This window comes from Aquidulcibacter sp. (assembly GCF_020253525.1).
Classification (GTDB): Bacteria; Pseudomonadota; Alphaproteobacteria; order Caulobacterales; family Aquidulcibacteraceae; genus Aquidulcibacter.
On the sequence record NZ_JADCBK010000048.1, the window covers coordinates 1 to 54,181 of the forward strand.

The following is a 54,181-nucleotide window of genomic DNA, read 5'->3' on the forward strand; positions in this document are numbered from 1 at the left end:
TAACAGTCCTCTTGGATATATAGTTGGGTTAGGATGGGTGTTTAAGGGCTTCGACGCCCGGCAGTGCTTTGCCTTCCATCCATTCGAGGAAGGCACCGCCGGCGGTTGAAACAAAGGTGAAGTCATCAGCAACTTTGGCTTGATTGAGCGCCGAGACCGTGTCGCCACCGCCTGCGACGGCAACAAGGCGACCTGAGCGCGCGAGCGCCGCAGCCGTACGGGCGGCTTCCATCGTGCCAATGTCGAAAGGTGGCAATTCAAATGCGCCTAAAGGACCATTCCAAACCAAAGTCTTGGCCGTCTCTAAGGCAGCCGCCAAAGCAGCAACCGATTTTGGCCCGGCATCCAGGATCATCTCTTGGTCCTTTACATCGCCAATCTCGCACGTGCGGTGCGGGGCATGGGCGGCAAAGGCTTCTGCCACCACGACATCGGTTGGAAGCAGGATTTGGCACTTATTGCTTGCTGCCTGCGCCTCAATCGCGCGCGCGGTGTCGAGGAGATCATGCTCACACAAGGACTTGCCGACATGGGCCCCACGTGCGGCCAAGAAAGTATTGGCCATCCCACCACCGACCGCCAGAATATCGACCTTTGAAACAAGGTTCTGAAGCAGATCAATCTTGCTGGACACTTTCGCTCCACCCACAACGGCCATCACGGGATGGGTTGGGTTGCCAAGCGCTTTATCGAGATAATCCAGCTCATGGGCCATCGACAGCCCCGGATAAGCAGGCAGTAAATGCGCCAAGCCTTCGGTTGAGGCATGGGCGCGATGGGCGGCAGAGAATGCGTCATTCACATAAATATCAGCCAGACGCGCAAAGCCCTTAGCCAGCTCTGGATCGTTCTTTTCTTCACCCGGCTGGAAGCGGGTATTTTCCAGTAACAGCACCTCGCCTGCTTGCAATTGCGCGACCGCGGCTTCTGCGACAGGGCCGACGCAATCAGCGGCGATGGCAACTTGTCGATCCAAGAGGGCAGCAAGGGCAGGGACAATGGGTGCCAAGGACATGGCTGGCACGACTTTACCCTTGGGGCGATCAAAATGCGCGGCGAGAATGACTTTCGCACCCTTCTCACTCAAAAGCGCAATCGTCGGCAACGCGGCGCGGAGGCGTGTGTCATCGGTGATCACACCGTCTTGCATTGGGACATTGAAATCAACGCGGACAAAGGCGCGTTTGCCTTGAAGATCCGCCGTCTTGAGCGATAGAAAAGTCATTTTTACCCTATCAACGCGTGAAATGCCGCACCTAAACCAAATCCAAGGCCGTGAACAAAAACGATGAACACGATGGCCAGAGTTGCGGTGCCGATTGCTTTGGCGGGGTTCGCACGAAGCATGCCACTGAGGCGACGCCTATGCACAAACCCCCACCAGCCACTGGCCAAGCCGATCATCACACCAGCAACCCACCAAGATAGACCTAAGAGGGCGAGGACAAGTGTGGCCGTAACCAAACCTGCCTCGACAAGGCCATTCATGAAGCGCGACGGGGTGAAATCAGGCTTGGGTTCAGTCACATCCATCAGATCAATTTGGCCATAGCGATGGCGGTGTCGCTCATGCGGGTCGAGAAGCCCCACTCATTATCGTACCAAGACAGGATGCGTACCAGCGTGCCGTCCATCACTTTGGTTTGATCCAAAGCAAAGGTCGATGAATGGCTGTCATGATTGAAGTCGATCGAGACATTGGGGTCTGACGTATAGCCCAAGACACCTTTCAACGGGCCATCAGCGGCGGCCTTGATTGCGGCGTTGACTTCATCGACCGTGGTGGTGCGCTTGGCAACAAACTTCAAGTCCACGCACGAGACGTTTGGCGTTGGCACGCGGATAGCCACGCCATCCAAACGCCCTGCCAATTCAGGCAGAACCAGACCGACTGCCTTGGCTGCCCCGGTTGAGGTTGGGATCATGGACAGAGCCGCCGCACGTGCCCGGTACAAATCCTTATGCATCGTATCCAAGGTTGGCTGGTCACCCGTGTAAGAGTGGATGGTGGTCATGAAGCCCTTGTCGATGCCAATGGCGTCATTCAAGACTTTCACAACGGGAGCCAAGCAATTGGTGGTGCAGGAGGCGTTGGAGACAATCAAATCATCCTTGGTGAGGGACTGATGATTGACGCCATACACAATGGTTTTGTCTGATTGTTCACCGGGGGCGGAAATCAAAACGCGCTTGGCACCAGCGGTCAAATGAGCCGCAGCCTTATCACGGGCGGTAAACAAGCCCGTACATTCCATGGCGATATCAACTTTGTTTTCGCCCCAGGGCAAAGTTGCGGGGTCGCGCAAAGCGGTTACTTTGATAGGCTTGCCATTGACGACAATCGTGTCGCCCTCAACTCTGACACTGGCGGGAAAACGACCGTGCACGGAATCATATTTCAACAGGTGCGCATTCGTCGCGGCAGGTCCCAAATCATTGATCGCCACCACTTCAATATCATCTCGTCCATTCTCGATGATGGACCGTAAAACAAGGCGGCCAATCCGGCCAAATCCATTGATCGCGACGCGCACGCTCATACTAATCTCCGTAGTAAAACTACAAAATCAAGGCGCTTTCGCCCTATTTTGCTGGAACATGGCATGTATAAAGTGCCCACGCCATTTGTAGCGTCGCTATAGCCATCATCTATCGAATCGTCCACCCAATGGCACTGTTTGCTTGCCGATGATTTGGGGTTTTGGCAGGACTAAGCTATGGGATTTGTCATGAGCATTGGAAAACCTCCTCCGCTGGATCAAACTCTCGTCCGTTTCGACAGTGCCTTGTCGCGCCTTGAAACAGCCTTGGCGGCGTCTATGGCGCGCGTCACCGACACAGCGCGTCGGACCGGTTATGAAGAAGGCCACCAAGCTGGCCTGCGCGAGGCGCAAGAAACGCGCGGCTATCCGGCAACACCAGACGTAAATCCCCTGTTGCAAGAAGAATTAGACGCAGCAAAGGCGCGCGAAGCCCAATTGCAACGCGCGGTTGAAGAGGCCCGCACCGCATTGAAAGATGCGATGGGCGACATCCGGGCAGCCCTCACCCCCCTCTGATCAAACCAGCGGACGAATGAAGCCATGCAGATGCAGTCCGTCCCGCTTGATCATGCCGCCTTGTCCGTAAGCGGGGCCATGCATGTCGTGCGAACCCCATCGAGCTTGAAAGCATGGCGCCTGCCTGCGTGGACGTGGGCGCAATCGCCTGATCCGGCGGTGGACCTGATGGTTGGTATGACAAGCGGCGTGCGCTTGTGTTTTACGACCGATGCCGAAGCACTCTCGCTGAAGGTGCTTGAGACTGGCATTCAACTCGCCGGCACGCCGCGACGGCCGGTGACCTTCGACCTCTCTGTCGATGGGGTCCAAAAGGCCTCAACCGAGGCCAGCTCTGGGCATACAATCCTTGTTACCCCGACCGGTCCCTCGTTTGTGCCCGGAAATGCCTCTGAAATCTTTTTTGACGATCTGGGTGCTGGGCACAAAGCGCTTGAACTCTGGTTGCCTCAATCGGCGCAAGTGGAGCTTCTCGAATTATCGATCTCAGACGGGGCACAACTTCTCCCGAGCCTACAGCCGAGTGGTCTGCGCTGGGCCCATTATGGCAGCTCCATCAGTCATGGCATGGAAGCCAAGGGCCCGTCTTGGACCTGGCCTGCCATAGCCGCGCGCGCTTTGGGCCATGATTTGATGAATATTGGCTTGGCGGGCCAATGCCACTTGGACGGCTTTGTCGCCCGCAGCCTGCGCGATGGGCACTTTGATGCCATCAGCCTAGAAGTCGGGATCAATATCATTGGTGCTGACACCATGCGACGGCGCGTCTTCGCCAGCGCCCTGCACAGCTTCTTAGATACAATTCGCGAGGGCAAGCCCGATGTCCCCCTGCTTGTCATCTCGCCCATCTTCTGCCCGTTACTTGAGACTCGCGTTGGCCCCCTGATGCGCGACAGCCTGGCCAGCTATGGCACGACGGAGCGGCCTCACAGTGCGGCTGATGGTGCCCTGACCTTGGTTGAATCGCGGGCCATCATCTCAGATGTCATTACACGTCGGCAAAATGGCGGCGATGCCAACCTTGCCTACCTCGATGGCCTCACCCTGTTTGGGGCAGCCGATGAAGCGGACCTGCCAGACCATCTGCATCCCAATGCTGCAGGCCAAGAGCGCATGGGTCAGCGGTTTGCAGCGCTTGGCTGGCCAAGCAAGTATGGCTAATAGCTGGCCACGCGTTTCAAATCGTTCGGCTTAGAGGCCGAACCCGCCAAACAACATTCTAGGAGCATCGATTTGACTAAGATTTTAATCACCGGTGGGGCAGGTTATATTGGCAGCCACGCTGCTTGGGCTTGTGTGGATGCAGGCTATGAAATTGTTGTGCTGGACAATCTATCCACGGGTGTGGCGCGAAATGTGCCCCCCCATGCGACCTTGATTGAGGCCGATATTGGCGACCGCACGGCCGTAGCAAAAGCCTTAAGCGACCATCAGATCGACGCGATCATGCATTTTGCTGGCTCTATCGTTGTGCCGGAATCGGTGGTGAACCCCGGCCTCTATTATGAAAACAATACCGTCAAGAGCTTGGGCCTCATTCAAGAAGCTGTAAAGGCTGGCGTAAAGGCATTCATCTTTTCCTCAACCGCCGCCGTCTATGCCCCAGGCAGTGCAGAGCCCCTCAATGAAGCGGCACCCAAGGGCCCCCTCAGCCCCTATGGTCAATCCAAATTAATGACCGAATTGATGCTTGCCGATATGTCGGCCGCCCATGGCCTATCAGTTGGCGTCTTGCGCTATTTCAATGTGGCCGGCGCCGACCCACAGGGTCGCACGGGCCAAAGCACCCCGAATGCAACCCACTTAATCAAGGTTGCCTGCCAAGTGGCCACGGGCCAACGGCCAAGCATGGAAGTCTTTGGTACCGATTATGACACCCCAGACGGTACCTGTATTCGCGACTATATTCATGTGAGTGATCTGGCCGATGCCCATGTGCTGCTTGCGCAACATCTCTTGGCGGGCGGGGCCAATGTCATCGCCAATTGCGGCTATGGCAAAGGGGCTTCAGTCTTAGAAGTCCTGGCTTCTTTGGAAAAGCAATTGAACCATCCAATCCAGGCAAAAATGTCGCCGCGTCGGGCAGGCGATGCGCCGTCCTTGGTTGCCAATTCGGCCCACCTCAAATCCCTGATGCCGTGGAAGCCCAAGTATGAGAACTTGGATGATATTGTCGCGGCAGCTTTGGCCTGGGAACGCCATCTGACGGAAAAGCGCAAATAGGCACCGCCCTTTGAATGATCACAAGGGTCCTCGCCCAGAGAGGGCGAACGCAGAATAAGTCAAAAACATCGGTCAAGATTTTTGGCGAACGAACCTGAATCGCAATTTAAAATGCTACCATAGGCCAGTCGCCCTTAAACCAGATCATCTTCGCGCGCAGCGGTGGCGGTAGCCAAATATTCTTGAACAATTTCGGCCGGCGGGCCAGACGCACGTAATCGACCTTTATCAATCCAAATGCAGCGCGTGCATTCGGCGGTAATACCAGAAAGTGCATGTGAGGACACAATTACAATATTACCGGAATCCATCAGGGACCTAACTTTGGTTTCAGCCTTCTTGGCAAAGGCCGCATCACCTGCACCGAGAAACTCATCCAAAACCAGAATTTCAGGTGCCATAACTGTGCAAATACCGAACGAAAGCCTTACGAACATTCCGCTTGAATAAGTCCGCACTGGCATGTGGATGAAGTCACCCAGCTCCGCAAAATCTATGACTTCCTCGACCAATTGATTAATCTTGCCCCCCCGGTAGCCAAGGAGCATGAGCCTCAACTTGATATTCTCAACCCCATTTAACTCCATGTCCATACCCGTCGTGAGGTCAAACAAGGCACTCACCTTCCCCTTGATCATGACCTTACCTCGAGTAGGCGGATAAATACCAGCCAATACCTTAAGCAAACTTGTCTTACCAGCGCCATTCGCGCCGATTAACCCCACGCGCTCGCCTTCCTTTATGGTCAGGCTGACATTATTCACTGCCCGGACGTGTTCAATGAGCGGTCGGTGATGAGACAACAGGCTTTTTTTAAAACTGAAGAATTCAGGTCCGACCAACGGAAAATCTACCGTGGCACCACGCAATTCGATCCCGATCATACCCAAAACACCACCTTTGAAGACCAACGACCGATTTGAAGCCAGGCGATTAAGCCAGCGACCACACAGTAGATGACTAAAGACACATAATTTACCGGATCAGCCAATACGCCCTTCATCAAAGGCACACGAATCACTTCGATCCAGGCATGGAATGGGTTCAGATAGACGGCCAAACCATAGCCTTTTTTAATCAGGATTTCGGCGGGATAGATAATCGGTGTAGCAACGAACAATACCTGCAACGCCGCCCCTAAACCGTGGCTCAAATCTCGGTATCTTGCCCCAAAATATGACATCACCGTCGCCGTGAAAAATCCCGCGAGCGCCACCAAAAAGAAGCCGGGCAAGAACAACAAAGAACCTATAGATGTTGGTCGCCCCAAAACTACGGATGCGATGTAGCCAACCGCACATCCGATAACCAGATAGACAATTTGAGCATAAACCACTCTCAAAATCAGCGTCGAGTGCGATATCGACATTTGCTTAATGAAGTTTCCTGAGGTCGCCAGTATGCCCGATCCCTCAATGAAGCAAGCCATTATGAAACCCCAAATCGCAAAACCAATTCCAATCATTGGAATAAATTCGCGAACATCGGTGCCAAAGATAGCCGACCAAATCATGCCCGCTATTACCGAGAAAGCGAGGGCATTAATCACAAACCATAATGGCCCCAACGCCGAGCGACGGAAGCGTGATTCAATGTATTGATTACCAAGATAAATCCACAGGCTTGTATGAGCAAAGCCATCCATGAACTTGGAAGTATTTGTTCTGAAACTCAATTTAAACCCCATTTCTAGGCTAGCATTCAGCTTGCTCAACGATTCCGTATTTGGATTCTGAAAATGCAGCTAAGTTGCCACCTAATCCAGTAAGGTCCCAAAAAGCTTATACCGACACGCTAACGTTCATCACATACTCCAAGCCGGTTTACAGCCGCAACCTGTCTGACGCTATCTTACTGCTTTCGAAATGCGACCCTATTTAATTATGGTAGTGATTCAGCATAGAAGGTTTAGCGAACGCACCAGGTTGCAGAGTGGCAGAAAAGCTTGTTACAGATTTCTTCTCAGGCGTAGGTCCCCCGATGAGCAAAAACAAACGCCAATTGATTCGCTGCGAAATGTCTCCGAGTCCGGGTCTTAGACTGGCTGTTTTGTGGCCAGGTATTGCAAAACGTCAGACCTTGATCGTTTGTGCGAGAACTGGTGATCAGAGACGACACTATATAACGCATGCCTTAGGGCCTTTTCCGTCTGTTATTCCCTTGCCAAGCGGTATCAATATCAGTCAACTTACTGTATGGTCGATATCCTCGAACTCTGCCAATCGCGCCTGGACGGTAGGTCCTGGGCTTTACAGCAATTTCCTTTGGCGGGCGTACCGCGTTCTTCAATTGGGTTGGACTGCACTGTTCTATCGGCTAGCTTGGCAGCATGGTTTGTTGAAGGAGCTTCCGGTGAAACCGTCGCCAGACCAGGTGGGGCCGGAGACTATCTCTTTAGTAATTCCCTCCAAGGATCGACCTGATCTCATAAAGGCGCAATGGCAGGCTGGCTTAAGGGATTTCGTAGCCGAAGGCGGCGAGCTTATCATTGTTGACCATGCCTCGACTAAACAGGAAACAGTTGCAACCTTGCAGGAGTTAAGTCGATTTGGTGTCAAGGTTATTCGAGCAGAGGGCGACTTCAACTTCTCGCATTTGGTAAACTTAGGGGTTCGCGCCAGCGGGAGAGAAAACGTTCTGACACTAAATGATGACGTTCAGCTAACATGCAAAGAACAAGTTTTGAGGCTTTGTGCGCCGTTGCTGGATCTGAGTGTTGGGGCAGTGGGCTCCATTCTTTTATATGAAAATGGCACGCTGCAACATTGCGGCGTCTTGGTGGGTGGCGAAGGGTTGGCTACTCATTTCGGCCGTGGAAGAAACCCACGAGACAAGGTCAACAGCTGCTTAGTGACTGGATTGCGGCTTGCCTCGGCTGTCACGGGAGCCGCGATTGCATTTCGGCGAACTGATTTTGAAAGAGTTGGCGGCTTTTGCGAACGGCTCGCGGTAGAACTCAATGATATAGACTTCTGCCTCCGCTTAAAGGGGCTAGGCCTAAGGATAGTCGTAAATACCGAAGTTCAACTGGTGCACCCTGAGCTTACTTCCCGTGGCGACCCTTTGACTGGAACCTTCGCCAAGCAAATTCTGCGCGACCGGAGCTCCTTTTTCAAGTATTGGTGGAAGATTTTGCCCTATGACGCCTGTTTTCCATTGGCCTGGGGCAGTTCATCTTCGCAGATAGGATTAAGATTCCCACCAGCAATCGGACGTTTTGAATAAGCTAATAACGAGGAATGAAGTTGGCAACCTCTAAAGTATCTGGTCGGTCAGCTGATTCAAGCACGGTTTGGCAACAGCTACTACGGGTTTACCGACGGCATAGGCAGGCGCAGGCTATGAGACTTGACGTTAAGAGGCGCAGCATAGCAATGCGCATTACCGCGCTCTCCATACAAGGACGAACGCCGGCGGATATGGCCCTAAAAACTATCTCTTATGTTAATGCCAATCCGCCTTGGCCGGGTAAAGCGCTCATGCTTGCGATTTTTGCTGAGTACTGCCGTCCGAATACGGACAACAAGCAGGTGGAAAAGACCATTAAGGTCTTGATTGAACACGGCTGGAAAGTTTTGCGTGTGAAGGCAGTCGATGACCTTACTTCAGACCATTATGAAACTGAACACTCCCAGATTCCGGAAGAACCTCTCCCTTACTGGACAATCGTACGTCGCAATATGGGGCATGATTTTGGCTCTTGGCGTACCGGACTAGATTGGGCCGAACTTCATGGAATACTCGACAACTGTACCCGCGTAATGTTTTTAAATGATAGCATCCGAAATTGGGATAGTTGCCTTGCAGATGTAATACAGCGCTTAGATCCAAGTATTGACATGATGACCTTGACAGAATCCCTAGAAATACTTCCACACGGGCAAAGTTACTTTATGGTTTTTTCGGGGCGGGCAATCAAGCATCCTAGCTTTACGAATTTTTGGGCAACCTATAACTTAGACGGCGATCGCCAATACGCGGTTCTGTGCGGTGAACTCAGATTAAGCGCAATGCTTGCGAAGAACAACCTTAGTAGACGCAGCGTGGTGTCCTATTCCGCTTTAAAGAGCGCATTCAAGCGGCGCTGCAAAGTCGAGCAAACGACCGAGCAGGGCCTGTTAACGGAGGGACCTTTATCGCGCGCCAATATTCTTTTTGCGCTGAATAGTGGCGTCAACTTAAACCCAGTATGCATGTTCTGGCGGGAGTTGATCTTGGATTTCAACTTATCGATAGCCAAAAATAGTTTGATCGATGCGGAACCGCCTTTACTACAGGATGCTGACGAAATCGTTGAACTCCTAAAGTCAAAGGTATCCCAATGAAAATCGAAGTCCCCGGTCTGCCTTAGGCATTTAGCCAGAAAAACTTTTGGAATCATCTAATGCCGGTTGCTGAGTGTCGAATGCCTATTAATCTGGCCCCAACCTTCTTTTAGCGAGGGACCTTGTATTGCAATTCGTCGACGTCATGGATAGAAGAACGCGGCGAAAATTTTGGGGACCAGCGATGTTTGAACAATTAGATATTCAGGGCCCTGTGTTGGTTAGGCCAAAGTTTTTTCGTGATAAAAGAGGTTTTTTCACAGAAACTTACTCGTCAAAGTTGTATCAAGAAAACGGGATAGAGCCCAATTTTCTGCAAGACAATGTATCTCTCTCCACAGAGATTTATACCGTGCGGGGCCTACACTTTCAAAATCCTCCATACGACCAGGCCAAGCTAATTCGCGTTCAGGCCGGGCGCATTCTTGATGTAGCCGTCGACCTACGCGCAAGTTCAAAGACTTACGGTCAACATGTTGCTGTTGAATTGAGCGCTGAGCATGGAGAGCAGCTTTATGTACCGTGCGGGTTCGCTCACGGCTTTTGCACGCTAGAACCAAACTGCCTAGTCGCTTACAAGGTTTCGAGCCTCTATATGCCGAGTTCGGATTCCGGCCTGCACTGGAAAGATCCTGCACTTGGAATCAAATGGCCCATGGGTGAAGAGGAAGCGGTTGTATCTGAAAAAGATCAATTACTTCAGAAGTTTACAGGATTTATCAGCCCCTTTGTTTAGGATCCGAACGCGTCCGAAGTGTTTATGGCTTGACCGGAAAAGGTGATCGAATGAGAATCTTAGTTACAGGTGGGTCCGGCTTTATTGGCTCGGAACTCTGCCGTCAGTTGGTTGGCAATGGTAACAGCGTCGTGAACTACGACGCGTTAACTTATGCAAGCAGCCCGGATACAGATGCTCCCTTGCGTAGATATGACAATTATTCGTTTGTAAGGGGGGACATTTGCGACATTAGACTTGTTTCTAAGACCATTAATGACTGCCAACCTGACCTCGTTATGCATCTTGCTGCAGAATCGCATGTCGATCGCTCCATTTCCGGCCCCCAAACATTTGTACAAACCAACGTGATGGGCACAACCGTTATGCTTCAGGCGGCGACCAATTATTGGCGTAATCTGTCCAGTTCTAAAGCGAGTTCGTTCCGGTTCTTGCACATCTCGACCGACGAAGTTTTTGGAAGCTTAGGAGCGGAAGGCCTATTTACGGAAACAACGCCTTACTCACCTAGATCGCCCTATTCCGCTAGCAAAGCTGCTTCTGATCATCTGGTGAATGCATGGCACCACACGTATGGTCTGCCCACCTTAATTTCAAATTGTTCTAATAACTATGGGCCATATCAGTTCCCGGAAAAGCTAATTCCGCTGATGATACTCAAAGCCTTGGCCTGGGAGGCCCTACCTGTGTACGGTGACGGGTCAAATGTGCGCGACTGGCTCTATGTAGGCGATCACGCGCGAGCGCTTACACTAATCGCAAACCAAGGCAACGTAGGCGAAACCTACAATGTGGGCGGACGTAACGAGCGAACGAACATGCAAGTCGTCCACACGCTATGCGACCTGCTTGATTCTATGGCCCCACACTCGAATGGAAGCTATCGCCAACTGATCACTTTTGTTGCCGATCGCCCCGGACATGACCAGCGTTACGCAATTGACGCGACAAAACTTGAAACTGAACTCAACTGGAGAGCGGAGGAAAACTTCGAGACCGGCATGAAAAAGACCGTCCAGTGGTATCTCGATAACCAGTCATGGTGGGGAGCCATTCAAAGTGGCAACTATCAAGGTCAACGATTGGGCCTTATTTCGGACAAGCATTAAGTTAGCCACCCTAACCACGCAGGAATCAAATAATGAAGGGTATTGTTCTAGCCGGTGGCTCCGGGTCTCGTCTGTTCCCCGCCACCAAAGCCGTCTGTAAGCAGTTATTGCCAGTCTATGACCGTCCTATGATCTATTATCCGATCTCGACGCTAATGCTGGCGGGAATTCGCGACATCCTGATTATTTCAACAGTCCGTGATACACCGCTGATGCAGTCCTTACTTGGTGATGGCAGCCAATGGGGTGTAAGCTTCTCCTATGTCGTTCAGGAAAGTCCGCGTGGCTTGGCAGATGCATTCTTAGTAGGTGAAAAGTTCGTAGACGGAGGACGCGCTGCGCTAGTACTAGGCGATAACATCTTTTTCGGCGACGGCATGAGCGCAAAAATGGCGAATGCTGTGGCACAAGAGCAGGGTGCAACAGTCTTTGCCTATCGGGTCAATGACCCCACCGCCTATGGCGTTGTCGAGGTGGATAACCAAGGCCGAGCTTTGTCGATTGAAGAGAAACCAACTGAACCTAAATCCCCTTGGGCGGTAACGGGACTCTATTTCTATGATCAGCAAGTTACTGAAATGGCGAAGGCGGTTAGGCCTTCAGCTAGAGGAGAGCTTGAAATTACCGATTTGAACCGGATGTACATGGAACAAGGGTCGCTTTCGGTGCAAAAGTTCGGACGGGGCTATGCATGGCTAGATACGGGCACGCACAATTCCTTAATCGAAGCGAGCGAATTTGTAAGAGCCGTGGAAGATCGCCAAGGTCTGAAAGTCGGGTGCCCAGAGGACGTGGCCTTTGAACAGGGTTACATCGATCGAAATCAGCTGGAAGCCCTAGGGAAGGCAATGAGCACAACGGCTTATGGGCAATACCTAATCGGACGTGCCGTAAGCCCGTTCTAGCTATGCATCCGTATCCGTTCCATTTGGTAGTCGAAGGAAAAAGACTTGGCAGTCGGTGTCCCCCTTGAAGGTATTGGTTTCAGGCTACGACCAGTCGTGGCCGCTGACGCTAGCTTCGTGCTCGATTTACGGAATAATCCGCAAAACGCTAAGTTCTTGCCGCCATTACCCGGAACTGTAGAAGATCAACGCAACTGGATACAAAGGCAACACCAACTTCCTGGTGATTATTACTTTGTTGTAGAGGACCGGAGAACAGGCCTGGCTGTTGGCTTAACCGGCCTTTATGCGCACGCACCTGACAGCGACGGCGGCTTAATCGAATGGGGACGTTTCGTAGTTGCCAATAAGTCGCTGGCTGCGCCTGAAACATCACTTCTATCGCATCGATATGCTTTTGAAGTACTCAATGTGCGCGAAGTTTTTGGCTACTCCATTGAACAGAACGAGAAAGTCATCGGATTTCACAGATCTTGTGGTTTGGAAGACCGCGGCCTAAGCTCGACCACATACAAAATTGGGGATCAGGTCCATCGATCACTTTGCTTTGCCCTAACACGGGATCAATGGCCTGACTTTAAGGCAAAATTAACTCGTACCGCCCGGCAAATCGTTCAAATTCTTGGACGTAAGCCCTAAACCTTAGACCCAGAGTCCTTCCATGACAGACGACCAAAAAGTCAAACTCGCGAGCATATTCATTTCCACTTTTCAATTCCCAGAGGATGTGATCCTAGATTCAATCGTATATGGCGAGATTAGGGGCTGGGATTCCCTAAACCATCTGACTCTAGTTTCGGAAATTGAGGAAGAATTCGGCATCATGCTAGATACTGACGACGTACTCGACATGAGCTCATTCCACAAAGCTGTTGAGATTGTGGGCAAATATGTTTTCTGAGCTAGCCCTTAACGGTCGCGTAGTTTTGGTGACCGGCGCTTCTAGTGGCATCGGAGTCGCGACGGCGGAAGTTTTGGCAGGTCAAGGTGCTGATATCATTCTGACTGGTCGCGACCTATCGAGGCTGGAAGGAACCGCAGAACTTGTGCGCCAAGCAGGCCGGTTAGCACATATTTTTCAGGCCGATTTGAGCAACAGCGCCGAAATTAAGGCGCTATTTCAATTCATATCCACCGACATCAAACGCCTTGATGGCTTGGTAAATAATGCCGGTGCGCTGGTCGACGGCGTTATTGGGATGTTTCAGCGAGCCAAGATGGAGACGGGGATAGGTTTGAACCTTCTGGCAGCGATGGAATGCCTCCAATACGCTACCCGCATCATGATGCGATCAAAGCGAGGGTCAATCGTCAACACAGGCTCCATCATGGGTACTGTCGGGGCACCAGGGCAATCTGTGTATGGTGCAGCAAAGGCCGGTATTGTCGGATTGACGCTTTCTGCTGCACAGGAACTGGGTCCCCATAACATTCGGGTCAATTGCGTCTCGCCTGGCCTAATTGAAACCGAAATGACGTTTGGCTTAGCGGCTGAGAAACGGGATCAGCGGATTGCTCAAACCGCTCTGCGCCGAATTGGCACAGCAACCGAAGTCGCAAACCTAACGGCGTTCCTTTTGTCAGACAAGGCGTCGTTTATAACTGGCCAAGTTATTGGTGTGGACGGAGGTCTGCGGCTTTAGTCTTAAATGCACAATCCAGTTTGAAAGCATCTTTAGCGTGCCGAGAACTTTGGTAAGTCCAAGCTGGATGGCTGGAGATTGATTCTTCTTGTCTGGTAGAACGCTAGCTGATTGTCACTAGTCGAGAGAAACTTCGTAACAGATCCTGTCCGTCCCAAATCCTGTCAAACTGCAGTGCTTGGCCGATTGGTACCATCCGATCTATCCCGCGTCCGTTGATCTTAATTGCAAGTTCATGAAGAGTTTCAACGTCAAACCCAAATGTCGCCAGTGTTTGATCGCGCTCTTGGACCAGCTCTGCAAGCTCCATAACTGAATTCAAATGAATGATGCCAACCATACCTGCGCCGCCGCGACTATCTCGTAAATCACGCGGCTGTTCGTGATGGACGCCGATAAGTATCATATCGGTAGTATCCAGCAATCCTACAGGCCCATCTAGGACTTGGCCCATGGCTTGAGTAAGCTTTGTAGCTGCGCCCGCCATCCCCATTTCATAGCCTTTACTTGCGGCTGCAATAGAAATTCGTGCCGTAAAATCTCGCGCTAAAGGCGTAACTTGCTCCTTCTTACCCACCCAGTACTGCACTTGAGTAGAAGAACAGCCCATCTGATCAAATAAAAAGATATCATTATAGGCAGCACTCGCCAAGGCATTTCGCGCTTTTTCGTCAAGTAGTCCATAGGTTGCAGCATTCAAAACGGAATAAGAGTAGCGATCCGGGAAGCCAACAGTGACCCCGCGAGGTTTCTGAGGTAGGGTCGATATGCTCTGAACTTTGGCATCACCCCCCCAAATAATCCTGAGATCGCTTAGTTTAGATAACTCTGCAGTTACGTTGGTTTGCAGGTCGTAAGTCACGAACAAGCACATGCCATCAACGTCGCCACCGACCAGCGCTTCGACAAAGTGCTTAAGCAGAATGCGTGTGGTTTCACTAAGTTGCGATGGGAGACGACAAATATTGACATTACCGCAAAGCATTGAAAGCGCTAGAGAATATATAAAGATCGTTTCCACATTTGTTGGTGGTAAGTGAAAGGCCAACCCTCTTGGTGTCGCAACTAGTTTAGATGACGTGTTGGCCTCAAACGATCGCTCTTGTTCGGCGATTGCAGCTGGGCGAAGCCAAAAGCCAAGTGCCATATAAGCTCCGTTTGCGCCGTGATTATTAGGATCAAGGAGCCATTTTGAAAAACGAGCTAAAGCCGACTTCACACCAGTATCGAAAGGCCTGCGACGAGCATTGTGTGCGTTGGATAGCCAATCACTAAGGCCTTCGGCCCGGCTCTGACCAACGATTTGCACAAGATAAGATATTGAGTCGGATTTCCCTCGTACCAATCCCTCCCCAACAAGTTGATCGTTTGCCATGGCTCTATGCAGCTTTCTTATTGGGAATGGCATACACATCGCTGCAGCCACGCAACTCTGCTTTTGGTAACCGTCCAAGGACGCGAAACACTTTGCCCATCCGACCATCCAACCCAGTATCAACGGCCTCGATAACCCCCAAATCTCCTGTCAGAAGCGAGTGGCCTGGATAAGAACGTGGGATAAGGGACAAGGTTTGAATGATGCCTGGGGTACCATCTTCAACTGGTAGAAGCGTCCTTGGATCTCGAATGATGATGTCTGAAAACCGTGGCGGCGATAAGAGCCCATTGGGGCCTTCGAGATGCAAGGTCCCCATTTGTTCAACCATGCCATAAAAATTATAGATATCGGTTATCCCATGGCGCACGCGCATAGTTTCGCGGAATACCTCGTTTGAAACCGCCCGGTCTTGAAGCTTCTTCCATCCGCCTGAATGCACCAGTGTTGCACCAGATAAATCATATTGTGCGTTACCAACAGCATCGATCAGTGCCGTCCAAGCCATAAAGGTAAAGCCAAAAATCATCGATGGTTGGCCTGAGTTTGCTCGAGCGAACGCCGCGATCGCATCATGATTTGCAGTAAGGTCTGGATTAAGGGCGAAAACATGGTTTCGGCCATAACGCATCATCCCTAAAACCCCGGCACCGCGGGCCGTCAACAAGCGTGGATCCCTGACAACTTCTGGTGTATCGGCGATCAGCATGGGTCGGCGTGCTTGCCCTAGAATTGAAACCATAGTGGCGGTTAAACCCTTACTTTGCAGCAATGCTGTATCTCCATCTACGGCGATTTTACTAACGGCCCCTGTGGTTCCGCTTGATGTCATATTGATCTTGACTTCAGAGGTCTCAACCGATGCAATGTTGTGGCTCTTAAACAACTCTACAGGCAAAAACGGAACATCAACAATCTTCTCAGCGATGCTATGTCCTTGACCCAAGCTACTCAGCAGGCGAGCATAGGGAGGGCAGTGCTTGGCATGAAATCGAGTCAAGGCATTAAGTGCGAGCAATAGCTCACGCTCCTTCTCTGCCTGCGGAATACCATAAACAGGGGCAGAAAAATCAATGGGTTCCAAGGAAGTTGTCATTTAAGGCGTCTCACCAAGCATTTGCTTACGTATTTCGGCATAATCCAGCTTACCGCTTCCTTTTACACTGAGCGACTCACAAATACCAACAATAACAGAGCCAACAGGCAAAGTTCCGAGGCCTTGAATCAAATCGCTTACCTGCCTAGCTAGCTCTTGACCAAGTTGAAGCTCAGATGCAACAGTATCTTGCTGGAACATAACCCCAATCTTATCGTTAAGTTCAACTGCCGCACATCGTCCGAACTGCGCCGCTTTGGCCTCGATTTCGTCGAGAGCAATTCTCAGCCCATGGACTTTTGCTATGCGCGCGACGCGACCTGTAATCCAAAGGCACTGGTCTTCATCCAGCCTTCCAATGTCGCCTGTTACGAGATGCCCGCCAACCTCATCACCTTTCGATAAGTCCAGTTGGTTTTCGGCATAGCCCCACATTACATTTGGGCCAAAATATAACACTTCACCGCTGCCGTCAGAACTAACATCATCCAGTTCTTTTAGGGGTTTGATCTCAAAACGTGCGTCAGGGAGTGCCAATCCAACTGATCCCAATTTCTGATCAACCCATTCAGAGGGCAATGTAGACATCCGAGGGCCTGCTTCAGTTTGGCCATACATGACATAAAGCCTCCCATTTCGCCGCCTGGCTTCATCTCTCAACTCCTCCAAGAGGGTCAACGAAGCGCGCCCACCTGCCTGACAAAATGTTTTGACGCTGGGAATTCTTAGTCGTTCGAACCCCAGACGTCGCATCAAGTCGAAATGGGTTGGCACACCAGAAATGGATGTGCACTCAAACTGACGAACAGCCTCCCACAAAAGCTTAGACGTCATCGGCTCGTCGCACATCACAATTGACCCACCAAAAGCGATATGACTGGTTAGAACACTCAGCCCAAAGGAATAGTGTAACGGTAGATGCCCAAGCGCCCGTTCGGCAGGAGTAACGTTCAGCGCCTGACCTATTTGACCAATGTTCGCCAGGACGGCGGACTTGGAAAGGCGAACCATTTTGGCATTCCCGGTGGTACCGGAGGTCGACAACAAAAGGGACAAACCATCAGCCAAGCCGTGTGCTGCGTGTTGCATGCGTTGGAAAATGCCAAAGCCGTTGGCCTGCCTCCTAATAGACCAAGCATCCAATGTCTCATTGCATGGACATATAACATATTGTGGCTCGTATGCAGCCACCAAGGATTCTATTTGGCCGCTGGGCAAATCTGGATTAATGAGTGCAACCACATGATTTGCATCGAGTGCTTGGACCGTCCACGCAGCAATAGTTGTAGAATTCCGCCCGAACACAAAGATGAGTGTTCGAGGAATCTGATACAGAAAATTCGACTGATCGCGAAGCATGCCATAGGTGAAAGGTGCCTCTTGGTTCGGGCCCAAAATGGCAACAACCTCATCGGCCACCTCTGGATGGATAAAGTTCTGAAGCATTAGTCGTGCGGACATGGTACGCCTTATTCGAATAGTCTTGAAGGTTGTCTAGATCGTCACTACGCGAACCGATACCACAAGTCTAACGCATAAGAGTCATTGTTTTTATCGGCTCGTGCGCTCCACAGATTCTATGATTTCGATAACCACCGGAAAGGATCGTCGATTCACCGCTGCATAATCCCCGGTTCACTCTACAATCTAAAGATGGCACGAAGCCAAATTAATCGATGGTTCCACTAGCCAACGTTTTCTGAATAAAGCTATGGTAATACTCCCGATTATTCAATAGTATATGTTGTCTTTCGCGGGCAATTTCTAAATTTCGTTCCATGAATTCAACGTTGTCTTTGAACCTCCCAGAATTCATATCGACACTTTGAATGAGATTCTGATACCGCTCGCAGATCTCCGCTAAGACCAAAACATGGTGCTTAATAAAATCAATAATCTCCATGTTTAGGAGAATGTCCGAAAAGTCGGTGAAAAACATCTCTAAACTACTTATGTAGATCATGGCGATATCATTATAACGACGCAAGGATTGTGCTATCCCTTCAAGCTCTCGCGAGACTTCATTGAATGGAAGGTGGGCGAAACAGCTCTCGTAATTAAAGTCTTCGCTATAGTTTCCATCGTTTTGCTTCAAAAAAATTCTATACGAATCAATTACATTAGAAATGCTTCTTTGGTATTTGTAAATTTGAGCCTGTGTCGAGGCCGCGTATTTATAAGTTGGAAAGGCGCGGACAGCCATTAACTTAAAGTCAAATGAAAAGGGCATGTAGATTTGCATCATGCCAAATCCATAACCATCATAATCTTCCATAAATGTTCTAGAGCCTTCAAACTTTCCCTTGACTTGCTGAGTTGAAAGACTCTTAAAAAAGTATTGATTCATCCGAAGGTCTTTATGGTCGACAAAACCTTTCCAAAATGCATTAGAATCCGTATCCGGTGAAACAATCGAAACTATCCCAGAGGGCTTGAGGATCCGGTGGATGTCTTCTAGAGTATTGATGACTGAAGCGAAATCCAAGTGCTCGAGCAAATGCGAACAGTTCACCCAGTCCACTACACCATCGTCGATTGCAATCCTGCCCTTCTCAAGGTCAATCAAGATATCGGCCCCATCTATAACATCAACGCTCAGGTAGCCATTGCTTGATCTAGTAGCACCAATTTCAATTTTCATTACCATTCACAGTTGCACCCTTTGTATAGTATTGGAACTCAACTGAACCCCATTATAGTAGAACTTTCAACTCCGAAACGACAGCACTGCCGCCGAGACGCGTTCAATGTCTGCATCAGTTAAGCGCAAGTGAATTGGCAAGGTCAGAAGCCGATCAGATGCGGCCTTCGCTCGCGGGCACAAGCCAGCGCCATTCGCATACATATCATATTCGGTATTGTCCCGGTAATGTACGCCTGGGAATATCTCTGCCTTGTTCAAATGTTCGATCATAGAATCGCGGTCATCAATCATGATTTGATACAAGTGACGCGCACTCACACAATCAGATGCCATTTCAACTCGGTCGATCCAATCTACTTGGCCCAAAAGGGAATCATATTTAGCTGCGATCTCCCGTCTGCGAGTATTATCCTCGTCAAGATATTTTAGGCCGACTAAAGCCAAGCCAGCCATGATTGCGCTGCCATTATATTTGAAGCCCGCATACTCGACGCCATACTTCCATTTATAATTGCCGGCTTGCGACCGCGCATACGTATCTTTGTTGATGCCCAACCAACTAAACTTCCGAGCCTCTTCATCTAACTTCGTGTCTTGAAAGCAAACCATGCCGCTATCGGCTGTCGGTAAGTTTTTCACTGCTTGAAAGGAATAGCATGTCACATCCGCCAAAAGGCCAGGGTCCTGCCCGTCTAAGCGGCTCCCAGCCATATGCGCTGCATCTAAAATCAGGCGCAATTTATGCCGCTTGCAGATTTCAGCGATAGCCTTCAATTGCCCAGTATTTCCGCCGAGGGCGACAAACATAACGGCGCGCGTGCGGGGAGTAATCGCCGCCTCTACAGAAACTGGGTCCAAGCATAAATGACGGTCGATGTCCGCGAATACCGGCTTGAGCTTCTCATAAAGGATCGCATGGTTGCTCGAGACAAAGGTCAAAGGCGTAGTGATTATCTCATCGCCATCTTCCCACTTGTCGCAATGCTTAAACATCGCAATAGCTACATGTAGTGCCGCGGTGGCGGAGTTTAGGAAATGGGAATGTGGTAGCCCAGTGTATTTGCACCACTGCTTTTCAATCTCGGTGGTCTTGAAGCCCATGCCGGTCCAGCCGATTTCCAGACATTCGCGAACTTCTTGCAAGCATTCTTCAACCCGATACTTGGGAGTAAAAACTTGAATTTTTTCAAACATTTATATCTCCGTTCAGTTTTTCAGATTCGGACAACAGCGATAGAAGCTTGTCATAGCGAGTTTGTACTGGTGGACGCAAGGCGCAAGCTGTATAGCCCCGTCCAATGCATGTTTTGATCAGCCAAGCTTCGGATGGACTTAGATATTCTTACACTTAAGCATCAACAGTAAAGTGCCACCCAATTCCAGTATTAAGGTGTTGCATCAGTGTATTGTCACTCAAATCCAGGTTCGACAGAATGAATCGCTGCGGCGCTGCGACCCAGTCCCACTGGGTCGCCTAAAAATCCTAAATGACCGATATTAGGTGAGCAGTGCTTAACGGGGAATTGAACTTTAGATATTTGTCAATTGCGATTCGTGCGTTCATCTGGCATGAGACCTACGCCACTCTGATAAAACCTATGTCTGCCGAGGTCTGCTGCACTGCTACCCATCGTTCGGCCGCTTTGGCCTAGAGCCTTTGGGCATGTTGCACTGCCTGTGTGCTTGGGACAATGCCAAGATCATAGGATTTTTCAGAATACGCATAGCAGATGGCAATATCTGCTTCTAGAGGAGTCTATTCGGCTGACGCGGGCGTTTGCCCAACTTAAATTGGGCCAATCTGTTTCCAACCCACGGTACAGCTGGGAAAATGGCGGTTGCATCAATTTCCAGGACAAGAGCTCGGGCTTCAACGGTTGAGGGAATTGCGGTGACCACTTTCATGACAGGCGTCAAAGAGCTAGTCTGCAAGGCGGCAGCGATCACAAAAGAGCTTGAGTTGGCCCATCCGCCTGCGCTTAGCAAGGCGATGCCCTTCCCTAGCTTAATACCAACGACAAGCTTGAGGATAACCCCAGCAATGTCCAAACCGACACTTACTGCCACATATCGCCTGCCCAACCAGCTAACTCTCAAGGGTGCAATAGACTGCATCAATAAGGTCTTAACTACGGACGCTGAAGCAGCAGCACGAATTAATCGAATTGAGCCGTCGCCCATTGGGGTTAGCCCGAAATTTTTGGTCACCGTAAACCGAGCGCGAGCTTGCTAGTGAACCGCACTACGATTGCGAACGAACGTGCAAGTCGGACAAGCCAGGAACGACGTACCCCACTACCAACCCCGGATCAGTCCCTTGCGGATTGCGGTTCCGGCGAATGACTTGGGAGGCCCTACTCGCCACCACTTTGAGCCATACCAAATTAGGATCGCATCTGTGCCGCAGACATTGCATTGTGATACGAGAGTTGGTGCATGTTAATGCTAGGCAACGTCAATCAAAGCAGCTGCATTCACCGGGGGAATTGGACTCCAATCGTCCAAGAAGAATTGAGGCACCAGATAGTGATCGCCTTTGCTCGGGTTCGATGAAGGCGCTGGGGATGTTACGGCTAATGTGACGCTTTTAGAAACAACAACGAGTATCAAGAGAGCTTGCTTAACGGTAACATGTTTGTCTGCTGGCAACTTATAAATATGGTCAAGCTTTAACTTCGGTGTTTAGCACGAAATTAATGACTGCTTGCGCGTCAAACAGACTAGCAAAGTGCTGACAAGATGTAATATGAGCTGATTAATTAGGTTGAGACGAAACACGAATCTCAAGAGGCAGTTGTCGGACTTTCAGCATCGTTGCGGATTGGTACCAATAAGAATGTCGAAGTTAATCTGCATCCTAGGAAATCGAGGACAGCTTGCTACAGCATTGCGGATATTGTCAGGGAAAATCGGCCTAGACGTTGTCTGTATCGGTCGGGCAGAATGCGATCTGAACGACGTTAGTCGACTTATGCCAACCCTGGAGTCACTTAAGCCAGCTGGGATAATCAATGCAGCCGCATTCACAGATGTGGAGTTGGCGGAGCGTACATTATGGCCAGCTATGAATGTGAACGCTATTGCGGTCAGAACGGCGGCCGAATATTGCCTCTCTCATGATATACCGTTGGTTCAGATCTCGACAGATTACACCTATGACGGCCAAAAGGGTAGCCCATATGTCGAGGGCGACCCCTGTAGACCTTTGAATGTTTACGGTTATAGCAAGTTAGCTGGGGACCATGCGCTTCTTGAAAGTGAGGTCAGAGGAACCATCCTACGGACTTCTTGGGTGTTTAGTCCATATAACCGCAATTTCGTCAACACAATGACGAATCTTGCGCTAAGCCGTGATCTAGTTCGTGTAGTTGACGACCAGCGCGGCAACCCGACAGATGCACGGGATTTAGCGTCGGCTGCAGTGGCTGTCTTACAGGAGCTGTTTCAAGGAAATGCATTACCCCGCCTCCTCCATTTCGGTGGCGAGCCAAGCGTGTCTTGGGCCGATTTGGCAGAAGCAACTTTTCAAGCTGTAGAAACGTACGCGGGCTCCCGCCCCAAACTGGAGCGTATCTCTAGTGCGGAATTCCCATCGAAAGTGCTCCGCCCTATGGATTCTCGACTGAACACATCACTTTTCTCAGGCCTTGGTCTTGGGGTAACTCAGGATTGGGAGAAATCGATAGATGGATGTGTAAAAGAAATCTTGCGTAGCCGCCAATCGTAAACCATACATGGAACACATCTAAACGTGACACGAGCGCATTGCCGTCTGAAACAACCAGCCTTTGAGTGCAAGCTGCTAGGGCAATGATTATTGATCAATCCCGAATTGTGGATGCGGCTTTTGTTAGCGCGAGATGAAGGGTATCCCTCCACCAACCGGCAGCGTGATCCGCTGAAAGCTCTGCTTTTAAATGGTCTAAAGCCGCCTTTGCGATTTCAACGCGCATCTCTGGCTTTTTAATCAATTCCAAGATGGCATTAGCCCAATCGTCTGGGGTATTCTCACACAGTAAGCCAGTTTTGCCATGGGTTACGACGTTTTGATAGCAAGTAATATTAGTGTAAATCCCTGCACATTCGCCAGCGGCATAATCGCGATACTTGGTTGGAAGTTTAGCGCGATTAAATGCGAACTGGGCCAAGGGTGCTAAGCCAATGTCCCAGTTTCGGCTCAAAAACTGCCGAACAGACCCTTCATAGTCCTCTCGATAAGCGATTGCCTTTACATTTTTTAGCTCGCGAGCACGTTCTGGGACAAAGCCGAAAAACTCAATTTCCACTTCCGGGTGACTATCTTGAACCTGTTTTAAAGCATCTAAAACAAAATCAAACTGGTTGTCTCTGCCAGGGGTTCCAAAGTATCCAATCCGCACGCCATTCTTGCTCTTGGGAACGCGTTTTATCTTCTCCTTCAATGACAGGTCGAACCCATAAGGGTACATCACAACCAAGGGATTGTGTCGGAGGCTCTCTTTATAAATCTCTATGGTTGACGCCTTAACAACGTGAGAATTCTGTAGAATCTGTTTGAGCGCCAATTGATTCTCCTTCCGCCAAATGAAACTTGATAAAGGAGACCCATCCTTTGGGAACTTGAGCCAATTGTCATCCCAAGAGTAAATTACGGCCTTACCCCGTGCGCGGGCGTACTCAACTAATCCCAATGCAATAGGCTCGACCGCACGCACAACGACAATCGCATCTGCCCGATCAATATCGGCTTTAGTTGCGTGTTCAGTATTGATGCAGCCCCAATCAAGTTCACCTTTGGCCTCCAGTATCGAGAATGGCGCGTGGATATCGATTCGAAATGTCGGCAAACTTTGAGGACCAATCGCCAAAATGTAAGGCTTTCGCTTCACTTTGCGTATGACTTCAACATATTGCTTTAAAGTACTGGCCTCTGACAGGACCGTTCGAGCCATCATCTTGGCGTTTTGGGCAATGATTTCCCGCTTTTTGGGGTTGTCTAACAAATCTGCGATCGATTTGTACCAAGCAGCCGGTGTATTTTCTGCCAGCACACCATCGACCAAATCGACAACACTGTCAGAATAAACCGGCATTCTCGAGTATACCCCCGGCAATCCAGCACCAGAATATTCTCTGAATTTGTTATCCGACTTCCCGAGATTAAACTTGTTATTTACAAGCGGCGCAACCGCGACAGCCCATGATCGCGAAAGTAGAAGTGAATAGAACTCTTCAAGCTTTGGCTTACCCTTAAAATGACGATACTGAGGGTGACCCTCCAACCAGCTAATTTCTAGCCCAATCGACTCGAAGATGAGGGTCGGCCGTTCAGAAAGCAGCCTCAATATGGGCTCCCTTAACAATAGAAGGTCATCAGCATGGGTAATACCGCCAGCATAGCCGATGCGAGTTTCTTCCGCCTTGATCGCCGCCGGCGGCGGAAGACTATCGAATATCTCTGCATTTGATGGTCCACGAAACTTCGATATACGATTTGTAAGTGCTTCTAATCGTTTTCGGACCGCGGGCGACCAGATAACAGTGTGGTCAGCCATTTTGACCTGTGCCGCGATATTATTAAACGCATTGAGTTCCCGGAACCGTTGTCCTAATGGTGACTTTGGTGGAATTGACCAAAAATCATCATCAATCATATAAACGATGGGGATATTGGCAGCAGCAACCGCCTTAGCCAGTTCAACCGTAGGCGTCATGTAGGTCCGCTTAAAGAATACGACTTCAGCATTCTTGATTTCTTCAAACGCGGGCAAATCACCCTCATAATAGATTTTTGAAGTGCCTGCCCTTTCTTTAGCAATTGCCTCGAGAGGCAGCTGCAATCCGAGACGAATAGAGGCGATATCTCCATCCCCAATCCCCACAAAGAGTGGATTGTTTTTTTGGCGGTCATTGAGCGGCATCTTTAATACAGGCGCGACAGCAGGTGTTTGGACTGACCTCACCCGAAGCTCGCCCTCGAGCTCTCGCCAAATTTTCTTTGGGCCGCTTATAAGAGCCCGTGGCTGGTTCTTTAGGGCGCGAAGTGCCATGACGCTGCTGCGGAGCGGCGCAGTAATGCGCCAGGACGTTGAGGCTTCCAAAGCATTCAGCCGAATCTTTGTACTTGTAATTTCCTCTAAAAGTTTCGCATTCATGATATCCACGTTATGCCTTGCCTCAAGCAAGGCAATAATCTCTTCGTCAGACTTTGGCACAACCCATTCAGGGCCAGAGCCAAGCCTTACTTTTTGGGTTGGAACACGCACGTTAGCTGGCCTTGCGATTGCCTCGACCAACTCTTTCAGGGGAGGCTTCGGTCCAATTTTCGTTGCCACTTGTGGTGATCCAACCGGCTTAGAGAGGGAGTATCCGACAAATGCTTTGGCGGCCAACGGCATTGAAGTCTGAGAAACAGAATCCCCTGCTTTGGCGGAGGGTTTGGCTGATTGAACATGTTTTGTTCTAAGGCTGTCAGACCGCAATATCCCCTCCGGCGTTATTCCTGCATTTGCCTGCGACTTAGATTGGGATGTCACGACCCCCTTTTGAGCGAGACCCTGCCGCTCTTTTTGTACCGTTTTTCTTCGCGTTGGGGCTTTGGTGGGATTCAACGCCGCACTCCTAGTTTAATTTGTGAATATCTTACTCATTTGAAATAGGCTTGCCACTGATGTCAAACAGCTCCAAGTTGTCTCTTGCGAATGCTCAAAATTCCAAACTGAACTAAGCTTATCAGATTATAAGTATCATGGGCAGTGCTGCAGAAGGAAAATCGAAACTCAGAACTGTCTAGCAATTACGAGAAGTGTAAGCCATTGAGTTCAGAATGCGGGACCGTAAAACATCAAGTTAGGTGCACAGTCTTTCTATATTGCGTCTCGGCTACAGCCGGATTGACAAAGTATTACAGGCGATGCAGTGCAGAACGATCATGTTTAATTTCAACCGCTTTCAAGGTTGGCGGTGCATGACGAGGCGTTATAAGACTGCGTTCGTTAGCAACATTGAAGGCGTTTTTGGTTATCAAATTAAGGACACTCGGTAAATGGCCGTTTCTCTCGCCTCAAATCGCAGACCACTCCTGGAGATGCTTGAAGGGCATGGGCTAGCCGTTAATGCAACAGCTTCGCTAGATGAGTTCCCAAATGCCCAATCCGTCACAAACCTCAAAATCAAGCCGCCCAGATATCCATCGTCTGGTAGAAATGGCAATACATGCGTAAACATAGCTGGATTAAAGACTGAAGATTTCGATTTTGCAGCCTTTCATCAATCAATTAATTTCCTTTCAAACCCAGTTCTTGCTATTAAGGAAATCGTTGGCCGCCTCAAGCCAAATGGGCGGCTTTACTTTGGTATAAACAAGCGCGAGTTCTGCCCCGATGTCTTTCGGCCTGTGACATCTCTAAGCCACCTACTTCAGGATTTTCAGCGTCAAACTGTTGATATTTCCGATGAGCATATGCTCGCTTTTGTGTATGCTTGGAACCAAGCGATCTTTGATGACCCCTACAATATAAGCCGCGTGCTGAAGTTTATGTGGGACAATGAAATTGAACAAATTGATAGGGTTGTGCAGCGGAGGATTGCCAAAAGCAACCTTAAGACTGTTGAAAAAATTTTGGATGCAGAAGTTGATTTGTGCGCGCAACATGTGTTTGATTTGCCATTAATAATGGAAGTCATGCATTTTATAAATTTGGAGCTTGATCTAAATTTCGCGCCGATACACGTTGCTTTAACAAAGGGATTGCTCAACGAGCATGCCATTGTTTTTGAAAATCTTCCCGCAGCTGCGAGTACTGAGGATCCTGCTTGGAGGACAAACCTGAAGATTTTAGAGGGCTTTAAAAGGCTATATGACGTGGAGGTCATGCTTGAGAATGAATTCTAGTCTGCTTACCACTACCGAGTGGCCACTTTGTTCCATTTTAACAGAAGACAATAAATTCCTTCGCATCATTTTCTTGCCACTTTCTGGCTAGAATCTGGTGCGCGTACCCGGACGGAAATCTTAACTAAACGCCATTCCGCCCGGCAAAATTGCGAACCGTCTCGACGATGTAATCCTGGGTATCCTCATCCAAATCCGGGTGCATGGGTAGAGAAATGACAAGATCGGCTTTGGCTTCTGTTACGGGAAGACCGCCCGGGCCAACCGGGAAACGGCTATAAACATCCTGCTTGTGGATTGGGATCGGGTAATAAGCCGCTGTCGGCACGCCACGGCTCTTGGCATAGGCAGCTAGGCCATCACGATCAGGCACTTCTATTGTATATTGCGCCCACGTGGACACGCCGCCTTCAATGACTGTCGGCACAACCACGCTGTCGCCGAGAAGCTTATTATAACGGGCAGCAATCCGATTACGGGCTTCGATTTCGTCCGCAAAAACCGCTAGCTTTTCCAAAAGGATGGCGGCCTGAACCGTGTCGAGGCGGGAATTCATGCCGATGCGAATGTTGAGATATTTCGGATCATGCTCGAAGGTTTTTCCAACCAGGTCGCTCTTGGTTGCTTTGCCATGTACGCGCAGCGAATCCATCACTTCCCACAACGCATAATCATCGGTCAGCACAGCACCGCCATCGCCATAACAGCCCAATGGCTTTGCGGGGAAGAAGCTTGTGGTGGCGACATCGGCCCAGTGAATGGGATGCTTGCCGTGGAGTGTGCAGCCAAAGCCTTGGGCGGAGTCCGCGATCAGCTTCAGGCCATATTTTTTTGCGATAGCCGAAATCTCTGGATAATTGGCGGGCTGGCCGAACAAATCGACCGCAATGATTACTTTGGGCTTCAACTTGCCTTCAGCAATGACTGCCTCAATCGATGCCTCGAGATGGGCTGGATTGAGATTATAGGTCACAGGATCAACGTCGACAAAAACAGGGGTCGCGCCCAGCCAAGGCACAACTTCGCCCGTCGCAGCGAAGGTAAAGCTTGGACAGAAAACGGCGTCGCCTGTCCGAATGTGCCAGGCCATCAATGGCAAGACCAAAGCGTCGGTGCCATTAGCGCAGGACAACGCATATTTCGCCTGCCCGAATTCTGCCAAGGCCGCCTCAAAGGCTTGGACCTGTGGACCCATGATATAGGCACCACCATTGATCACGCCCATTACCGCTTCATCAATGCGACTTCCAAGCCTACGGCGTTGGGCCAACAGATCGATAAAGCCAATCGGGGGACGGGTGTTCTCAGTCATGGTTTGTACCACTCAATCTCAAACTAGGCCGCAAACAGGGCGTGGCTGCCTCATACGCCATGAATTGGGGGATTACTGCAAGCTACCACAGAAGGTCACATCACTTTTGGCAACCAAGCACAACAATCAGGCGCGGGTGGCAGTATCGATTGCTTCTGCAATCCGCACCGCTGCGGCGCCATCGACCGCCGAAATTGCAACTTGGCGCTCGCCGAGAATGGCAGCGATAAAGTCCGCCGTGGCTGCCCCCATGGGATCGGGAATGCGGGTTGCAAAATCTGCATGCAGGCCAAAGCCGGGCCCGTCGCTGAAGCTTTTAGCAATGAAATCAATCGCCACCTCGCCGCCCGCATAATTGATCGTCATGCGGCGGTCACGCTCTTCCGCTGCCCGGCTTGCGAGGAAGCGGGCTTCACCGCCGCCTTCAAACGTTAAGACAGCCTCGACCGCATCTGGATTGTCTGGCTGGCCAGCCAAGCGTGTTGCTGTGATTGCAACCGGTTCAGCACGAAACAGCAAGCGCGCCAAATCAATATCATGGACCATTAAGTCTAACGTGACCGACACATCGGCACCACGAACACTCGGCAACCCAACACGCGTTGCGTGCAACAAGCTTGGCCGCTCCTCAACCTCAAACAGACCCATGGCTTGGAAAATATAGCGCTCTTGATGGCCCGCCTGCAGCACGAGGCCCCGTTCGGCGGCATGCTGGCAAAGAATATCCGCATCCGCAGATGTCGCGGCTAAAGGCTTTTCGACCAAGCAATGCTTACCCGCATCAATTGCGGCACGGGCCACCCCACCATGGGCGATGGCCGGGGTGGCAACCACAAGTGCATCGACTTCAGCGAGAATAGCTGAGAGCTCTGTAAAGGCTTGGGTTTGCATTTCTGAGGCCAAGGCCTCTGCACGCTCGGCACTCAGATCGAAGATCCCCACTAACGTGGCCCGTGGATTGGCTTTGATCTTATTGGCATGATTACGGCCAAATACGCCGGCACCCGCTACACCAATTCGGACCTGCTGCATGGAAACGTCTGACACGGGAAGAGCCTTCTGATAGGTCTCAAACGCAGGCGCTCCTGCATAAGAATTGCGACGAGTGGCTAATGTGCTTTTAGCCGGTCTGCAACCCGCAACACTTCGGCGAAGGCCAGAAACAAATGGTAGAAGGTCGAGGTCGGCATGGCTTGCGCGATGGGCTTACCCGCTTGATCAAACGCATCAATCCAGCCCCCTAAAGGCTCCACCGCCAGATAGTGGTTGAGCAAGAGCTGCAAAGTTGGCCGCAAAACGGGAACAGGATCCGCTCCTGTCAATTCAAAAAGAGCCACGGCGGCCTTCAAACGCTCGGTATTCGGCCAAGTTCGCGAACCCGCATCGACAAACCGCCCATCATCTAGGATGACATTATAGGTGGCAGCACGTGCGTGATCGACGCCCTTTTCCTCGCCGAATGCAATCAAGCCTTCCACCTGTTCGGTGACGTCCACGCCCAATAACTTATGGGCGGAGGCCAATATCCAAGCCCATTCAAACTGATGACCGGGCTCTACCCAATGGCCTTTCTCGTCGGCCAGTCGGTCAAGATTATCGTCGAAATACTCGCATAAGGTCCGACGCGCTGGGTCATAAAAATGTCCGTTAAACAGGCCGATGATTTCGTGTGCCAATCGGGCGAAAATCGGGTCTTGCGTGCTTTCAAAGCAAGCCAAGCAAGCTTCCAAAGAATGCATGTGCGGGTTTTGTAGCCGGGGCCCTTTAGCTGGAATTTGATGCCAAAACCCAAGCTTTGGATGGCGCATCTTCGTGTCGATCAAAGCGACAGTCTGGTGCATGTATTCCAAGACATCCGGCGTGGGTGAAATGCGATAAAACCAGCCGAGCGAGAACAGGGCGAACGCATTGTCATAAAGGTCCGTGGTCGGATCAAGAATTTGATTATCCGACGTAACAAGTTTGGCCCAGCCTAAATCGGGCCCCTGCCAACAATGAGACACCATTGCGTCATACATTTTTTTGGCGTGCGTAATGCCCGGCTGCCAACCAAGAAGATAGGCGTGGGAATAGACATAAACTTGCCGACAGAAAACCCGAACACGCTTAAAGCCCGGGTCAGAAGAGCCACCGTCTAGTGCCAGCTCCTCGACTGGCCCACCATGAACCCGGTCCCACCCGCGATCTGCCCATAAGGGCAGTGCGTGGTCAAACATCCAAGACCGTAGGCGCTTGATCTCCAAGTCCATGTTCCGGTGCCCCTCTAAGGCCTAGACCGTTTGATTATAATGGCCGACTTCTGAGAAGGCAGACAGACGTGGCTTGGCTTCCTCATGGAAGAGGGCGCGCATGTCGGCATCTGAAACAGTGCTCTCAACTACGACCACCAATTCAGGCTTGTTCGAGGAAGCCCGCACAAGCACAAATGAGCCGTCTTCCAGCGTTACACGTGCGCCATTGACCGTGTTTACATCGCGGATAGCGCGCCCAAGGATTTTCCCGCCAGCAGCAGCCAGCGCCACATAGTCGGCCACGACGCGATCGATGACCCCATATTTCACTTCATCCCCGCAGTGGGCGGACATGGTGAGCGAGGTCCAGGTCAGCGGCAGTTTCTGCTTCATCTCAGAAAGCTTGGCCCCACCAGCCCGATCTAACATCGCCAAGATCACACGGGCCGCGACCAAAGCGTCATCATAGCCGCGTCCATAGGGTGCGCGCAGGAAGAAATGGCCAGACTTCTCAAAGCCCGCCAGAGCATTGAGCTCATTGGTACGGCGCTTAATATAGGAATGGCCGGTCTTCCAATAGTCAACCTTGGCGCCGTTCGCCTTCAAAACCGGATCAATCTCATATGCCCCTGTGGACTTCACATCGACGACAAAGGTTGCGTTTGGATGCAAGGCACTCATGTCTCGGGCGAGAAGGAGGCCGATCTTATCGGCAAAAATCTCTTCCCCTGAATCATCAACCACCCCACAGCGGTCGCCATCGCCATCAAAGCCCAAGGCCAGCTCTGCCCCTGTCGCACGCACGGTCTCGGCCATCGCGTGGAGCATTTCTTCGTCTTCTGGGTTGGGGTTATATTTCGGGAAGGTCCAATCGAGATCGCAATCCATCTCGACAACTTCTGCGCCCATCCGACGCAAGGCATCAGGCGCATAAGCCCCCGCCGCCCCATTGCCGCAAGCGACAACAACTTTGATCGGACGGCTGAGCTTGAAATCACCCACCGCGTCGGCAATGTAACGCTCACGCATGCCTTCAACGCGCGTGAGGCTGCCGCCGGGTCGTTCAACAAACGAACCTGACAAAACGATGTCGCGCAGTTTGCCCATTTCATCGGGGCCGAAGGTCAAAGGCTTTTGCGCGCCCATTTTGACGCCGGTCCAGCCATTTTCATTGTGACTTGCCGTGACCATCGCCACGGCGGGTGCGTCCAAGGCGAACTGTGCGTAATAGGCCACTGGCGATAGCGCCAATCCAATATCCAAAACTTCACAGCCCGCTTGCATCAACCCAATGGTCAAAGCTTGCTTGATCGACAACGAGTAAAAGCGGAAGTCATGACCGACGACAACGCGGCTCGCGCCATACTCATGCAACAAGGTGCCGAGGCCCAGACCCAAGGCCTGCACCCCCAGAAAATTCAACTCAGGCGCTTTTGCATTGCCCTGAATGCCAAACCACCAACGGGCATCATACTCACGGAAGCCAGTGGCTTTCACCAAAGGATTCATCTCAAATTCGAGAGTATTGGTTGCCAAATCCGTCAAGGGTTTAGGCATCGTGGTGTTCGTCATCTTGTGAGCTCCAATTGAAGTGGCAGTGCACTAGCGCGGAATGCGGTTAGAATAAAGGGAATGACTTGTTGGGATGCGGGTTCTTGCGCACCCAAATCTAGTTAGCGAAAAACTACTGTACGATGACCGGCCAAGAGAACACGATGTTCACAATGCCACCGGACCGCACGAGCGAGTACGGTGCATTCGAGATCGCGACCAATTTCGATCAAATCATCGGGCGTATCGGAATGGGTGACGCGCTCTACCCCTTGCTCGATAATGGGTCCTTCGTCTAGATCGGCAGTCACATAATGAGCGCTCGCCCCGATCATTTTCACGCCCCGCGCATGCGCTTGGTGGTATGGTTTGGCCCCTTTAAATCCCGGCAAAAAGGAATGGTGGATATTGATACACCGGCCGTGCAGGGCTGCCACTGTCTCTGGCGTCAAGACTTGCATATAGCGGGCGAGCACCAAGAGATTGGCTCGATGCTCTTGCATAAAGGCTAGAAAGTCCGCCTCAGCTTGCGCTTTAGTCTCTGGACTTACAGGTCGATAAAGATAGGGCAATCCATGCCATTGGACTTCTTCACGTAGATCTTCATGATTGGATACAACACCGACAATATCTGCCCGTAACCAGCCAGACCGCCAGCGGTGCAACAAATCATTCAGGCAATGGCCGGACTTAGAAACCGCCAGAACAATGCGTGGCTTCTCGCTGGTCGGATGAAACGCCCAATCCATCTTGTAGCGACGCGCGATAGGCGCAAAGCCAGCTTGCAACTCCATCAAGGGCAATGGGACAGACTCAGAGCTCGACTTGAAGGCCGTCCGCATGAAGAAATGGCCTTCAAGCTGATCATGGAAATGATCGGCTTCTTCAATGGTTAGTCCGCGGTCGGCGAGAAAGCGCGAGACAGCGGCAACAATACCTGTCTGGTCGGGACATCTGACCGTAAGAATGTAGTTGAAATCGCGTGGCATTTCAGCTCTTCGCTTTGAAGGCGTCCGCCGCGAGACGAACGTCTTGGGCACGATCCTTGTGCATGACCAAAATGCCTTGTGCCGTTGCGATGACGACGAGGTCTTCCACCCCAATCAAAGCGACCGGGGTTTCCTCTGAACGTACGAGGCAGCCTTGTGTATCGAACAAGGCGGTGGGTCCCTGGGAGACATTGGCGTTGGCGTCCTTTTCGGCCAAATCCCAGAGCGTCAGGAAGGAACCAACATCATTCCAGCCCATATCCACCGGGACCACAGCCGCGCGGTCAGTGGGTTCCATCACCGCATAATCGACCGAGATAGATGGGGCTTTTACAAAGGCGGCCTCGTCTAAATAAACACACCCTTCGTGCCGACGCCCCAAGGCGAGAGCCTCCCTTGCAGCCTTTAGAACCTCTGGGGCGTGCAGATCGAGTTCTGCCAAAAACGCGCTGGCCTTGAAAAAGAAAATGCCCGCATTCCAAGCATAATGCCCATCGGCCAAATAAGCCTCAGCCGTAGCCAAATCTGGTTTTTCGCGGAAGGCTTCTACCGCAAACACACCTTCGCCGAGCGCTTCACCGCTTTTAATGTAGCCATAGCCAGTTTCAGGCGCGGTGGGGGTTACGGCGAAGGTGACAATGCGACCGTCTAGGGCCGCGGCACAGGCATTCAAACAGGCCCGATGCAAGTTTTCCGGGCGTGCAATCACGTGATCAGCAGGTAAGACCAGCATCAGCGCGTTTGGGTCCCGCTCGGCTTGTATCAGCGCGGCAATGGCGAGAGCTGGTGCTGTGTTGCGTGGCTTGGGCTCGAGCACGATTGTTGCTGCGTGTACCCCTTCTCGCTCAAGCTCCTCGCTGACCGGGCCGAGGTGGCTGAGGCCGCAAATGATGAGGGGTGCGCCAAATTGCGCGGCCTGATCGGCCGCAACGCGCTGCAATGTTTGGCCAAACATGGTGGCTGCCCCAGCTAAGGCGTGGAACTGCTTGGGCTTGGTCTGCGTCGACAACGGCCAAAGGCGCGACCCAGCGCCGCCTGACAAGATAACCGGAGTAATCAAAGGGGATTGCATATGTTTCGCCAAAAACTTGCCCTTAAACGCGGGGTTCGCCATCAAAGAACGGCAGTCCCATTATGGCTCAATTTCCCCCAGTCGACCTACAAAATCGACTGACCGGTCTTAGCCCAGTCCTTCATAAATGCTTCTAACCCGAGATCGGTTAAAACGTGCTTATAAAGCGCGTGGAAGACTGCAGGCGGCAAGGTTGCACAATCGGCACCCGCCAAGGCAGCATCTCGAACATGCATCGCTGTGCGCGCAGAGGCAGCTAGGATCTGCGTTTCAAAACCGTAATTGTCGTAGATAACCCGAATATCGCGGATGAGTTCCATCCCGTCCTGACCATTGTCATCGAGACGTCCGATAAAGGGCGAAATGTAGGTTGCGCCAGCCTTTGCAGCCAACAAGGCCTGCACAGCCGAGAAGCACAAAGTGACATTAACCGGCGTGCCCTCATCGACCAAAGTCTTGCAGACGCGCAAGCCAACAGGGGTCAAAGGCAGCTTAACCACGACATTTGGGGCGATCTTTGCCAAAAAGCGGCCCTCAGCCAGCAAGGTATCATAATCGCTTGCCACAGCTTCTGCGCTGATGGGGCCAGGAATCAATGCACAGATCTCTTCAATAGCATCGGCAATCTTGCGCCCGGACTTTGCGATCAGAGATGGATTTGTCGTCACGCCGTCAACGAGGCCAGTTGCAGCCAGAATTTTCAGATCGGCGACTTCGGCAGTATCAATAAAAATCTTCATGAGGGGTCCAGTCCATGGGTGTGACAGGCGAATGATCAGGAGCCCGCATAAAGCACGCAAGACATCGCCTCAAGGCCAGCGCCCAGTTTGCCGGTGTTTGGTCGGTTCAATCGCTGCGAAAACCGCAGTTTTTCAACCACTCATGGCACGATTTCTGCTACTTGCCGCACACTATGAGTCGACTGGCACTCCCAGATATCTGCAACAGCGGGTGGGCACTAAAGACTTGACGGACTATAGAGCGCACAGATTTGCGCGGGCTCGAGGAAAATAGTCATGAAGAAAATTCGTAAAGCCGTTTTGCCAGTGGCAGGGTTTGGAACACGTGTGCTGCCGGCAACCAAATCATTGCCGAAAGAAATGTTGCCCGTCTTTGATCGCCCCGCCGTCCATTGGGTTGTTGAAGAGGCGTTGGAAGCGGGAATTGAACATTTTGTCTTTGTGACTGGCCGCAATAAAAATGCGATCGAGGACTATTTTGACCGCGCTTATGAGCTGGAAGACTCCCTGCGTCGGGCCGGCAAGACTGTGCAATTGAAAATGCTTGAGGACATGCTGCCAGAGGCGGGGTCAAAAAGCTTTGTACGCCAACAATCACCGCTCGGCCTTGGACATGCGGTTTGGTGCGCCCGAGACATTATTGGTAACGAGCCTTTTGCTGTTTTGCTGCCGGACGTTTTGGTGCAGGCAAGCCCTTCATGCCTAGCCCAAATGATTGCGGGCTATGAGGAGGTTGGCGGCAACGTGATTGCCGTAGATCCTGTGCCAATGGATCAGGTTTCGAGCTATGGCGTGATTGCCCATGGTCCTAAAGTTGGCAAATCCATGCCGGTCACCGGCATGGTCGAGAAGCCAGCTAAAGAAGTTGCACCTTCAAATTTGCGGATTACGGGTCGCTATATTCTTCAGCCAGAAATTTTCCATTATCTTGAAACCCAGGAACGTGGGGCAGGTGGCGAAATTCAATTGACCGACGCCATGCTGCGATTGATGGAAGTCCAAGCCTTCCATGCCGTTGAGTTTCAGGGACGCGACTTTGATTGCGGCTCTCGTATTGGCTATGCCGAAGCCTTTATCGGTTATGCGCTCAAGGATCCTGAACTTGGCCCAGACGTCCGGGCTATGATCGAAAAGCTGCTGGCGCGAGACTAAAGACTGGAAAGTTCAGCGGTTTGACCTGCGCATTTACAGCAATAGACTTATTTTCTTCAAACCTATCGCCTAAAGAAGCAGGTTAAGAGCAGATTAATTTGGGCTATATGATCGGCCCTGCATCACATGAAATCGATATAGATAAGGGTTCGAAACATGCGCGTTACAATGGTTGGCACAGGTTATGTTGGTTTGGTTTCAGGTGCCTGCTTCGCCGATTTCGGGCATCAGGTTATTTGCGTCGATAAGGATGCAGGCAAGATTGACCGTTTGCACCAAGGGATTATGCCAATCTTCGAGCCCGGACTTGAAGACTTAGTCGCATCTAACGTGAAGGCTGGTCGACTATCCTTCACAACCGATCTAAGCGAGGCCGTAAAGGATGCCGACACCGTGTTCATCGCGGTCGGAACGCCATCGCGGCGCGGCGACGGCCATGCGGACTTGTCTTATGTGGAGCAGGCCGCGCGCGAAATTGCCGAGCATATGCAAGGCTATACGGTCGTCGTGAACAAATCGACCGTCCCGGTTGGGACAGGTGACCTCGTTCAATCAATCATGACGGAAGTTAACCCAAAAGGGGACTTCTCCGTGGTTTCCAATCCTGAGTTCCTGCGCGAAGGGGCTGCAATTGGCGACTTCAAGCGACCAGACCGCGTCGTCGTGGGGACCGAGGATGAGCGCGCACGCCAAGTCATGCGCGAGCTTTATCGGCCCTTGTTTTTGAATGAAACGCCGATCCTGTTTACAGATCGACGGACCAGCGAATTGATCAAATATGCCGCCAATGCATTCTTGGCCGTCAAGATCGCTTATATCAACGAAATGGCTGACCTGTGCGAACAGGTAGGTGCCAATGTCCAAGAAGTTGCGCGCGGGATTGGCCTCGACAACCGAATTGGCAAAAAGTTTCTGAATGCTGGGCCCGGTTATGGTGGATCCTGCTTCCCGAAAGACACCCTGGCGCTGATGCGCACGGCTCAAGAAGCCCACGCCCCGGTGACGATTGTGGAGGCAACCGTTGCTTCCAATACCAACCGAAAGAAGCGTATGGCTGGCAAGGTAATTGAAGCATGCGGCGGGGATGTGAATGGCAAGACCATTGGCATTTTGGGCCTGACCTTCAAGCCAAACACAGACGACATGCGCGATTCGCCAAGCTTGGACATCGTGCCTGCTCTGCTGGCAGCGGGCGCAAAGATCAAAGCCTATGATCCCGAAGGCATGGAAGAAGCCAAAAAAGAGCTCTCTGGCATTGAGATGGTAGACGGCCCTTATGCGGTTGCTGACCATGCAGATGCGATCGTTATCCTAACCGAATGGGACCAATTCCGTGCCCTCGATTTTGAGCGGATTGCGACGCAGATGACAAAGCCTGTCATGGTGGATTTGCGGAACATTTATAATCCAGACGATCTGCGCAAGGACGGGTTCACCTATGTGAGCATTGGTCGAAAGTAAGGCTCTTGATTTTGGCCATACAGAAGGGCATTACCGCTTCACAACCAAAGATGACGGTTCAGGAGGTAATCTGCGGAGACCACGATGGGATTCATAGAAGATTGTCGGAGATTATGGCGTAAGCTGCCGCTTCCGACACGCCTAATGATCGGTAAGCGGATCCGCTTTTTGACTGAGCCGATGCTGGCTGCAAGTATCCCGGCAGCGGGAACTTTTCCAGATAATCCAATTCATTCTGTCACCATTGTGGGTTCGTTTTCCTCTCCGATCGGACATGGGGTGGCTGCCAAGCTGCTCGATTATGAACTGCGCTCTCGCGGCATCATTGTGCGTCGAGTTGATGCGTCTGAATGGATTGGGGCACCGATCGATCCAAAGCTTGCGATCCGATCCGAAGAGCCGGCACCAGATGATGTTTTGATTGTCGCCTTGAATCCCGACGTTGCCATTCACGCCCTTGCCAAAATGGGCAAAGAAAAGCTGCGCAATCGAAAGATAATTGGCTATTGGGTCTGGGAACTGGAAGTCGTGCCCGCTTTTTGGAAGTTGGCTGGGCGTTTTGCGCACGAAATCTGGACCCCCAGCACCTTCTCAGCCAACGCACTTAAAAAGCTGTTTGATGTTCCGGTTCATGTCGTTCCCCATCCGGTCGCGCTCTTGCCGCCGCCAGAGGTGACGGCAGAGCGCCGCGCTCGGAGTCGTGAAGCGCTTGGCATTTCTGACTCTGCCTTTGTTGCCATTCAAAGCTTTTCACTTGCCTCTAGCCTGACCCGCAAAAATGCTATTGGGGCCATTTCCGCATTTGTGGCCGCTTTTCATGATCAACCCGATGCTCGGTTAATCCTGCGTCATTTGTCTGGTGATCGGTTTCCAGACTCGCTGCATCGCCTGCGAGAAGCTGCCCAAGTTGCAGGTCCGCAAATCATCCTGCGCCCTGCAGGTGATGGCCTGGAAGATTTGCACGATTTATATGCTGCCTGCGATGTCTATATCTCTTTGCATCGCACCGAAGGGTTCGGGCTGAATCTCGCCGAAATCATGTTAGCAGGACGCCCCCTGATTGCGACTAAGTGGTCGGGAAACTTAGACTTTATGGACAATAAATGCGTGGCTTTGGTCAATGCTGACCTTGTGGCACTTGATGATCCTGACATGGTCTATACTCAAAAGGCAGCAAGATGGGCCGAGCCCCGCATGGATGAGGCCATCCGCTGGCTTCAAACCTTGGCTCGCAATCCTGGTCAACGCCTTGAGCTGGCGGAAGCGGGTAAGGCGAAAGCCATGGCGGTCCTTAGCGGGCGGGCAATAGAAGCCCTCCATGGCAAGAATCGCACCGACACGGATTCGGCTAAAAGCTAGTTTCGGTGGGCCTATTCGATGTTTCGCAGATCAACGCTCTTAATCATGGCTTGATCGCCTCGCCGTTTAAAGTCTGGCAAAATGCGTTGTAACCACATCAAGGCAGCCGTTTCCTTATCCTTTCGGGCGGCATCCAAAACATGATCGATCAGCGTACGCAGGTTTTCGGGTGGCTCCATAGGATCGCTGGCGACAAGCACCCCGTCTACAGCTGTGTTTTCAACACGCTCAAACGAGTGGAACAATTCTTCATGTAAACGTTCGCCGGGCCGCAAGCCTGTTTCCACAATTGCGATATCGCGCCAGGGCTCTTTTCCCTTCATCCGGATCATCGCCTCAGCGAGTTCCATAATCCGTACAGGTTCGCCCATGTCGAGCACAAACTGACCGCCGGACATGGTGCCACCCTTTTCAGCCCCAATGGCGGCCGCCTGCAGCACGAGGGAGCTGGCTTCCTCGACCGTCATGAACCAACGCGTCATCTCTGAATGGGTAATGGTGACAGGCCCGCCTCGGGCAATCTGGCGCTCAAACACCGGCATAACCGAACCGCTTGACCCCAGAACGTTACCAAAGCGAACCGAGTGGAAGGCCCCTTTGGCTCGGCGCGAGCAATCGCGCACATAAAGCTCGGCAACACGTTTCGCCGCGCCCATAACATTAACGGGATTGACCGCCTTGTCGGTGGAAATGAAGACAAAGGATTCAACATCCACTGCCATAGCGGCATCAGCGACCACACATGTGCCGCCGAGATTAACTTCAAGGGCCTCGCAGAAATGGCCTTCCATCATCGGCACATGTTTGTTTGCCGCAGCATGAACGACCACATGGGGACGATATTTTTCAAAGATCGCATTGATGCGTTGCGCATCGCGAATGTCACAGAGACGTGCGACAATATCGATACTGGGGTGGGTGGCACGGATTTCTGACGAGATCTGGAAGAGATTATTCTCAGACGAGTCAACCAAAACGATCCTGCTGGGGGACAGCTCCGCGATTTGCTTGACGATTTCGCTGCCAATGGTCCCGCCTGCGCCGGTCACCAAAATCTGCTTAAATCGGACAAGACCACGAGGACCGCGTAAATCGAGTTCGCGGCGTGTGCGTCCAAGAACATCGGCGGGATGCACCGCACCCAGAGTGGCACCTGCCCCTTCGGGAATTCGCATCAGGGCAACACCCTTTCGGGCAGCAACTTGCAAGGCGACTTGGGCAGCTCTGCGGGCGGGGTCACGACCAATGAGCGCAATCCGGACTTCAGAGTTGCGCGACAGCGCATCGGTGACCAGTGGCTCTAAGGTTTCGAGGCCGCCAAACACGCGTGCACCGGCAAAAATCTTACCGACTTGGGTGCCCATGGTTGAAACAATGGCAATTGGGCGGATCGGCAGCGGCCCCGTCAAGCGAGCGGCGTGAATTGCTTGCGTGATTGCATCGGTCGGCCCCACCAAAATCGTCGCAGGTGCATTTGGTGCGATGGTGCGGAAAAGGGCACGAAGACCACCCCCCGAAAGCACCCGGGCAAAGCCGCGCGCTGCAGCCATCAGAACAAGAGAAACCAATGCGGCGAGAGCCGGTGAAATGCGCGGCACGGTGACCGAGGGATCGACAAAGAATAGAACCGCAACCGTCCCGATACCCGCAGCGGCAATCGCTTGACTTAAGCGAACCAAGTCGTCGGCTGAAGTCCAGCGCCACACCAATTGATTAAGCCGAAAGGCGACCAAGGCGACCGCGATCGAAATGCCATAACAAACCAAGGCAATGATCGTACCTTCGACCGACGCAGGCTCAAGACCAATTCCGTAGGCAAGATAGAGGGCAAGCCAGAAGCTCAATATCGCCAAGGCGATATCAATTAAGTAGCCTGTCGAAAAGATTTTGAGTTTATGGCGGTTCAAATCAAATCCTCGACCTGCAAGTCCCAACGAATAATAATGTCTTTGGCCAGATTGGCGCCTCGTACCCTACAAAGCAGCTGATGGCGGCGATTTTGTGACAATCCAGCAGAATTGTCGATGTTAACTTCATTTACCTCGGTATCCAAGCCTTGACAGCGGAACCGCCACGCGCGGTTTGCAGGTGTGCGGATCAAAATGCTCTCGCCATCGCGACTGGGCACAGCTCGACACCCCTCACCCAAATCGAACATCAGCGTACGTATCCGCACGCGAGATCCATTGGCACCCGCAAACATCGCGTCTTCACCCTGAACATGACGACCATCGTCGCTGATCGTCATGGTACGGACGCAACTATGGCGTTGGCCTTCAACCTCAAAGCTCGCCTTGGCCTCCAGCAAAGCAGATCCATCTTCGTCGCGTCGTCGGATTTGCGGGTCGATGAGGTCTACGGATCGATCAAACTGCAGTGCCGACAAACCCGAAGGGCCATTGGATAGGAGTGCCAAACCGTGGGCTTCAAATTCAACTATAGGTCCAACTTCAGAGACACCCATGGGGGTGCGTAACCACAGGCGCGTGGAACCCGCCTCAATCAAGCCAATATGTCCAGTTTTGAGCACGGATGACCGCCGCCAGCGCCCCGGGCCCAATACGGACTCAACCAAGCCGCCATACCCGCGCTGCTTATTGAACGTCACAAGTGAGCCGTCTGCACGCTGCAGACTAGCCAGGGCTTGCCGCACGCGTTGCGCGATTGGCTCAGCTTCCACAACCCGTGTGAGCATTGCAAGATCGGCAGCGGCAGACAAGGTTCCCAACGGCGACCCATCTGCAAACATGCCATCTGGTGCGATCAATTCCTCGGCATGATCTAGCGCTTCTGAGACTGTGGTTTGTCGCAAAAGCGCAGGTGCACTGCCGCTAACGCCAAGAATGGCTGCGGCTCGCGTCCATTTAGCGCGGCGGCTCATGGGTTCCCACCCGCCAGCCAGATTGGCAAGGAAACCGCGGTCGGGCTCAATCAAAGAAGCAATATCTGCCAAAAGCCCGTGCCAAATTCTCCCTTGCAGCGAGGACGAAAAAGAAGGCAACAAGGGCAAGAGATGGGCCAGCCAATTTATCACCCGACGGCCGCGCCAAATCAGGACATCGCTACGACTTGGGGCACTGCCTGCCGCCTTCCAGATCGCCAAACCAGTTTGAGGCTCTTGTGCCCGACGTTGGAACCACTGATCCAGCCAAAGCTCTAGAATGGGAACCAAGTCCCCGTAGGAGGGCGACAAATCGCGCAAAAACTCAAAGGAAACTGCCCAACTTTGAGTCATGGCCTCCGGAATCGAGAATGGTCCAAGAAAAGGATCAAAACTGCCGAGGCCTGTGCGGCTGGGAGTTCGGCCCTGCAAGAGTTCAAGGCCTTCTTCGTGAACAGAGGGACGGAAGTCTGGCAAGGGGTGCCATTGCCGTGAAACAAGCGTGCCGTCCTCACGAAATACGTCGGTTTCAAAGAGGCCGCGCATGTGTTGCCCGAGACGCGCTGTCATACCCGCCCCTGACTGATGCTTGGCTTGAACTGGCATATCTAACCTCTAGCCTGCGGCCGCTTTTAGGGCTGCAATATTGGCTTGATAATGTTCAGGGCCACCTTTGAAGACGGCCGTCCCGGCCACCAACGTATCTGCCCCGGCATTGTAGCAATCCCGGGCCGTCTCAGGGTTCACCCCGCCATCGACCTCCAACAGAATTTCCCTGCCGGTGCGATCAATCATCTTCCGCAAGGTTTCAATCTTGCCCAATTGACTGGGCAGAAATGCTTGGCCGCCAAAGCCGGGATTGATACTCATCACCAAAATCAAGTCGACCATATCCATGACATGGTCCAAGACAGATTCATGCGTGGAGGGATTTAAAACGACACCAGCCTTCTTACCCAGATTACGAATAGTCTGGAGACTGCGGTGCAAATGCGGACCGGCTTCTGGATGGATCGAGATAATATCAGCCCCTGCCTCGGCAAAGGCCTGCAAATAGGGATCAGCCGGAGCGATCATTAAATGGACATCAAACGGCCGATCCGAGTGTGGACGCAAAGCCTTCACCACTTGGGGGCCGATTGTAATGTTGGGTACAAAGTGCCCGTCCATCACATCAATATGGATAAGATCGGCACCCGCATGTGTTATTGCGGCAACTTCGGCGCCGAGTCTGGCAAAGTCCGCAGATAGAATGGACGGGCTGATGAGTAGCTTTGACATCGCTTAGTCATGCTCTGTTTCGGGGGGCTGCTGCAAGATGGCAATTTGGCCCGTGGGCCGGCGACCTAACTTGGCTTTACAAATCGCGCGATAAAGAACCCATCCATGCCGCCCCGATCCCCCCAATAACTTGGCAACACGCGCAAACAGCCCTGATCGGTCACCGCTTGCCCCAATTCGGGCACCTCTTCCGGCGATATTGGGGCCAAATTGAGCCCCGACTCGAGGGCTGCCGCCACCGCTGGATCGGCCTCTTCCGGCTCTAGCGAACATACGGCATAAACAAGCCGACCGCCCGGCTTCAGGGCTGCGGCGGCTGCGCGAACCAGTTCAATCTGCACCGTGGCAAAACGCGCGACGTCACTGGGCGTCTTGATCCAAAGCGTTTCTGGATTGCGGCGCAACGTGCCGGTGGCGCTGCAGGGGGCGTCCAACAAAATCGCGTCAAAATAGGGTTCCGCCGAAACGGTACGGGCATCTGCAACCTGCAATCGCGCCGTCAAGCTTGTGCGTGCAAGATTTTCCGCCACGCGATTTATCCGCGCTGCATCGAGATCAAGCGCGGTTACATCCGCGCCACTGGCAGCCAATTGCATGGTCTTTCCGCCAGGGGCAGCACACATATCCAAGACGACTTCGCCGGGCTTCGTTGCCAATAGGCGCGCGGGCAAAGCGGCGGCGGCATCTTGCACCCAGTAATTGCCCTCATCCCAAAGGGGTAAGCTTGTCACATCGCTGGGCGTTTCTTTAAGTCGGATACTGCCTGTCGGCAAAACGATGCCATCAACCGCAGCGGCAATGGCTGCAGGATCGCCCTTTGTTGTCAGATCCAGAGCAGGCTGACGGGAAAGGCTTGCCGCAATCGCATCAGCGGCTTCAGCGCCATAGGCTGCACGCCAACGGTTCCACCACAAGGCAGGAACGCGTTCGCGGTCGTGCGGCCGCACCAAGGGTTCGGTTGCAATCCGGCGCAGCACCGCATTGATCAAGCCAGCGAAGCCACGCCCGGTTGCTTCAAACTTCGCTAAATCTACGGACCGACCTACGGCCGCATGGGGCGGAGCTAAGCCCTCGATCAACTGAGCAGCACCGACGCGTAGGAGCGCTTTGGCAAAATGCGCACTATCGGGCAAAGGCTTGGCCAACTTTGTCGCCAAGACCGCATCTACCAAACCTAATGCGCGCAAGGTGGCCAGTGTCAAATGAGCTGCAAAGCCGCGATCGCGCCCATCCAGTCGAACAAACGCCTGCTCCTTGCGCATAGCCTCTTCCAAGGTCCACCTTTGATCCACAACATGGGACACTAGGCAGACCGCAGCGAAGCGCGCCGGATCGGGATTGGCTAGTGGACGGGGTGTTCGGCGCTCACCACCAGACCTTTGGCCGGAATCTCTGCGGGGAGAGCCAGATGGCGGTCTACGGTGACGTGAGCGTTCGGGATGGGATGGGTCAGACGGCATGGCGCAGGCTCCTGCGCGTCCAACCGCTTCCGGTCAAGTGCCAGGGCAGAGGCAAGGATGCATAAAGCATCCCAATTCATTATCCCCATGGCCCCTTTCTGCGCCCCCAGGGCCCAGAGGTTCGCGATGACCCCTCATCCAATCCTAACGTGTTGCCCGGCAAGTCTTGCGCCTTTAGCGCCTGTAATTGCGCGACACGGTTCTCAGTCGCTGGGTGGGTGGAAAACAAATTATCGCGCAATCCACCAGCCAACGGATTGATAATAAACATATGGGCGGTTGCAGGGTGACGTTCAGCATCCTCATTATGGACTTGCCGTGCACCATATTGAATCTTTTGAAGCGCCGACGCCAGCCATTCTGGGTCACCGGCAATCTCGGCCCCAAGGCGGTCTGCTTCATATTCGCGCGAGCGGCTAATGGCCATCTGCACGACAGCGGCGGCCATCGGGGCAAACACCATGATCGCGATCATGGCAATCGGGTTCGGTCGCTCCCGATCCCCACCAAAAAACATGGCGAAGTTAGCAAGCATACCAATCGCGCCCGCAAGAGTCGCAGCAACGGTCATGGTCAAGGTGTCGCGGCACTTCACATGCGCCAGTTCATGGGCCATCACACCGGCAATCTCTTGCCGGTTCAGCATCGACAATAGGCCCGTCGTCGCGGCCACGGCCGCGTTTTCCGGATTGCGGCCGGTTGCAAATGCATTTGGCTGAGGGTTTTGAATCACATAGATGCGGGGGCGCGGCATATTGGCCTTTTGTGCCATCGTCAGGACATCTTGCGCGTAGGTGGCAATCAAAGGGTCACGATCATCTGGCCCGACTTCCACAGCACGGTAGGCCTTCAAGACCATTTTGTCGGAGTTCCAGTAGGAAAACACATTCATACCCGCCGCCACCACAAACGCGATGGCCATGCCTGGAGCGCCGCCGATCAAGTAACCGACAGCCATAAAAATGGCGGTCATGGCAGCTAGAAGCATGAAAGTCTTGGTGGTGTTCATAGAAAGCTCGACTCCGATTAGGCTAGGCCTATATGTAGGGGGCCATGATGACTGAAAAAAGCGCAGATTCCGCCTCCATGACTTCACCAGTGCGTGAAAGCGGTTCTTTTGATCTCAGCACGCCCGCAGGACGGGCTTTGGCAGAGGCGGCCGAGCGTCGCGCACAAGCCGAAGCAGAATTGGCTTTGGCACATGAAATCAACGGGCCCAAAGGCGCGGAACCAACCCGCTTCGGCGATTGGGAGCGCAAAGGCATCGCCTATGATTTCTGAAGGGCTTTCCTGTTTCAGTTCAAGACATGAAGTCGCCTGTTAGGGTTTTCGGGAAGGGCGAATTTGGGCTGAATTCCCCGCACGCGGGCACAGCCTTGAACTTTAGCGATTTATCAGCCCTTTAGACCCTCACGACACATAGGTGAGCCGTACCACAGGACGTGGTGCGCCATTAAAGGGGGTCAGAATGACCAAAACTGCTTTCATCGTCTCGCTCATGGCGCTTGCCGCCGCTGGACAAGCCGCCGCAAATGGTATGACGGCCTCAGCGCCACAACCCCAAGGGGCCGGTGATCCCTGCCTCCTCGGCAGTGCAGCAGATCAAGCAGCGTGCGCAGGCCTGATCCGCGTTGCCCCGGGCATGACCGTGCAAAGCCAGACCTACACCTCTTCGTCCACGCAAAGTTCCGGCCCAACTGTCCTGTTTGATCCAAATCGGGGATACCAAAACAGAGCGGTTCCTGAGGCCCAGCCGACGCAAACACCGACAATGGCCCCCAGTGCGCCGCCGCAGAAAACCGTCACATTTACTTCCACCTATCAGAAAAGCGCGTCGCATGCGTCATCCGGCAGCCAAAGTGCAATGACGACCCACCCCACGACGGCCCATCAAACCGTGGCAATGAATTGTGTCGCGCCTTACGCGGGGGCCAATGTGACGTGCCATGGTTCTTGGGTCCCAGCGCCACAAGCACATGTGGTTCAACCTCAGCTTCCGCCACAATCGCGAGAAGTTGTTATCCTACAACCACCTGTAGCCCAATCACCTATTCCTTTACCGCCGCCCGTGCTGCCACCGCCGTTGCAACAGACCTTGGTGACGCCAACCTTGACGCCGCCGGTGCCTTGCTGCCAGCAACAACAAGAGGTGACGCTTATTCCCGCAAGCTTCTTCATGGGTGGCATGAGCTATGGTGTCGGCTTCCCGACCGAGACCTCCTATAGCTATGGCGGCGGCGGTTATGTGTTTGTTGGTGGCGGCACCCGCTTTTCAGGGGTGCGCGACCGGATACATTTAGACCCACCGCCACGCAAACCACGGACGCCACCGCATAAGCCTTGTGGATGCCACTAAGGGCTAAGCTTTAGTCGGCGCGGCGAAACTTTTGCACTTGCGACTTCATCAAGCGCAAGGCGAGGCTGTCTGGCAGAAGCTTTCCAATGGCCGCAATCGTCTTATTGGTTGTGCCCGTCACCACCACTGGCTGGTTGGCTTCCAGAGCGTCATAGCCGATTTGGGCAACAGTTTTTGCATCCTGCCACAACCATTTCGGCATGGTGGAGACTTGTTCGCGCATGCCGTTGACGTCGTGGAATTCAGAATAGGTAAAGCCCGGGCATAGCGCGCTGACATGCACGCCATTATCGGTGTTTTCCAGATTGAGCGCTTGGCTGAACTTAATCAAAAACGCCTTAGAGGCCCCATAAAGCGTTGCCCCGGCTGCGGAGGGCAAATGGCCTGCCAGCGACGCTACATTCATGATGCGACCAAAGCGACGCTCCTGCATACCAGGCAAGACACGATAGGCGAGCTCAAGGGGGGCTTCGACAAGTACCTGCACAAAGGCTGCATGGTCCTCCCAGCTGGATGCTAGATAATTGCCTTGCAAGCCATAGCCAGCATTATTGACCAAGGCATCAACTGGGCGACCCGCTGCTTCAAGCGCGCCAATAATCTGTGCGGGAGCCGCGCGGTCTGCCAAATCTGCGGCAATCGTGATGCTTTCAGCCCCCCAAGTCTGCTTCAATTCGGCGGCAAAGGTCTCCAAGCGATCAGCCCGACGTGCTGTCAAAGCAAGGTCATAGCCGCGTTCAGCATAAATGCGGGCAATCGCCTGACCAATTCCAGCCGAAGCCCCAGTTACCAAACAAAGTCGTCGTGTCATATTGCGATCTCCTGTCACCAAGGGGTTTGGTCATCCGCACCGTGGATAAACGGCCCCCGTGCGCCCGTCTAGTTTATATCCTGCCGCCGATGCGGCCTGTTCCCAAGCAAAGCCAGTCAGAAACGTGCAGTAACCCGCAAATTCTGCTCGCCCCAATGCCCAATTGTGCTTTAGCATTGAAGCCGCCCGACAAAAGGCGTATTGGCGCCGCCTACAATCGCGTACAGGCAGCGGGTCGAGAGTCCGATTCACTGTGTTCGGGGAGCCAAGATGGCATCGCCTTCAAATATGTCAGCGGACACTGAAGTCTCAAAAGGCTTTGGCGATCCAGCCAGTGGCGCCCAAGGTGGCGGCCACGGTCATGGTAGCCAGTCCGCCCGTGGATTTTTCATGCTTGCCCTTGGTTCGGTCGGTGTCGTGTTTGGCGACATCGGGACCAGTCCGTTTTATGCCATGCGCGAAGCCTTGGCGCACGCCAAAGGCTCCGGCAATCTTGAGGTGGCCGTTCTAGGGGTGGTCTCCCTCGTCCTGTGGGCTTTGTTCCTAATTGTAACCCTGAAATATGTCGTGTTCCTGATGCGGGCGGACAATAAGGGCGAGGGTGGCACACTGGCCCTGATGGCCTTGGCACAGCGTGCGATGGGCCGAAAGTCGCCATGGGTGTTTTTCTGTGGCGTGATGGGTGCGGCCTTCTTTTATGGCGACGGCATTATTACGCCCGCGATTTCGGTTCTGGGTGCGATTGAAGGCCTGAAGATTGCGCCCGGCGTCGGCAATTTGTTCACGCCCTATATTTTGCCGATCTCTGCGGCGATTTTGGTTGGCTTGTTTCTGGTACAATCCAAAGGCACCCATAAAATTGCGGCCTTGTTTGGCCCGGTAACAGCTTTGTGGTTCCTGACATTGGCGGGCCTTGGCATCTATCATATTGCCGATGATCCCCGCGTTTGGCTGGCGTTCAACCCAATTTATGCGCTGCGTTTTCTGATGGAAAATGGCCTTGTGGCCCTGGTCATATTGGGCTCGATCTTCCTTGCTGTGACGGGTGCTGAGGCGCTCTATGCGGATATGGGCCACTTTGGCAAAAACCCCATCCGCGCGGCTTGGTTCGTACTTGTCTTCCCATCCTTGGCTTTGAATTATCTTGGCCAAGGCGCGTTTGTGTTGGCCAATCCAGCGGCGAAAGCAGACCCGTTCTGGATGATGGTGCCCGAATTTGCCTTCTGGCCGGTCATGATTTTGGCAACCTTGGCGGCGGTCATTGCCAGCCAAGCGGTGATCACTGGCGCCTTCTCCATGACTCAGCAAGCAGTGCAACTGGGCCTCCTGCCCCGTATGCAAATCCGTCGCACCAGCGAGACCCAGGCCGGGCAAATCTATGTGCCCCAAGTCAACACCTTCTTGATGATCGGCGTTTTGGTCCTTCTGTTCTCGTTCAAGTCATCAGGCAATTTGACTTCCGCCTATGGCATCGCGATCACCGGTGCCATGTTCATGGATACATTGTTGGCTGTTCCCGTCGTGACCCGTTTGTGGAAATGGAATGGCTTCCAAGCCGCTTTGTTGCTGGTGCCGATTGCGGCGCTGGACATTGTTTTCCTTGGCTCGCAAGTCCTGAAAATCCCGCACGGGGCTTGGTTCCCGCTGGTTCTAGGCGCGGCCATCGTCGTCATTATGTGGACATGGCAGGAAGGCAGCCAAATCTTGTCGGAGAAGACGCGGCGCGACTCAATTCCGCTACGCGATCTTCTCAAGACCCTCATGGCCCATCCGCCCCACCGCGTGGCGGGTACGGCGATCTTCTTGACGAGCGACCCTGACCTTGCCCCTGTAGCACTGATGCATAACCTGAAGCACAACAAGGTTCTGCATGAAAAGATCGCCATTTTAAGCGTTCGGACGGCCGAAACGCCGCGCGTCGCAGATGCCGATCGGATTGAAATTGAAGAGATCATTCCCGACGTGCGCATCGTGATCGTCAATTACGGTTTCATGGAAAGCCCAAATATTCCCAAAGCGCTCACCATGTGCCGGAAACAAGGCCTGAAGTTCGACATCATGTCGACCAGCTTCTTCTTGGGGCACCGCACCATTGTGGCGTCCAGCACCTCTGGCATGCCTTTGTGGCAGGACCATTTGTATATTTTCCTGTCCAAGAACGCGACCAATGCCACGGACTTCTTCCATATTCCTTCGGGGCGGGTTGTCGAACTGGGCACACAAGTAGTCGTCTAGCGCAACAGGCGCTGTAAAGGCCCTATTCAAAGGCCAGATATGGTGCTCTAGTCGATGGCGTGAACCCGCTCGATTTCTCTCACTTTCTGCTTTGGACCGGGGATTTGTGCTTTGTTGCCGGCCTCACGCTGATGGCGTTGATCTCGGCTTCCGCGGCCGCCAAGATTGATGCTGGTGCGCGTATTCCGATGCAGTTTGGCCTGAATGGTCAGCCCACTTGGACTGCGCCGAGACGGTTTGCGCTTTTATTCGCGCCCGCTTTAGCTGCAGGATTTGGCCTACTTCTAACGTTTCTGGCGCACCGTGTGCCAACCGGACAATTGACCCAAGAGGCCGTGTCCTTGGGTACCTCGCGGGTCTTCATGGCCTTTGCCTTTGTGTTGGCACATTTGCTCCACCTCGCCTTTGCCATCAAATGGCTCAATAAAGACAAGCAGCGCTAAAAGTCGGCGCGTAACATTCAGATCAAGGCGACGTTGCTCAGACCGCTTGATCTCCAAGCGCGGATTGCCTAGCACGACTGCACATGATTTAGCCTTGGAACCCAAGCCCTATGACCACCGCGCGCAAAGTCAACAAAGTCGTTCTCGCTTATTCTGGTGGCCTAGACACCTCGATCATTTTGAAGTGGTTGCAGGAGACCTATGGCTGTGAGGTCGTGACCTTTACGGCTGATCTGGGTCAAGGCGAGGAATTGGGGCCCGCGCGAACCAAGGCATTGGCTGCAGGGGTAAAGCCAGAGAATATCTTCATCGACGATCTGCGCGATGAATTTGTTCGCGACTATGTGTTCCCGATGTTTCGCGCCAACGCCCTCTATGAGGGCGTCTATTTATTGGGGACCTCGATTGCGCGGCCACTGATCGCCAAACGCCAAATTGAGATTGCCAATCTGGTTGGGGCCGATGCTGTGTGTCACGGGGCAACCGGCAAGGGCAACGACCAAGTGCGGTTTGAAGTCTCCTATTATGCCCTAAAGCCCGATGTGACCGTGATTGCGCCATGGCGGGAGTGGAGCTTCCAAGGTCGCCCAGACCTAATCGCCTATGCCAAAAAGCACGGAATTGAGATTGCCACCGGGAAGGAGCAAGACGCCCCCTTCTCGATCGATGCTAATCTGTTGCACACCTCTTCTGAAGGCCTTGTCCTCGAAGATCCAAACGAGCCGGTGCCCGATCTGGTCTCCAAGCGTGCTGATCGTCGGACGATCACACCGGAAGAAGCGCCCGATAAGGCGACGATTATCACAATTGGCTTTGAGCGCGGCGACCCAATCTCGATCAACGGCAAGGCCTATGGCCCAGCAGCGCTTTTGGGCGAACTCAATCGCATTGGCGCGGAAAATGGTGTCGGCGGCCTTGATCTCGTCGAAAACCGCTTTGTTGGCATGAAGTCACGCGGCTATTATGAGACCCCAGGCGGCACGATCCTGTGGCAAGCCCACCGCGCCATGGAAAGCATCACGCTTGACCGCGGGGCCATGCACCTCAAAGACGAATTGATGCCGCGCTATGCCACCTTAATCTACAATGGCATGTGGTTCACACCAGAGCGCAAGATGTTGCAGGCCGCTATCGATACCAGCCAAGAAGACGTCACCGGCGAAGTGACCTTGAAGATCTATAAGGGCGGTGTCTATGTGCAGGGCCGGTCGAGCCCGCTCTCGCTCTATAACAAAGAACTAATCAGCTTTGATGCCGCCGGTGGCTATAATCAGAAGGACGCCGAAGGCTTTATCAAGCTCAACGCACTTCGCCTTCGGATTGCGGCTTGGCGCGACCAGCGCGCTGGTAAGAACGATTAAGTCTTGCTTTAGCGCTTGGCGATCCGCTCAGCCCGTTTGGCGATGCGGATCAGCAATTGTTCCACCAAGGCAGTGTCTGGGGACCCTGCCCGCTTGACTTGACCGTCAGCCTCCAAAGTCGCTGTCAGAACGTCTTCAAGGGCTGAACGGCTCCACAAGCCCGCTTGCCGAGCGACTTCAGCTTGGCGCTTCCAAAAGACCCCCATCTTGGGGTGCTTGAGGATTTCGGCAGCATTGCCGCCGCCTTCAACGCCAGCCCGAACCTGCAACAAAAGCCGGACGCGCCGACCCGTGCCGTTCAAGATTGCCACGGGATTGGCCCCGCCACCGAAAGCCTGCTCTAGCCGCTGAACCATGAGCGCGGGCTGACCTGAAAAGGCGGCATCAATCGCCTCATCCAAGCCCGCTTCGCGCCCGCCAGAGCCCACAGCCTCAACGCACGCCAGGTCGATCACACCTTCAGCGCCCGCATAGACAGCCAGCTTTTGCACCTCTGCCGCAACCGAATCGGTATCTTGCGCGACCGCCTCCAAGATCGCGGCCAGCGCATCCAATTCAATGCTAACACCCGCAGCCTTTGCTTCAGCTCGGGCAACGCCAAGCAATTCATCGCGGGTTGTCTCATAGAGTTGCAGCGACCAAGCGTGACTTGAATCCTCAAAGGCCTTTCGCGTTTTTGAACTGCGGCCAATATCGCCAACGTCTAGGATCAAAACCCCTTCTGGCTTGGGACCGCCCTTGTCGACACGTTCCAATAGGCCTGCAAGAGAGGCAGCATCTTTCTCGCCACTGACCCGCACATGGGCGATGGCGGCCCCACCAAACAGCGAGGCGCTGCTGATGGCTTCTTCAACGCCACCAGGATTGGCCTTTAAATCATCCTCAGAAAAGCGTTTAAACTCAAGCTCTGGGTTCTGGGCCCGATGGCGGGTTGCGATGGCTTCTGCGAGGCGACGCAATTGACCTGAATCAGGTCCAGACAGGATGACAAAGCGCGGCGAAAGGTCCTTTTGTGCGGCTTTCACGGCCGCAAGACCCGTCAGTTTCATCGTGCTGCCCGCACTTGCCGCTGCAGGTCCAACCAAAGCCGTTCCGCAATTTGGTTGGCCACACGTTCTTCCGCGTCAGCCTGCAAAGCCACATCGCCAAAGGCTTGATCCAGGCTTTCATACGCGACGTTGGTCGTGATGGTACCAGTCACAGCTGGAAGAGGCGGGGCTGCCGCCAAAACATAAGTGGCAGTCACGGTCATTTCATTGCGCGTCGAAATCCCGTCTGTGCCCTGTGCAGCGGGGGTAAAGCCACGGGTCAATTTCACGCTTAAGACACGGGGGCTAGCCGTCCCCCGCTCAAGCACAGCACGCCGATCAAGTTCTTGCCGCAAATAATAGCCGGTGCGGCCTTCGATGGCAGCAATGGTTACAGGTCCGATCCCTGAGCCCTGCGTGCTGTAGACAGGTTGGAAGCCGCAGCCGACCAGCATTGCGGATAACCCAACCATGCAAACGAGCACACCAAGCTTAGCCAACGCCTTGTCCATCCTATGCTGCCCGGGTCACGATATTGATGATCCGGTCTGGAACCACGATGAGTTTAGCCACAGTTCGTCCCGCAAGGAAGTGTGTGGTTTCCGGCAAGGACAAGGCCAAGGACTCAAGCTCTTCCTTGGAAGTGCCTTTAGCCACGTGCAATTCGCCCCGCTTCTTGCCATCAACTTGCACCGGCAACATGATGGTGGCTTCCGCCAACAAGCTTTGATCAGCCTCCGGCCAAGGCGCGGTTGCGACAAAGCCCTCGCCACCCATACGCAGCCAAGCTTCCTCCGCCAGATGCGGTGTAAAGGGCTGCAGAACGCGGGCCAAAATTCCCAAGACTTCAACCCGAGCCGACAACATGTCGGCGCTATCATCGCTCTCCGCGCGGCGGATGTGGCCGACCAATTCATGGAATTGCGCGATGGCGCTGTTGAAGCGATAGGAATCAATCGCCAAGCTGATGGCGGCAATCGCCTTATGGCCAGCACGACGCAATTCGAGTGCGGCACCACTCACCCCCGTCGCGACATGCATCGGGCCAGGCACGCCTTCCGGCAGGGCATCAAAGGCTGCCCAAATCTTCTGTACAAAGCGCCAAGAGCCTTCGACGCCCGATTCAGACCATTCCACATCCCGTTCGGGTGGGGAGTCCGACAGAACGAACAAGCGCGCTACATCGGCACCATAGGTGTCGATAATGTCTTCAGGGTCGACGGTATTGCGCTTGGACTTCGACATCTTCTCGATGGGTCCAATAACTGCAGGCTTGCCGGTTGCGATCTCGACGGCGGATGTGCCCGTAATCTCAACTTCATCTGGCGACAACCAGTTGCCCTCTTGTGACTTATAGGTCGCATGGGTCACCATGCCTTGGGTGAAGAGGCGGCTGAAAGGCTCTGAAGTCGGTTGATGGCCAACGGCCTTCATGGCGCGGGCAAAAAAGCGCGAATAGAGCAAGTGCAA

47 protein-coding genes are annotated in these 54,181 nt (G+C 52.8%); 20 read left to right on the top strand and 27 right to left on the bottom strand.

Annotated features, from left to right (window positions below; all coding sequences use genetic code 11):
* Positions 1-28 precede the first annotated feature (28 nt).
* From pgk to gap, 3 genes are read right to left on the bottom strand one after another with little or no spacing between them, the layout of a single operon-like run.
* Positions 29-1,225 (bottom strand): phosphoglycerate kinase, encoded by a 1,197-nt coding sequence (gene pgk / locus IOB61_RS06290; RefSeq protein WP_290813818.1) that lies wholly within the window; start codon positions 1,223-1,225, stop codon positions 29-31.
* A gap of 2 nt (positions 1,226-1,227) precedes the next feature.
* The gene (locus IOB61_RS06295) at positions 1,228-1,533 is read right to left on the bottom strand and encodes a hypothetical protein (RefSeq protein WP_290813821.1); all 306 of its coding nucleotides are present in this window, start codon (positions 1,531-1,533) and stop codon (positions 1,228-1,230) included.
* Positions 1,533-2,540 carry a type I glyceraldehyde-3-phosphate dehydrogenase gene (gene gap, locus IOB61_RS06300; RefSeq protein WP_290813824.1) on the bottom strand — a complete coding sequence of 336 codons (1,008 nt, stop codon included), beginning with the start codon at positions 2,538-2,540 and terminating at the stop codon, positions 1,533-1,535. Before gap ends, IOB61_RS06295 begins: the two co-directional genes overlap by 1 nt.
* 189 nt (positions 2,541-2,729) lie before the next feature.
* Between gap and IOB61_RS06305 the strand changes: the two genes are divergently transcribed.
* The 3 genes from IOB61_RS06305 (at position 2,730) to galE (ending at position 5,282) form a co-directional block, all read left to right on the top strand.
* Positions 2,730-3,059: a hypothetical protein gene (locus tag IOB61_RS06305; protein ID WP_157893772.1), complete on the top strand. Its 330-nt coding sequence runs from the start codon at positions 2,730-2,732 to the stop codon at positions 3,057-3,059.
* Between the two features lie 30 nt (positions 3,060-3,089).
* The gene (locus IOB61_RS06310) at positions 3,090-4,220 is read left to right on the top strand and encodes an SGNH/GDSL hydrolase family protein (RefSeq protein ID WP_290813829.1); all 1,131 of its coding nucleotides are present in this window, start codon (positions 3,090-3,092) and stop codon (positions 4,218-4,220) included.
* A 72-nt stretch (positions 4,221-4,292) separates the two neighbouring features.
* A complete protein-coding gene (galE, locus tag IOB61_RS06315; protein ID WP_290813832.1) occupies positions 4,293-5,282 on the top strand; it encodes a UDP-glucose 4-epimerase GalE in 990 nt (329 codons plus the stop codon).
* Positions 5,283-5,416: 134 nt separating this feature from the next.
* On the opposite strand, the gene IOB61_RS06320 is transcribed toward galE, so the two are convergent.
* Together IOB61_RS06320 and IOB61_RS06325 are read right to left on the bottom strand one after the other, a co-directional pair.
* Positions 5,417-6,166, bottom strand: coding sequence for an ABC transporter ATP-binding protein (locus IOB61_RS06320; RefSeq protein WP_290813834.1), 750 nt, complete (start codon positions 6,164-6,166; stop codon positions 5,417-5,419).
* Positions 6,163-6,996 carry an ABC transporter permease gene (locus IOB61_RS06325; RefSeq protein ID WP_290813836.1) on the bottom strand — a complete coding sequence of 278 codons (834 nt, stop codon included), beginning with the start codon at positions 6,994-6,996 and terminating at the stop codon, positions 6,163-6,165. The genes IOB61_RS06320 and IOB61_RS06325 overlap by 4 nt, the downstream gene beginning before the upstream one ends.
* A gap of 638 nt (positions 6,997-7,634) precedes the next feature.
* Between IOB61_RS06325 and IOB61_RS06330 the strand changes: the two genes are divergently transcribed.
* The 7 genes from IOB61_RS06330 to IOB61_RS06360 all read left to right on the top strand — a co-directional run bounded on the left by IOB61_RS06330 (position 7,635) and on the right by IOB61_RS06360 (position 14,000).
* The gene (locus IOB61_RS06330; RefSeq protein ID WP_290813838.1) at positions 7,635-8,507 is read left to right on the top strand and encodes a glycosyltransferase; all 873 of its coding nucleotides are present in this window, start codon (positions 7,635-7,637) and stop codon (positions 8,505-8,507) included.
* A gap of 116 nt (positions 8,508-8,623) precedes the next feature.
* Complete coding sequence (locus tag IOB61_RS06335) at positions 8,624-9,607, top strand: hypothetical protein (RefSeq protein ID WP_290813841.1); 984 nt, start codon at positions 8,624-8,626, stop codon at positions 9,605-9,607.
* A gap of 184 nt (positions 9,608-9,791) precedes the next feature.
* The gene (gene rfbC / locus IOB61_RS06340) at positions 9,792-10,343 is read left to right on the top strand and encodes a dTDP-4-dehydrorhamnose 3,5-epimerase (RefSeq protein ID WP_290813844.1); all 552 of its coding nucleotides are present in this window, start codon (positions 9,792-9,794) and stop codon (positions 10,341-10,343) included.
* A gap of 50 nt (positions 10,344-10,393) precedes the next feature.
* Complete coding sequence (gene rfbB, locus IOB61_RS06345; protein ID WP_290813847.1) at positions 10,394-11,452, top strand: dTDP-glucose 4,6-dehydratase; 1,059 nt, start codon at positions 10,394-10,396, stop codon at positions 11,450-11,452.
* Positions 11,453-11,484: 32 nt separating this feature from the next.
* Positions 11,485-12,357 (top strand): glucose-1-phosphate thymidylyltransferase RfbA, encoded by an 873-nt coding sequence (gene rfbA, locus IOB61_RS06350; RefSeq protein WP_290813850.1) that lies wholly within the window; start codon positions 11,485-11,487, stop codon positions 12,355-12,357.
* Positions 12,358-12,402: 45 nt separating this feature from the next.
* On the top strand, positions 12,403-12,996 hold the full coding sequence (locus tag IOB61_RS06355; protein WP_290813853.1) for a GNAT family protein: 594 nt from the start codon (positions 12,403-12,405) through the stop codon (positions 12,994-12,996).
* 251 nt (positions 12,997-13,247) lie between these two features.
* Positions 13,248-14,000, top strand: a complete 753-nt coding sequence (locus tag IOB61_RS06360; RefSeq protein WP_290813856.1) for an SDR family NAD(P)-dependent oxidoreductase — start codon at positions 13,248-13,250, stop codon at positions 13,998-14,000.
* Positions 14,001-14,103: 103 nt separating this feature from the next.
* Here the strand turns inward: IOB61_RS06360 and IOB61_RS06365 are convergent, their stop codons facing one another.
* The 5 genes from IOB61_RS06365 to IOB61_RS06385 all read right to left on the bottom strand — a co-directional run bounded on the left by IOB61_RS06365 (position 14,104) and on the right by IOB61_RS06385 (position 20,309).
* Positions 14,104-15,375 (bottom strand): acyl-CoA reductase, encoded by a 1,272-nt coding sequence (locus tag IOB61_RS06365; RefSeq protein ID WP_290813859.1) that lies wholly within the window; start codon positions 15,373-15,375, stop codon positions 14,104-14,106.
* A gap of 4 nt (positions 15,376-15,379) precedes the next feature.
* Positions 15,380-16,459: a hypothetical protein gene (locus IOB61_RS06370; RefSeq protein WP_290813862.1), complete on the bottom strand. Its 1,080-nt coding sequence runs from the start codon at positions 16,457-16,459 to the stop codon at positions 15,380-15,382.
* 12 nt (positions 16,460-16,471) lie between these two features.
* Complete coding sequence (locus IOB61_RS06375; RefSeq protein WP_290813865.1) at positions 16,472-17,932, bottom strand: AMP-binding protein; 1,461 nt, start codon at positions 17,930-17,932, stop codon at positions 16,472-16,474.
* Between the two features lie 208 nt (positions 17,933-18,140).
* A complete protein-coding gene (locus IOB61_RS06380) occupies positions 18,141-19,112 on the bottom strand; it encodes a methyltransferase domain-containing protein (protein WP_290813868.1) in 972 nt (323 codons plus the stop codon).
* A gap of 66 nt (positions 19,113-19,178) precedes the next feature.
* The gene (locus IOB61_RS06385) at positions 19,179-20,309 is read right to left on the bottom strand and encodes a DegT/DnrJ/EryC1/StrS aminotransferase family protein (protein WP_290813871.1); all 1,131 of its coding nucleotides are present in this window, start codon (positions 20,307-20,309) and stop codon (positions 19,179-19,181) included.
* Positions 20,310-21,951: 1,642 nt separating this feature from the next.
* Here IOB61_RS06385 and rfbD point away from each other — a divergent pair.
* Positions 21,952-22,842 carry a dTDP-4-dehydrorhamnose reductase gene (rfbD, locus tag IOB61_RS06390; protein ID WP_290813874.1) on the top strand — a complete coding sequence of 297 codons (891 nt, stop codon included), beginning with the start codon at positions 21,952-21,954 and terminating at the stop codon, positions 22,840-22,842.
* Between the two features lie 94 nt (positions 22,843-22,936).
* Here rfbD and IOB61_RS06395 read toward each other — a convergent pair whose 3' ends face one another.
* Positions 22,937-25,705, bottom strand: coding sequence for a glycosyltransferase (locus tag IOB61_RS06395; protein ID WP_290813877.1), 2,769 nt, complete (start codon positions 25,703-25,705; stop codon positions 22,937-22,939).
* Positions 25,706-26,139: 434 nt separating this feature from the next.
* Between IOB61_RS06395 and IOB61_RS06400 the strand changes: the two genes are divergently transcribed.
* Positions 26,140-26,988, top strand: coding sequence for a hypothetical protein (locus IOB61_RS06400; RefSeq protein WP_290813880.1), 849 nt, complete (start codon positions 26,140-26,142; stop codon positions 26,986-26,988).
* 124 nt (positions 26,989-27,112) lie between these two features.
* On the opposite strand, the gene IOB61_RS06405 is transcribed toward IOB61_RS06400, so the two are convergent.
* From IOB61_RS06405 to fsa, 7 genes are all read right to left on the bottom strand, one after another.
* Complete coding sequence (locus IOB61_RS06405; RefSeq protein WP_290813883.1) at positions 27,113-28,300, bottom strand: DegT/DnrJ/EryC1/StrS aminotransferase family protein; 1,188 nt, start codon at positions 28,298-28,300, stop codon at positions 27,113-27,115.
* A 126-nt stretch (positions 28,301-28,426) separates the two neighbouring features.
* Complete coding sequence (locus IOB61_RS06410) at positions 28,427-29,347, bottom strand: Gfo/Idh/MocA family oxidoreductase (protein WP_290813886.1); 921 nt, start codon at positions 29,345-29,347, stop codon at positions 28,427-28,429.
* Between the two features lie 62 nt (positions 29,348-29,409).
* The gene (locus IOB61_RS06415) at positions 29,410-30,549 is read right to left on the bottom strand and encodes an AGE family epimerase/isomerase (RefSeq protein ID WP_290813889.1); all 1,140 of its coding nucleotides are present in this window, start codon (positions 30,547-30,549) and stop codon (positions 29,410-29,412) included.
* A gap of 21 nt (positions 30,550-30,570) precedes the next feature.
* Positions 30,571-32,088, bottom strand: a complete 1,518-nt coding sequence (locus IOB61_RS06420; RefSeq protein ID WP_085341367.1) for a phosphomannomutase/phosphoglucomutase — start codon at positions 32,086-32,088, stop codon at positions 30,571-30,573.
* Positions 32,089-32,204: 116 nt separating this feature from the next.
* On the bottom strand, positions 32,205-33,071 hold the full coding sequence (gene purU, locus IOB61_RS06425; protein WP_085341261.1) for a formyltetrahydrofolate deformylase: 867 nt from the start codon (positions 33,069-33,071) through the stop codon (positions 32,205-32,207).
* A gap of 1 nt (position 33,072) precedes the next feature.
* On the bottom strand, positions 33,073-34,143 hold the full coding sequence (locus IOB61_RS06430) for a mannose-1-phosphate guanylyltransferase/mannose-6-phosphate isomerase (protein ID WP_085341368.1): 1,071 nt from the start codon (positions 34,141-34,143) through the stop codon (positions 33,073-33,075).
* An 86-nt stretch (positions 34,144-34,229) separates the two neighbouring features.
* Complete coding sequence (gene fsa / locus IOB61_RS06435) at positions 34,230-34,883, bottom strand: fructose-6-phosphate aldolase (protein ID WP_085341262.1); 654 nt, start codon at positions 34,881-34,883, stop codon at positions 34,230-34,232.
* Between the two features lie 276 nt (positions 34,884-35,159).
* Here fsa and galU point away from each other — a divergent pair, with 276 nt between their 5' ends.
* From galU to IOB61_RS06450, 3 genes are all read left to right on the top strand, one after another.
* The gene (galU, locus tag IOB61_RS06440; protein WP_290813898.1) at positions 35,160-36,035 is read left to right on the top strand and encodes a UTP--glucose-1-phosphate uridylyltransferase GalU; all 876 of its coding nucleotides are present in this window, start codon (positions 35,160-35,162) and stop codon (positions 36,033-36,035) included.
* Positions 36,036-36,191: 156 nt separating this feature from the next.
* Positions 36,192-37,496, top strand: a complete 1,305-nt coding sequence (locus IOB61_RS06445) for a UDP-glucose/GDP-mannose dehydrogenase family protein (RefSeq protein WP_085341264.1) — start codon at positions 36,192-36,194, stop codon at positions 37,494-37,496.
* Positions 37,497-37,580: 84 nt separating this feature from the next.
* The gene (locus IOB61_RS06450) at positions 37,581-38,855 is read left to right on the top strand and encodes a glycosyltransferase (protein WP_290813902.1); all 1,275 of its coding nucleotides are present in this window, start codon (positions 37,581-37,583) and stop codon (positions 38,853-38,855) included.
* An 11-nt stretch (positions 38,856-38,866) separates the two neighbouring features.
* Here the strand turns inward: IOB61_RS06450 and IOB61_RS06455 are convergent, their stop codons facing one another.
* The 5 genes from IOB61_RS06455 to htpX all read right to left on the bottom strand — a co-directional run bounded on the left by IOB61_RS06455 (position 38,867) and on the right by htpX (position 45,486).
* On the bottom strand, positions 38,867-40,762 hold the full coding sequence (locus IOB61_RS06455; protein ID WP_290813905.1) for an SDR family NAD(P)-dependent oxidoreductase: 1,896 nt from the start codon (positions 40,760-40,762) through the stop codon (positions 38,867-38,869).
* Positions 40,759-42,306, bottom strand: coding sequence for a heparinase II/III family protein (locus tag IOB61_RS06460; RefSeq protein ID WP_290813908.1), 1,548 nt, complete (start codon positions 42,304-42,306; stop codon positions 40,759-40,761). Before IOB61_RS06460 ends, IOB61_RS06455 begins: the two co-directional genes overlap by 4 nt.
* Positions 42,307-42,351: 45 nt before the next feature.
* Positions 42,352-43,017 (bottom strand): ribulose-phosphate 3-epimerase, encoded by a 666-nt coding sequence (gene rpe, locus IOB61_RS06465; protein WP_290813911.1) that lies wholly within the window; start codon positions 43,015-43,017, stop codon positions 42,352-42,354.
* 65 nt (positions 43,018-43,082) lie between these two features.
* Entirely contained in the window at positions 43,083-44,477 is a 1,395-nt protein-coding gene (locus tag IOB61_RS06470) for a transcription antitermination factor NusB (RefSeq protein ID WP_085341269.1), read from the bottom strand.
* Positions 44,478-44,556: 79 nt separating this feature from the next.
* Positions 44,557-45,486 (bottom strand): zinc metalloprotease HtpX, encoded by a 930-nt coding sequence (gene htpX, locus IOB61_RS06475; RefSeq protein WP_085341270.1) that lies wholly within the window; start codon positions 45,484-45,486, stop codon positions 44,557-44,559.
* 77 nt (positions 45,487-45,563) lie between these two features.
* Here htpX and IOB61_RS06480 point away from each other — a divergent pair, with 77 nt between their 5' ends.
* Both IOB61_RS06480 and IOB61_RS06485 read left to right on the top strand, forming a co-directional pair.
* Positions 45,564-45,758, top strand: a complete 195-nt coding sequence (locus IOB61_RS06480; RefSeq protein ID WP_232780948.1) for a succinate dehydrogenase assembly factor 4 — start codon at positions 45,564-45,566, stop codon at positions 45,756-45,758.
* Positions 45,759-45,945: 187 nt separating this feature from the next.
* Positions 45,946-46,833 carry a hypothetical protein gene (locus IOB61_RS06485; RefSeq protein ID WP_290813920.1) on the top strand — a complete coding sequence of 296 codons (888 nt, stop codon included), beginning with the start codon at positions 45,946-45,948 and terminating at the stop codon, positions 46,831-46,833.
* A gap of 10 nt (positions 46,834-46,843) precedes the next feature.
* On the opposite strand, the gene IOB61_RS06490 is transcribed toward IOB61_RS06485, so the two are convergent.
* The gene (locus IOB61_RS06490; protein ID WP_290813923.1) at positions 46,844-47,644 is read right to left on the bottom strand and encodes an SDR family oxidoreductase; all 801 of its coding nucleotides are present in this window, start codon (positions 47,642-47,644) and stop codon (positions 46,844-46,846) included.
* Between the two features lie 390 nt (positions 47,645-48,034).
* Between IOB61_RS06490 and IOB61_RS06495 the strand changes: the two genes are divergently transcribed.
* The 3 genes from IOB61_RS06495 to IOB61_RS06505 all read left to right on the top strand — a co-directional run bounded on the left by IOB61_RS06495 (position 48,035) and on the right by IOB61_RS06505 (position 51,683).
* Positions 48,035-49,879: a potassium transporter Kup gene (locus IOB61_RS06495; RefSeq protein ID WP_232780949.1), complete on the top strand. Its 1,845-nt coding sequence runs from the start codon at positions 48,035-48,037 to the stop codon at positions 49,877-49,879.
* A 59-nt stretch (positions 49,880-49,938) separates the two neighbouring features.
* Entirely contained in the window at positions 49,939-50,322 is a 384-nt protein-coding gene (locus IOB61_RS06500; protein WP_085341274.1) for a hypothetical protein, read from the top strand.
* A gap of 110 nt (positions 50,323-50,432) precedes the next feature.
* The gene (locus tag IOB61_RS06505; RefSeq protein WP_290813928.1) at positions 50,433-51,683 is read left to right on the top strand and encodes an argininosuccinate synthase; all 1,251 of its coding nucleotides are present in this window, start codon (positions 50,433-50,435) and stop codon (positions 51,681-51,683) included.
* A gap of 8 nt (positions 51,684-51,691) precedes the next feature.
* Here IOB61_RS06505 and holA read toward each other — a convergent pair whose 3' ends face one another.
* From holA to IOB61_RS06520, 3 genes are all read right to left on the bottom strand, one after another.
* The gene (holA, locus tag IOB61_RS06510; RefSeq protein ID WP_290813931.1) at positions 51,692-52,768 is read right to left on the bottom strand and encodes a DNA polymerase III subunit delta; all 1,077 of its coding nucleotides are present in this window, start codon (positions 52,766-52,768) and stop codon (positions 51,692-51,694) included.
* On the bottom strand, positions 52,729-53,223 hold the full coding sequence (locus IOB61_RS06515; protein ID WP_290813934.1) for an LPS assembly lipoprotein LptE: 495 nt from the start codon (positions 53,221-53,223) through the stop codon (positions 52,729-52,731). The genes holA and IOB61_RS06515 overlap by 40 nt, the downstream gene beginning before the upstream one ends.
* Before the next feature lies 1 nt (position 53,224).
* On the bottom strand, positions 53,225-54,181 hold a 957-nt coding region (locus tag IOB61_RS06520), incomplete at its 5' end, for a class I tRNA ligase family protein (protein ID WP_290813937.1).

Excerpts from the sequence above, each read along its gene's own strand:
- pgk (WP_290813818.1), bottom strand. The coding sequence starts at position 1,225 with ATGACTTTTCTATCGCTCAAGACGGCGGATCTTCAAGGCAAACGCGCC.
- IOB61_RS06405 (WP_290813883.1), bottom strand. The coding sequence starts at position 28,300 with ATGACTGAGAACACCCGTCCCCCGATTGGCTTTATCGATCTGTTGGCC.
- IOB61_RS06360 (WP_290813856.1), top strand. The coding sequence starts at position 13,248 with ATGTTTTCTGAGCTAGCCCTTAACGGTCGCGTAGTTTTGGTGACCGGC.
- IOB61_RS06505 (WP_290813928.1), top strand. The coding sequence starts at position 50,433 with ATGACCACCGCGCGCAAAGTCAACAAAGTCGTTCTCGCTTATTCTGGT.
- IOB61_RS06515 (WP_290813934.1), bottom strand. The coding sequence starts at position 53,223 with ATGGACAAGGCGTTGGCTAAGCTTGGTGTGCTCGTTTGCATGGTTGGG.
- IOB61_RS06415 (WP_290813889.1), bottom strand. The coding sequence starts at position 30,549 with ATGGACTTGGAGATCAAGCGCCTACGGTCTTGGATGTTTGACCACGCA.
- IOB61_RS06450 (WP_290813902.1), top strand. The coding sequence starts at position 37,581 with ATGGGATTCATAGAAGATTGTCGGAGATTATGGCGTAAGCTGCCGCTT.
- IOB61_RS06420 (WP_085341367.1), bottom strand. The coding sequence starts at position 32,088 with ATGCCTAAACCCTTGACGGATTTGGCAACCAATACTCTCGAATTTGAG.
- IOB61_RS06430 (WP_085341368.1), bottom strand. The coding sequence starts at position 34,143 with ATGCAATCCCCTTTGATTACTCCGGTTATCTTGTCAGGCGGCGCTGGG.
- rfbD (WP_290813874.1), top strand. The coding sequence starts at position 21,952 with ATGTCGAAGTTAATCTGCATCCTAGGAAATCGAGGACAGCTTGCTACA.
- IOB61_RS06445 (WP_085341264.1), top strand. The coding sequence starts at position 36,192 with ATGCGCGTTACAATGGTTGGCACAGGTTATGTTGGTTTGGTTTCAGGT.
- IOB61_RS06480 (WP_232780948.1), top strand. The coding sequence starts at position 45,564 with ATGACTTCACCAGTGCGTGAAAGCGGTTCTTTTGATCTCAGCACGCCC.
- IOB61_RS06320 (WP_290813834.1), bottom strand. The coding sequence starts at position 6,166 with ATGATCGGGATCGAATTGCGTGGTGCCACGGTAGATTTTCCGTTGGTC.
- rpe (WP_290813911.1), bottom strand. The coding sequence starts at position 43,017 with ATGTCAAAGCTACTCATCAGCCCGTCCATTCTATCTGCGGACTTTGCC.
- IOB61_RS06375 (WP_290813865.1), bottom strand. The coding sequence starts at position 17,932 with ATGTCCGCACGACTAATGCTTCAGAACTTTATCCATCCAGAGGTGGCC.
- IOB61_RS06385 (WP_290813871.1), bottom strand. The coding sequence starts at position 20,309 with ATGTTTGAAAAAATTCAAGTTTTTACTCCCAAGTATCGGGTTGAAGAA.
- rfbC (WP_290813844.1), top strand. The coding sequence starts at position 9,792 with ATGTTTGAACAATTAGATATTCAGGGCCCTGTGTTGGTTAGGCCAAAG.
- purU (WP_085341261.1), bottom strand. The coding sequence starts at position 33,071 with ATGCCACGCGATTTCAACTACATTCTTACGGTCAGATGTCCCGACCAG.
- galU (WP_290813898.1), top strand. The coding sequence starts at position 35,160 with ATGAAGAAAATTCGTAAAGCCGTTTTGCCAGTGGCAGGGTTTGGAACA.
- fsa (WP_085341262.1), bottom strand. The coding sequence starts at position 34,883 with ATGAAGATTTTTATTGATACTGCCGAAGTCGCCGATCTGAAAATTCTG.
- IOB61_RS06460 (WP_290813908.1), bottom strand. The coding sequence starts at position 42,306 with ATGACAGCGCGTCTCGGGCAACACATGCGCGGCCTCTTTGAAACCGAC.
- IOB61_RS06490 (WP_290813923.1), bottom strand. The coding sequence starts at position 47,644 with ATGACACGACGACTTTGTTTGGTAACTGGGGCTTCGGCTGGAATTGGT.
- IOB61_RS06495 (WP_232780949.1), top strand. The coding sequence starts at position 48,035 with ATGCTTGCCCTTGGTTCGGTCGGTGTCGTGTTTGGCGACATCGGGACC.
- IOB61_RS06470 (WP_085341269.1), bottom strand. The coding sequence starts at position 44,477 with ATGCCGTCTGACCCATCCCATCCCGAACGCTCACGTCACCGTAGACCG.
- IOB61_RS06335 (WP_290813841.1), top strand. The coding sequence starts at position 8,624 with ATGAGACTTGACGTTAAGAGGCGCAGCATAGCAATGCGCATTACCGCG.
- IOB61_RS06485 (WP_290813920.1), top strand. The coding sequence starts at position 45,946 with ATGACCAAAACTGCTTTCATCGTCTCGCTCATGGCGCTTGCCGCCGCT.
- IOB61_RS06295 (WP_290813821.1), bottom strand. The coding sequence starts at position 1,533 with ATGGATGTGACTGAACCCAAGCCTGATTTCACCCCGTCGCGCTTCATG.
- IOB61_RS06365 (WP_290813859.1), bottom strand. The coding sequence starts at position 15,375 with ATGGCAAACGATCAACTTGTTGGGGAGGGATTGGTACGAGGGAAATCC.
- IOB61_RS06380 (WP_290813868.1), bottom strand. The coding sequence starts at position 19,112 with ATGAAAATTGAAATTGGTGCTACTAGATCAAGCAATGGCTACCTGAGC.
- gap (WP_290813824.1), bottom strand. The coding sequence starts at position 2,540 with ATGAGCGTGCGCGTCGCGATCAATGGATTTGGCCGGATTGGCCGCCTT.
- IOB61_RS06310 (WP_290813829.1), top strand. The coding sequence starts at position 3,090 with ATGCAGTCCGTCCCGCTTGATCATGCCGCCTTGTCCGTAAGCGGGGCC.
- rfbA (WP_290813850.1), top strand. The coding sequence starts at position 11,485 with ATGAAGGGTATTGTTCTAGCCGGTGGCTCCGGGTCTCGTCTGTTCCCC.
- IOB61_RS06305 (WP_157893772.1), top strand. The coding sequence starts at position 2,730 with ATGAGCATTGGAAAACCTCCTCCGCTGGATCAAACTCTCGTCCGTTTC.
- IOB61_RS06400 (WP_290813880.1), top strand. The coding sequence starts at position 26,140 with ATGGCCGTTTCTCTCGCCTCAAATCGCAGACCACTCCTGGAGATGCTT.
- rfbB (WP_290813847.1), top strand. The coding sequence starts at position 10,394 with ATGAGAATCTTAGTTACAGGTGGGTCCGGCTTTATTGGCTCGGAACTC.
- htpX (WP_085341270.1), bottom strand. The coding sequence starts at position 45,486 with ATGAACACCACCAAGACTTTCATGCTTCTAGCTGCCATGACCGCCATT.